Below are 57,671 nucleotides of genomic sequence, written 5' to 3' on the forward strand. Positions count from 1 at the left end.
CAAGACCGCGATAGACCCGTCGAACATTCTTAACAGCGGCCGCGTCGTCCCTTGAGCCACCAGGCGCATCTTCAAGCCCGTTCGCAAACTCAGTGGATACTTGAGACCAAAGAGACGCAGAACCGATTTGTCTTCCGCGAAATTCGGGCAAGGGAACGTGTCGACACCAACTCATTCGACGACAGTGAGAACTGCCATTCGTCGCGGAAATCACTTGGCGCTGGCTCTTTTGGCGGAGCGCATGCCATATGACCGATCCCCAGCAATAGCCACCTCGTTGGGGCTCAACTGGTAGGGCGCTCCGACCGCCGTACCAACATTCCATTTCATCACATTCAAAGCGCCACACCTGGTTATATCCGTCATTTTCTGTCGCGAGTGGAAACGGTTCACCAGGTATGACCGACCTAATGCGGCAATCTAGTGAAAATTTCGCGCAATCATGAAAATCAGCGGTACTACTGTCATTAGCGCCGAAAGTGCGAGCAATACAACAAGGGCGCGCGTCGTGGAAGCATTTTGTGTGTCGACGCCGGTTCCGTACACCCCAGGAAATGGGCTAATTAGTTTCTCCGGATCGATTCCGGTTCGCGTGGGATGAAATCGGTAGGACATAGCGTTCTCGGTCCTTCGGACAAAGCGCTGCATGGTAGAGAAATTGGCTTGAACTAAGGTCCAATGACTTCATGCGGCGGCGTCAAGGGAGCCCAGTGACGAACGAACAAGCCGGTGCGACAGGTAAAACATCTCTCCGGATTCCGTAACAGGTTTTCCCAAATCAGAACTTGTGATACGTGCTCAAACACTCACGCGACGACTTTGCCCGTTTTCAGCAAGCCAACCATCCGCTTCTCGTTAGCAAGAGCCTCGCCGCAGATATAGCCCCACGTAAGGTTCGGTCCAATTGTCGTTCCCGGTCCTATGGCGAACGTGCCAATCGGGTTCGCCATGGAGAGTCCGGCTGCGTACAGCCCAGGAATAACCGAACTGTCTTCCCTCAGTACCTGCCCGAATTCATTCGTCTGCGCACCGCCCTTCGTACCCAGAATCGATCGGTTGAACGGCGCTGCAACGTACGGCGGGCGATCTATTGGACCCAAAGCGTTGCCTTTACCGCCTGCCTTAAACTGCTCCCACTTGCTTTCACCGCGATGAAAATCGCGGTCACTTCCGTCCCGGCAGAAGCCGTTGTACCGCGCCACAGTCGCCTCAAGGGCGTCTTCGGGCAGGCCAATCTTGGCGGCGAGTTCACGAATCGTATTTGCCTTGACGAGCCAGTCGCGGCTTCGGCCAGAGTAGAACGCAAGCGGGGGCGCGCCCTTAAGCAAGCGGCTATCGGCAATTACCCACCCCGGCAAATTGACCGGCTGCCCCGTCTCGGGATCGCGACGATCAACTTCTACGCCAATATTGAAGTCGTATTCGCTGACGAAACGCTTCGCCGAACTGTTGACCACAATCGCATGCTTTTCGGCCTGAAAAATGATAGGCAGACCGTGAGGTTTACCCTCGTAGCGCGTCGGAATTGCCGGATATACGTTGGCCTGATCCATGTGTGCGAGTTTTCCGCCGATAGCGGCGACCATGCGCTGGCCATCGCCTTCATTGGTACTCGGACTACCAAGCCAGTCGAGTTTGCCCGGGAAGTACTCGTTCAGCATTTCCTTGTTCCACTCGAAGCCTCCGGACGCGATCACCACGCCTGACGTCGCTCGATAGCGCTTACGTCTGCCTCCAGACTCAAGTTCCAGACCGTCGACGCGTCCACCTTCGCCGGGCAATAGCTGCATGACGCGCGCGCCGGTCTCAATCTCGCAACCGTTATCGAGACACCCCTTCAGCAGGCCGGTAATAAGCGCACTTCCCTGCGCGCGGCTGCGGGAGAGCACGCGCCACGCAAGACGTGGAAGTACCCGAAGTGCGGCGCGCACAGGACTGTGGTACAGGTCGCCGTCATACACCTCCTGGTAGGTGAACAGGTGTGGCAACGTCGACGTGCGAATCTTCCCCGCATATCTGCCCACGATCCATTTGCTCAGCGGCTTGGGTGACAACATACGGCCCCGCTGTTTGCCGCCCTTGAGTTCAGGCACAACATCCGGCTCTTCGGTCAGCACGAACTCAAGCGGAGTGTTCGCTTCAATGAACCTCAAGGTCTGCGGTGCAGCGTAAGCGAACGCTTTCCACAGGTGATCCTCGGTTGCACTCCACCCTTTGGGCGCCGATGCGCGCATGTATTCGAGCGCCTCGTCAATAGAGTCCTTGAATCCTGCGGCCGCAGCGTGGTGGTTGGCTGGAATCCACGTACCGGAACCCGACATCGCGCTCGTCCCGCCGATGAACCGGCTCTTCTCGATCACCTTGACGCGCAATCCCCCAACACTCGCACGCAGCGCGGCCGAGAGGGCCGCCGAGCCTGAACCGACAACGAGCACGTCATACGATTCATCCCAGGTCTGCAAATCCTTCATTTCGATATCTCGTTTCATCGTTAGGCTCTACTACACGCGCCTTGGCGGCAAAGATTGGGGGGCGTCGGCCGAGGGCACTCGCGCGGAATCGTCAGCATGCTCAGCGCTCGCACTGATACAAACTCGCAGCGTACTTCTATAATTCACAACTGTATACATTTTTAAAAATCAAAATCCGCTGGGGACCAATTTGTCATGCTCCCAGATATGCCGCCCGGATTTCCGGTGAGGCAAGCAGTTCTGCTGCGGGGGCCTCGTGGACACACCTCCCCACTTCCAGCACGTAGCCCCGGTCGGCCAGTTTGAGTGCCGTACGGGCATTCTGTTCCACCAACAGGATAGTCACCCCGGTATCGCGCACTCTTCCAAGCACGGAGAAGATCTCACGAATGATGATCGGAGCGAGACCAAGGCTTGGTTCATCCAGAAGAAGCAGCTTCGGTTTGCTGATCAGCGCCCGACCGATCGCAACCATCTGTTGCTCGCCGCCGGAGAGCGTGCCGGTCAGCTGCGTGCGGCGCTCGTACAGCCGCGGAAAGATCTGGTACACAAAGTCCATGCTGTCCACGATCTCACGCGCCGGTCGCGTGAATCCGCCGAGCCTCAGATTCTCCGTCACCGTGAGCGTACCGAACACCCTACGACCTTCAGGTGACTGTCCGATCCCGAGCCTAACGATGCGGTCCGCTGTGGACTTGGTGATGTCCTTTCCGTCGAATTGAAGTTGCCCGGACCGCGGCTTAAGCAGACCGCTAAGCGCTCGCATGAGCGTCGTCTTACCCGCTCCGTTTGCGCCCAGTATTGCAACGACTTCGCCACGTTCCACCCGCAGCGAGACGCCTTTCAAAGCCTCGATCTGTCCATAGTTCACACGCAGATCCTTAACAGTCAGCAAGCTCATTGCATCGTCCTCATCGACTGTGCGGCAACCGGTTCGTCATCGTCCTGGCCCAAGTAAGCCTCAATCACCTGTGGGTTCGCACGGATCTCTGCGGGTGCGCCCTCTGCGATCATCTTCCCAAAATTGATGACCACGATGTGGTCGGTTACCGTCATGACTACGTTCATATCGTGCTCAACCAGCAGGACTGCGATGCCGTCCTTCTGAATTGAGCGAATGCTCTCGTTAAGCTCGGCTGACTCGCTATCATTGAGGCCAGCGGCAGGCTCATCAAGGATCACGAGTTCCGGCTTCGCGATGAGGGTCCGTGCAAGCTCGATTCGCCGTTGCGTGCCATAGGGTAACGAGGTGGCATTCTCATGCGCCACTTTGGCCAGGTTCATGCGTTCGAGCATCGCAAAGGCGCGCTCCTTCAACCTTCGCTCCTCGGCCCGCTGAGCAGGCGTGTTAAGGAGCCCTTGCCACCATCGCTGCCGGATGGAAAGGTGAGCACCGGCAGCTACGTTCTCGAGTACGGTCATGTCCGAGAAGAGGCGAACGGTCTGAAACGTGCGTCGAATACCAAGTGCCGCGATCCTGTCAGGGCTTTGACCAGTGATCTGTGCCCCCTTCCACCTAACCTCGCCGTCCGTTGGGGTGTAGATGCTCGTGATTAGATTGAAGACTGTCGTTTTCCCGGCACCGTTGGGCCCAATCAAGCCAACTACTTCACCACGACGAATCTTGAAACTCAGGTTATCTACTGCGCGCAGTCCACCGAAGCTGATGCCCACTTTGTCCAGCACGAGGATCTCCTCACGCTTCTCACGTACCATGCTGTTGGTAGTTTTCATTTTGCGCTCCTACGGCTCGGCCAAATGCCCTGCGGACGAGCAACCATCACTGCGATCATTGCGGCACCAAAGACAAAATAGCGGTACTGTGCGAGTCCTGAGAATACCTGCGGGACGACAAACATCAGCGCTGTGCCAAGCAACACGCCGGGTATCGATGCCTGTCCCCCAACGATCACAATTGCGAAGAGCGTGACAGAGTCCGCGAACTGGAACGAACCCGGACTGACCCCTGACAGTTGCATGGCAAAGAAGGATCCAGCAAATCCGGCGACTGCAGCGCCGAGTGTGAAGGCCCCTGTTTTGTACCAGCGTGCTCGCACACCCACGGTTACAGCGGCCAGTTCGTCATGCTTTAGATAGGTGAACGCCCTTCCAAGTGCTGACCGCTCGAGGTTGACAACCAGGAGAAGGACAGCTGCCATGGCAATCCAGGTCATGTAGAAGATTGCATTCTGGCTGGCTAACGAGTAGCCCATGATGGTCGGTGGAGTAACGCCAAAGATACCATCCGCGCCTCCGGTCAATCCAACCGGATCATTCTTCAGTGCTAGAACAAAAATCGCGTTGAACCCCAGAGTTACAAGAAGAAGATAGTCTCCGCGTAGTCTCACTATTGGCGCCGAAAGGATGGCGCCCACAAGTGCGGACGCCAAAACGGCGAACGGGATTGTCCAGAAGACCGACCACCCGTACGTCACGTTAAGCACCGCCGTAACGTAGGCCCCAATACCAAAGTAAACGGTGTGGCCCATGTCATACATGCCTGCGCGCCCTAGAACGATGTCCTGCGACAGTGCGACCATCGCGTAAATCGCAAAAACACCACCGATTGTGACCCACGACGGCGAGAGGAACACAGGAATGAGCAAACCGATCGCCCAAAGACTTACGCCAATGAGTTTTCCTCGCGCCGTCCGGTCACCGAAGTCTACCGTTGACGTGCTACTCCCTTCAATTTCCGGTACCAACACGCGCTTGCTGTTTTGTTGCATCATGTTCACCTCAGACTTTGTTCGCGACGCGTTCGCCAAGCAAACCGGACGGTCGGACAATCAGAATCAGGATAAGCAATCCGAACGTGATCGCGTCCTGCCATGAGCTCGATATGTAGCCGGCACCAAACGCGTTCACAAGCCCCAGCAGGAGCCCCCCCAACATCGCGCCGGGGATGTTTCCAATGCCGCCCAGAATTGCAGCAATGAACGCATTCAGTCCATACGACCATCCCATCGTGAAATAGGCTTGGCGATAATAGAGACCAATAAAGAGGCCACCGACCGCGCCAAGCGCCGGTCCGATCAGAAAAACCAGACTGATCACGCGGTTCACGTTAATACCCATCAGCCTCGCCGCGTCCTGGTCGATAGCCGCCGCCCGGATTGCGGTACCAAGGCGAGTGTGATTAACGAATACATGAAGTGCGAACATGAGGAGCACCGCGCCTGCGATAATCAACACCTGCACAGCACTGACCGACGCACCACCAAGGACCCAGCGGGTGTCGGGCAATACATCAGCCGGAAATACCCGAACGTTAGGGCCCCAGATCAGCATCATCCCGTTTTCGATAAGCATGGATGCGCCAAGCGCTGAAACCATCGGAGAGAGGCGATTCGCATTGCGCAAAGGGCGATATGCGATACGTTCGAGCAGCATGCCGCATATGGCAACGACGATGACGGCGACAATGAAAGCCAAGACGAGCATAAGAATGGGATTACTCAAGGCGCCGAGCACGCCGCCCCCGAGTAAAGTTAGGCCAATAAAGGCGCCCATCACGCAAAGGTCGCCATGCGCGAAATTGATCAGACGCATCACGCCATACACCATCGTGTACCCAAGCGCTATAAGCGCGTAGATTCCGCCTATGGTTAGGCCATTAACGGCTTGCTGCCAGATGAAGTCCATGATTTCGTTTCCAGAAACGTCGAACCAACACCAATGAAAATCCGCCACACCCTGCCAAGCAGAATGTGGCGGATAGACTCAATTCTTGGCGGTTTGATCGAGGGGGTACACCGTGCGGTACTGCGCAGTCGCGGTCATTTCGGCGGCCGCAAACGGGCTTCCAACACGCTCACCCTTTTCGTCAAAACCGAAGCGCCCCGTCAGTCCGTCAAAGGACTTCATGTTGTGCATCCAGTCCACCAACTTCGTCGAATCCGTGCTCTTCGTAGCTGTCACAGCGGCAAGTATGATCCGCAATCCGTCGGCGTTCGAGAACGTGTAGACACTAGGCGGCGTGGATTTGTAGGTATCTTTGTATTGCGCCAGAAATTCCTTTGCGATCGGATACGGCAAACTCTCCGGGTCAGGGGTATTGATGATCACCGCGCCCTCCGCCGCCTTTCCGGCTATCTTCGCGAACGACGTGTTCTGGTTCGCGTCGCCACCTACGAATACTGCGGGCAAACCTAGTTGCACCATCTGGGCACGGATCAGGCCACCATCGGAGTAATAGCCCGAGAAGTAGAGTACGTCGGGGTTCTCAGACTTTATTTTCGTGAGAATCGGTGTGTAATCCTGACTACCTGCAGTTATAAACCCGGTGAATACGACGTTTCCGTTGTTCGCCTTGATCGCCTTGGCGACACCATCACCCAGGCCGCTCGAAAAGCTTGAGTGATCGGACAGCACTGCGATGCGCTTGTACTTCTTATGCCTCACAAGATAGTCTGCAGTAAACCCGGCTTCAGCGTTGTTCGGTGGCGCGTTACGGAAGAAGGTCTTGTACCCTCGCTGCGTGAGATCGTCGCTGCTTGCGTCCGACGTCACGATGACGTTCGCGGAAGTGTAGATCGGTGCCGCGGCAAGCGTGGCGCCACTCGTGTAGCTCCCGATGACGGCGAGAACTCCCTCGTTCACAAGCTTGCGTGCACAGATGGCGGCTTGCGCGGCCTTCCCTTCATCATCGCAGGTCACAATCTCGAGCTTGCGCCCAAGCGTCCCACCGGCGGAATTGACCTGCGACGCGATCAGCTTGACGGCATTTTCGATTCCCTGACCTTCAGCAGCGTATTCGCCAGTGATCGGTGCCTGGACTCCGATCTTGATCGTTGATTGCGCGAACGCGGAACTCGTTGCCGCGATCGCGGCGCCGAAAACCACGAACTTCAGACGGGCAGTGCTCATGTTTGATTCTCCGGATTTGATCGAAGCGAAAGTCGTGCGGTCCCTGTCTGGATAACCCTCGCAGGCATGCGCACTCAGCTGTCTGGGTTCCCCGTCCTCGCAGAGTGCCCTCAAAACTGATCCCGGCGATGACACTGTGACGTGCGGTCCCTTCTCGATGCGTGTAACGACGCTTCTCGTACACACATGTGTCGACACTATCATCGACAATTTATTGATGCAAATGCTCGTTTCACCCAATGCAAGGCGCCGTCCCTGGTCTGCGGTTCACGGTTGACCTGATGGGGAGAAAATTCGCGCCTGCAATCGATGCACGACGTGCACAACGCCGTAGCGGCATCGCGTGAGAGGACGCATGCCAGATCAGAGTTCTTTAGACATTTACGCAATGCGCAGGCACGCCAGTTCCAGGCTGCACGTGCCACGCTGGCGACAGGTCAATGCGTTCATTCCCAGAACAACCGGTCTTCGTTACACTGCGGGGCGGAAGCCGCCGCGAACAGCGCCGCCCCGAATATTGATTCGTCGTACTACAAAATTCAATTTCAAACCGAAAGCCGTTTCGAAAAAGACTGTAGACTTGGTAGTCGCGATTCGCATACCAGTCGGGAAACCCCGCAACTTCCCTGCGGCGCCTTTTCCCCGTTAGACGGTGAAGAGCCTGCCATGTTGCGGAAGCGAATCCTTCACGCCGCCAAGTCGCAACGCGTGCCATGCCATTGCATGGTTACTAGACGTCACCGGTTTTCCGAGCTCCCGTTCGATTGCCGCAACGTTATCGGCAAGGCGCAGCGAGGTGCACGAAACGAAGACGGCTTCAACGTCGTCATGCCGGCCGATCTCGAGAATGGCATTGCGCACCGACTCTGCGTCGATCCTCGCGACCTCGTTATCGTCTGAATGCTCGAAGGAACCCATCTGGACAACGTCGATGCCACGCGCGCCGAGATAGTCGCGCATTGATTCGTTAATCTTTTTTACATACGGTGTCAGCAGGGCGATCCGACGCGTGCCCAACGTTTCAAGTGCGACCCGAGCTGCTGTGATCGGCGTGGTGCACGCTGCGGTCGGGCGCACCTCCCTGATGCGTTCGATCACCCGCTCTTCGCCCAGAACCATTGACGCGGAAGTACACCCGAACGCCACCACATCGAGACGTTCGCCAGGTCGGATGACTGCGGTGCCGGGCGCAATTAGCCCGTCCATCTCACGCAGCGTCTCAGGAGTGATATCAGCGGAGTTGAAGATACGGCTCTCGTAAAAGCCAACCCCGTCGATCGCGAGCAGCTTGCGCCACTCGTATTCAATCGTGTGATCGGTGGCGAGCACGACGAGACCGATTGCAGTTCGATGCGACACACCGCCATCGAGCGAAAAGGCCAGCTTGACGTAGCGCTCTTCCAGTTCAGTGCTTTCCATATGGCTATCTCCATCAGGAGTTGTTTTGACTGCCGCCGGCCGCAGATCTTCATCTGCTTTGCCGGCGGTCTTTTGCTGACTACTCTGGTCGCCTTTGCGACGATAGACCCCGACTCCTCCGTCAGACCGCTGCGATGACGCCGATTTCGACCGTATATTGCGGGAATGCCAATTTCGATTCGACGCATGCGCGGGCCGGTGCATTGCCTTCCGGCACCCATGCATCCCACACTTCGTTCATTTCATTGAACGTTTGATGGTCCGCAATCCAGATGCTCGCCGTCAGGATCTTGGTCTTGTCCGAACCCGCCTCTTCCAGCAGACGGTCGATCTTGGACAGGATCTGCTGCGTCTGACCTTTGACGTCAGCGCTCGGGTCGCCAGCAACTTGCCCCGACAGGAACACGAATCCGCCGTGTACAACGGCCTGGCTCATACGGTTGGAACTGGCGAAGCGTTTGATCTGCATACATCCTCCTGGGCAGTGGTAGTGAAAGTGTGAGGTAGCCTAACCACATAACACACCATTGTCGACACTTTAAAAATCATAAATGCTTACTTCGGACACGCGGCGACGTGCAAACCTATACCCGGCGGCCTTCGGGCGGACATTTCAGGGAAAACCCGGGTAGATATGCCGACGCAAATCGAAGCCAACAATGATTGCATTTGCTATTTTTTCAATATACATTACTGTCGACACTTGTGACGAAACCGCTCGAGGAGCGGGGTTTCCCGCGTCGGCAGGAGATCAATTCCGTGCTTCGCTATGGCAGTCAAAGTCGAGGGAAGCAGCGCTTGCCTGTACATCAGCAAGACTGCTTCGTACCGGTCAAGCAACAAAAATTTGAGGGTCTCATGAGGGTTATAGTGCTTGGAGGCGGTGTGGTCGGCGTGACCACTGCATACCAACTGCAGAAAGATGGACACGAAGTCGTCGTCCTTGATCGGCAGTCCGTAACTGCTGGCGAGACGAGCTGGGGGAACGCAGGCATGGTCGCGCCCGGGCACTCGTTCGTATGGTCTTCGCCAAAGGCGCCGATGACCCTGCTCAAATCGCTCGTACAGAAAGATCAGGCCCTGCGTTTCAAGTTCTCCACTGACCCACGGCTGTATACGTGGTCGTGGCTTTTCCTGTTGGAGTGCACGGCAGAGAAGGCACGCCGCAACACGCTCTTGAAGCATCGACTTGCGGCCTACTCGCAATCGATCCTCCAGGAGGTCATCCGCGAGGATCCGGTTGACTACGATCGCAACGACCGCGGCATCATCTATTTTCACCGTAGCCAGGAAGCGCTTGATCGGGGGGTAGCGCAGATGAAATTGCTGGAGTCTGACGGACAGATCATCAAGGTGTTGACGCGTGACGAGGTGATCAGACTCGACCCTTCACTTGCTTCTGCTAAAGACGAAATTGTCGGCGCGATCCACTGCCCTACAGACGAAACAGGCGACCCGGCAAAATTCACCCGCCTGCTCAGCGCGAAAGTGGCGGCGCGCGGTGGCGTGATCATGACTGACACTCATATCCGTGGGATTGAGACGTCCGGCGACAAAGTAACGGGTGTCCGCACTGACAAGGGATCGGTTCACGGAGACGCGTATGTCCTTGCGCTCGGCAGCTATAGCCCAATTCTCGCGCGCCAGATAGGCATCCGGCTCCCTATCTACCCGGTAAAGGGCTACTCCCTGACCATACCGATCGAAGATTGCCCTCGACCGCCAAATGTTGCGGCGGTCGACGAGCACAACCTGGTCGCATTCTCGCGCTTCGGGGATCGCATCCGGGTCACAGCGACAGCAGAATTTGCTGGCTATGACACCGGCCACAAGCCATCCGATTTCGCGTTCATGAAACGCGTTACGCAGGAACTCTACCCCGACGGTGGGAACTATGATCGTGCAGAAATGTGGGCTGGCCTGCGCCCAATGACACCAAACAACTTGCCGTTCTTTGGTCGTAAAAAGTACCAAAACCTCTTTCTGAACACGGGACACGGACACATTGGCTGGACAATGTCCCATGGCTCCGCGCGCATCACCGCCGATCTGGTGGGCGGACGCACGCCAGCCATTCCCATGGACGGGCTGACGGCTCCGTGACGAACGCGCCTCGACTCTTGCAGCTACATATAAACCGGGCTCGGTAGCAGCCGCGGTTGAGCTTACGGCGAGCGCCGATGCAGAATGCGCAGCGTGCACCGTTGCCGGCGCGGCAAGGTGTTCCTTGCCGCGCCGAGAAGCGCGCCGACCGGAACTACGGGAAATAACTGATTAACGCTGCAAGACTCGCGCCATGCTCCTGAGATAGAATACAGTCTTGCCGACACTTTGCTTGTGTGCACCCGCTCAGCGGGCCCACGCTCCATTCACCGTCGCGACTGATGCGTCCCGATTCCGAGGGAAGCAACGTGGGTGTCGGCCGACGGATCAATTGGTCCTGCTGCCTTTGGCATCGGGAAGGAACTCTTGGAATATGGCAGGCTACTCGTCCTTGCTGCGGGATTCGCGACCACGCGTGCGCGAAACCAACGCGCCTAAACGTACCGGGGTCACGGTCAATGACCTTTATGACCAGCTTAAAGAGATGGCAGTTTTGTATACGATTCGGCCTGGAGAAAGAGTCAATGAACTCGAACTCGCCGAAAAGTTTGAGGTGAGCCGAACTCCCTTGCGCGAAGCCCTGAACCGGCTGGTCGCGGAAAATCTCCTGACGTTTGTACCAAACCGCGGATTCTTTGTCCGCGAACTCAATCGCCAGGACATATTCGATCTGTTTGAACTTCGCCGCAGTATCGAGGCCTCCGCGGTGCAACTCGCCGCCGTGCGCGCCGATGTCAAGGATATTCGCGCCCTAAGGAAGTTCTGGAAGGACGTCATGAAGAACAAGGCCGAACTGGCTCCCGCTACGGAGCTGGTTCGCCGCGACGAGGAGTTTCATGTTCGCCTCGTCGCGCTATCCGGCAACAACGAGATGGTCCGTACGCTTTACGGGATCAATGCAAGGATCCATTTCGTCCGCTGGGTCGACATCGAGCAGCGGGGACACGACGCTTTTTCCGAGCACCTTGAAATTCTCGACGCTCTCGAATCCCGAGACGCCACCCGCTGCCGGGAGTTGATGGAAGGACACGTCACCTCGCGCATGGAGGAGATCGCCAAGGTGGTTGACGCGGGAGTGGTAAAGCTCTTTTCGCGCGGATAGTGACTGAGAGGAACCCACCGGCGTATTGGCCTGAGGGTTCCCGCTAACGAGTGCGCAGACGCCCTTCACATTGGAGGCGCCGAAGGTTCAAAGGCGCTGGAAGATTGCAGCGATGCCTTGGCCACCTCCAATGCACATCGTTACCAGCGCGTAACGACCGTTGACACGCCGCAGTTCATGGATTGCCTTCGTCACGAGGATCGCGCCCGTCGCCCCAATGGGGTGCCCTAGCGAGATGCCCGAGCCGTTGGGATTGACCCTCTCCCGATCGAAGCCTAATTCCCTGGAGACTGCGCAGGCCTGCGCAGCGAAGGCTTCATTTGCTTCGATCACGTCAATATCCGACAGCGATAGTCGTGCCTTCGCGAGTGCCACCTTCACCGCCGGCACCGGGCCTATTCCCATGAACGCCGGTGCAACGCCCGCGTGTCCGTATGCCACGAGACGTGCGAGCGGTGCGTGGCCATCGCGCTCCGCGGCGGCCGCGGACGCGAGAACTACCGCTGCCGCACCATCATTGAGGCTGGACGCGTTTCCGGCTGTCACCGTTCCGTTAGCAGAAAATGCTGGCTTCAGCTTGCTGAGATCTTCCGGGACGATACCCGCGCGTACGTGTTCGTCCGTATCGAACGCAGTCATGCCGCTCCTGGTTCGGACAGCGACAGGGACAATCTGCGATTTGAAGTACCCGTTTTCAATTGCCGCCGCGGCTCGCAAATGGGACTCCAGAGCAAGCTGGTCTTGCTGCTCGCGTGAGATCGAGTATTTAGCCGCAACGTTTTCGGCCGTCTGCCCCATGTGGTATTGCTCGAACGGGTCCGTGAGCGCACCGACCATCATGTCGACAACCTTGGCATCACCCATACGCTTACCCCAGCGCGCATCGAGCATCGAGTACGCCGCACGCGACATGCTTTCCGCGCCGCCTGTTACGGCATACTCGGAATCTCCGAGCAGGACGGACTGTGCGCCGGAGATGACGGCTTGCAGACCCGATCCGCACAAGCGGTTGACCGTCAGAGCGGAGGATTGTTCAGAGAGTCCCGCATCAATCCCTGCCACGCGCGCGAGATACATATCCGCTGGCTCGGTATGAATCACATTGCCGAATACAATCTGGCCAACCTTGCCGCCCTCCAGTGAAGCCCTGCTGAGTGCCTCGCGCACGACCAGCGCACCGAGTTCTCGAGGGGCCACACCGGCAAGCGATTTTCCATAGTCACCTATTGCCGTTCGAACGGCACTGAGGACCACTACTTCGTTAGACATGTGTTCTCCTTGCGCGCGAACGCGCCTTTCAAAACCAAACTCAGGTGTAAAAATTGGTCCCAGCCCGAGGTCAAAGGGAGCTGACGAGGTGTCCACCGTCGACGCTAACGACTGAACCGTTCATGAACGACGAAGCATCCGAGGCCAATAGCAGGAGAGGCCCGTCCAGTTCCTCAAGCCGACCGAGTCGCCGGAAGGGAATGCGTTTGATGAGCTGCTGCCCCGCCTGCGTCTCGAAAAACTCCTTGTTCAAGTCTGTCTCGAAATAACCCGGTGCAATGGCATTCACGCGGATCCGGTATCGTGCCAACTCAAGCGCGAGTGCCTTGGTCATCTGAACGACACCAGCCTTGCAGACCGTGTAGGCAAGCACCTGCTGTGCAACACGCAGTCCAAGTATGGAAGCGATATTGATAACGTTTCCCGATCTTTCCATCTGCGCAAGTCGTGTGGAAAATGCCTGTGTCACTCTCCACACGCCGCTAAGATTCACGTCCAGTGTTTTGGACCAGGACTCTCCATCTACCTCCAGCGAGGGGCCGTGGTGGGCAACCCCGGCGTTGTTGATCAGTACATCGAATGTACTGAATCGCTGGCGCACGGCATCCAGGCATTGTTCAACGGAATCCGCGTCCGTTACGTCAAGCTCAAACGCCTCCGCAATCTGACCTTCACCTCGGATTGCGGCTGCCAGCCCGTGCCCAAGCGAAATCCTGCGACCACACATTGCAACGACACAACCCTGCTCGGCTAAAGTGCGCGCGAAGTGAAGCCCCAACCCACTGAATGCGCCCGTAACGATGACCACTTTTCCCGCGACATCAAACCTGCTATTCATGTCTCCTCCAAGCCTATCCATACCTTAAAGAAGGCTGAACACTACGCGACCTGCTTCAACTCGATCACCGAGTGACCTGTAAGCTGCGCGAGCGCGTTTTTCCACTCGACGTCAACCGCCGTGAAGTTGCGTTCCTTGACATGCCCAAATCCGCGGATCTTTTCCGCGATCGATGCCGCCCGGAGTGCCGCCTGATAGTTACGGGAATTCCCACTGCGAAGAATCTCGCGAACTGTATCTTCGTATCGCGTGATCAATTCGCGTTCCATACGGCGCTCTGCGGTATAGCCGAACACATCAAGAGGCGTTCCTCGCAGGACTTTGAGCTTTGACAGCACCTTGAACGCTGGGAGGACCCACGATCCGAATTCCTTCTTGCGCGGCTCCCCGGTTAAGTCGTCCTTTCGCGAAAGCAACGGCGGCGCCAAGTTGAACGCGATGCGGAAATCTCCTTCAAATTGCTGCTTGAGGCTTTCGATGAACTCTGGCGACGAATGCAGGCGCGCTACCTCGTATTCATCCTTGTAGGCAAGAAGCTTGAAATAGTTGCGAGCGACGGCACGCGCGATCGCATCCTGTTCTGGGAAAACCCGCCGCTCCCATTCCCGCACCTCCGAGACTAGCGACCGGTAGCGCTCGCCGTAGGCCGTGTTCTGATACTGCGTAAGGAACGCGACGCGACGAGTGATCAATTCCTCGAGCGTTTCAGAGACTCGAAGCGACGGACGAACTGGCCTTGCTGCGACGAGCGCCCGCTCCGCCGCGCCCGGAGACAAAGCCGCCCTCCGTCCCCACACAAACGCATCCTTGTTCATCTTGACGCCAGCGCCGTTCAACTCGATGGCTGCATTGATGGCTTCGGCACCTATCGGAACCAGTCCGCGCTGGTACGCATATCCGAGCATGAACATGTTGCCCGCAATGCTGTCGCCAAAGATATTGACCGCATAGCGAGTCCCATCGACAAACTCAACACACTCGTCACCGACCGCATCAGTGATACCCTTTCGGAGTTCGGCCGACGGAAATTTGAGGTCGGGGTGTCTCGTGAACTCTCCTGTCATCACTTCGTGCGTATTCACCAGCATGCGCGTCGCGCCTTTGCGGGTCGTCGCTAATGTCTTGCGGCTTGCCGCAACGACCATGTCGCATCCGAGGACCGCATCGGCACCGCCGGCCGCAATACGGATTGCCTTGATCGCGGCCGGATTCTTGCCAAATCGCAAATGAGACCAGACTGAGCCACCCTTCTGTGCCAGCCCTGCCATATCGAGAATGCCGCACCCCTTTCCTTCCAGGTGTGCGGCCATTCCGAGAATGGCGCCGATAGTCACAACACCGGTTCCACCTACACCAGTCACAATGATCGAGTAGGCACGTTCGTCGAGCGAAGGCAGATTCGGCTCGACCAGCGCGGGAAAGAGGCCAACGTCCGGGTCCACAGCACCCGCCTTGCGCAGGTTTCCGCCGTGTACCGTGACGAAACTTGGGCAAAAGCCGTTCTTACACGAATAATCCTTGTTGCAAGACGACTGATCGATTTCGCGCTTGCGCCCAAACTCTGTCTCGAGCGGCACCAGCGATACGCAGTTCGACTTGACCCCGCAATCACCGCAGCCCTCGCAGACGAGGTCGTTTATGACGTAGCGCTTTGCGGGATCGGGGAACTGCTTGCGCTTGCGTCGACGTCTCTTCTCAGCGGCGCACGTTTGGTCATACACGAGTACAGATACGCCCGGCACATTCCGGAGTTCTTCCTGTAGCTTCTGCAGCTCCTCCCGGTGGTGGATCGTCACGCCCGGCGCCCAGTTAGTCTCTGGCGAATACGTCGACGGTTCATCGGAGACAACCGCAATGCGTTGGACGCCTTCTGCGTGAACCTGTGCAGCAATTGTCATCGGATTCAACGGTCCGTCATGACGTTGCCCCCCCGTCATCGCGACCGCATCGTTATAGAGGATCTTGAACGTGATGTTCGTTTTTGCGGCAATCGCAGCACGCACCGAGAGCAGACCTGAATGGAAGTACGTGCCATCTCCCATATTCTGGAACATATGTTTGCGCCGGGAGAACGGCGCCTCTCCGACCCATGCCATACCTTCGGCACCCATTTGGGTATAACCGAGCGTATTTCGGTCCATCGTCTGCGCCATCCAGCTGCAACCGATACCTGCGTACCCTTTGCTGCCTTCGGGCAAGACGGTCGAAGAATTGTGCGGACATCCACTGCAGAAATAGAAGCTGCGCAGCATTGCTTCCGGTGCGAGCTCGACAGCGTTCAGTTCCTTGAGAAAGGCGACCCGTTCAGCCACCGTCGCGTTACGATCAATGGTCGCTACACGCTGTCCGAGTGCGATCGCGATCTGCACTGAATTCAACGACATTTCGACGGCGAAAAGTTTCCTCCCCTCTTCATCGCATTTGCCAATGACAACCGGCGCGTCCGCGGTGTTGTAAAGAATGTCCTTGATCTGTGATTCGACGAGGCTCCGCTTTTCCTCAACAACAATCAGTAGATCGAGGCCACGTGCGAACTCGCGGATACCTTCCGGTTCCAGGGGCCACGGGCACGCAACCTTGTAGATTGCGACGCCCATGGCAGCGAGATCGGCTTCGCTGATGTTGAGATCGTCGACTGCCTGAAGAACATCAAGGTAACTCTTGCCGTGCGTGACAATGCCAATCTTGGCGTTCTCGCCTCCGAGTACGACCCTGTCGAGCCCGTTGGCGCGGACGAATGCCCGGACTGCATCCAGCTTGTAGTTGTGGAGCCGATACTCCTGTTCCTGGGGCGTATCCGGCTGCCGGAGATTCAGACCTCCCTGCGGCAGAACGAAGTCCGCTGGTACTACCGGCGCCACGCGTTCGAGGTCCACGTCGATCGCTGCCGAGGCGTCGGCCGTGTCTTTTACGCATTTCAAGCCGACCCAGCATCCCGAAAAGCGTGACATGGCCCAGCCGTACAAACCATAATCCAGAATCTCCTGGACACCACTTGGACTCAGGACTGGAATCGACGCGTCAAGAAGGGCGAATTCAGACTGGTGGCAGGTCGTGGAAGACTCACATGTGTGATCGTCCCCCATGAGAAGAAGCACGCCCCCGTTGCGGGAACTCCCCGCCAGGTTCGCGTGGCGAAACGCATCGCCACTGCGATCGACACCCGGCCCTTTCCCGTACCAGATAGAAAACACGCCGTCGTATGCGCCGTCCCCATCAACTTCAGCTTGCTGGGTGCCCCAAACTGCCGTCGCAGCAAGATCCTCATTCACGCCCGGAACGAACACGACGTTGGCATCTGCCAGAAATTTCCTGGCTTTGCCAAGCTCAGCGTCGTATGTCCCGAGCGGAGACCCCCGATAGCCCGAGATATAGCCGGCAGTGTTCAGACCATTCGACTTGTCGCGGCGGTGCTGCATAAGCGGCAGCCGGACAAGCGCCTGAACGCCAGTCAAAAAGATGCGCCCAGATTCGAGTGCGTATTTATCGTCGAGCGAAACTTTTCGCAGTGTCACAATTGCTCCTTCGCCGTTCAGGCGTGATGCGCGTCCCAGTTCCACATATCCGCTCCGCGTTCAAGGAGCGCCTTGGCAACGACCATCTTGTGGACTTCAGATGCGCCATCGACGAGACGGGCCTGGCGCGCGTAGCGGTACATCCATTCGAGGAGCGTGTCTTTTGAATAGCCCTTAGCGCCATGCAACTGGATCGCCGTGTCAATCACCTGATGTAGCGTTTCGGAGGCCGCGATCTTCGCCATCGAGATCTCAGGGCGCGCGAAATCGCCTTGATCGAGATACCAGGCTGCTCGCATCGTCAGCAACCGCGCGATATCAAGTTTCATTGCAGCGTCTCCAAGCATCCACTGGACGCCCTCACGAGCAGCGAGAACCTCTCCCCCGGCCTTCCGGAAGCTCGTGTGGCCTACAGCCAGTTCAAGCGCTCGCCTCGCCATGCCGTTCCAGCGCATGCAATGAGTCAGGCGCGCCGTGCCAAGACGGATTTGCGTCGCCTTGAGTCCATCGCCGATTTCCATCAGTCGCTGCTCATCTGAAACTTCGAGTCCATCGAACTCAAGTTCGCAGTGACCGCCGTGCTCTTCGGGACCCATGATCGGAATCCGGCGCACAATTCGCCAGCCTGGATCGTTGGCGTGAAACAGGAACGCCGACAGGCCTTTGCGCGAATCGTGCGACGTGCGGGCAATGACAATGAAGTGCTTTGCTGTCGCACCGCCGGTGATAAACCACTTACGACCACGAATGATCCATTTGTCGCCGGCACGTTCTGCCGTGGTGATCATCATCGAGGGGTCGGAGCCTGCACCGGGTGCGGGTTCCGTCATCGCGAAGGCGGACCGCACCTTGCCATCAATGATCGGCTGCAGCCAGCGATCCTTTTGTGCGGGGGTGGCGACTTTGTTCAGCAGGATCATGTTTCCGTCGTCCGGCGCCGCCGAATTGAATACGACCGGACCGAAGATCGACCGATTCATTTCCTCGTAGCAAATCGCCATCTGCGCGATCGACAGTCCGCCCCCGCCACGCTCCCGCGGCATCTGCAAGGCCCAAAGGCCTTGCTCACGTGCCGTCTTCCGCAACGTCACGAGCAGATCCTCCGATATGTTTTCGTGTTCGTCGTAAGACTCACGCTTTGCCTCTAGGGGCAGGAGCGTGGTGTCGACAAATGCGCGGATGCGATCTCGAACATCACGCGTCGATGCGTCAATCGAGAAGTCCATGGTAAGTCAGCCTGTCGGAGAGTTTTTAGAATTGCTCGAGCATGCGCGGGTTGTCGACGGCGAGTTCGTGGAGCAAACCCACCCGTACGTGGTGCAGGAGAGCAGCGCGCATAGGGCCGTTTGAGTCGAACTGTCCGTCGCGAATGGCCTGAGTCAATGTATGACCGTCGAACGTCAGGCACCCCGCTTTCACCGCGCTATCGCAATGCGTCGATGTGAATTGACGTTCCACGATCCGCAAGGCGTTTGCGATCATTAGACAGTTGTATCGGTCCAGCCCAGACAGCACCGGAGTAATTGCGTTTGTCAGCGTCTCCCGCGCCTCAACAAGCAGGTCCATCGCCATTTCTGTGCGATTCCTCATTAAATCTCCATGAGTTTCATTGCCTCAAGTACAAGACCGGAAACAAGGCGACCCGAAAGCGCGAGTTCGAGGCTCCGCTGGGCGCCTGAGATGTGTCGCGCCTCCTGATGCAGAGCGATCACCGCCCATTTGATCTGGGCGAGAGCCTGCCAGTCGACGAGCTCAGATGCATCGACGTGCCGCCCCGTTGAATGTCTGTATCCGTCGAGGAAGCTCTGCAGTGATCCGACGCCGCCGCCGCCCATATCAAATCGACCGAATCGCCAGCATGGAGCGGTGAACCAGCCAATGTCCTCAAGTGGGTGCGACCATCCGGAGAATTCCCAGTCTAGGATGGCCGATACGCGCCCTTTATCGACCATGTAGTTGCCGGTTCTATAGTCACCGTGGGCGAAAACGGCTTCAGTTTCCCGGCCAAGTCGCGCTTCCAACTCGCGGAGACACACTTCAGCACCGAGATGAGGTTCGGGCAACTCGTCTAGTTGCCTGCGGATGTGCTGGATCGACGCCAAGGCGGTTGCCGAAGGTGGCACACCAAAGACGGGCGTTATATCGACTGCCGGAACACGATGTATTACTCCCAGGAGTTCCCCAAGTTCGTGTGCAAGCGCCTCCCGATCAGGAACCGCGTTGTCCTTCACGAGTACGTGACCCGCAGTCTCGCCCGATACAAACTCGAGAATAAAGAACGGTTTGCCGATGACGGACCGGTCTTCGCATAGACCATAGGGACGCGCAACGCGGGCCCCATGAGAGTAGGCCAAGGAATAGCGAGCGTACTCCTCGGGTCTTGAACAACTCGTAGGAATGCTAGCGTCGGCGTCGGTTCTCAAAACGAATCGCTCGCCATCATCCATCTCGATGCGCCAATTCTCCTGGATCGCACCGCCGGACAGACGCGAGGCTCGAGCAGCCCGGCCACGGCTAATCCCCGATCGCTGGAACCACTCGCTGACGCGCGCCAGCGCGCCCTCACCAGACAGGCCGTGCGCCGGGAGCCCACCGGCACCAGCCATTGAGTTAGCTGTCATTCTCGACTCCCGCCTTCACGCACTCGCGAATGGCGTGCTGTAGTGGCCTCTCGGGAATGACCATCGGCAAACGGAGGAACGGTTCGCAATGGCCAAGAAGGCTTGCTGCAAACTTGACCGGGCCGGGATTGGTCTCCGCAAACAGCGCGCGCGTGAGCGGCAGAAGTTCAATCAAGTGTTGACGAGCACGCGCCAAGTCGTTGGAGGCAACGAGCGAACAAAGGTTAGCGACTTTGCGTGGGTAAATATTCGCGACCACAGAGATCACGCCCCAACCTCCAAGCGCCAGATAGGCCATCGACGTGAAATCGTCGCCGCTGTAAAGCGCGAAACTGGAGGGCAACATTTCGACAAGCTCTGCGGCACGGGCCATGTCGCCGGTCGCGTCCTTGATTCCGCAGATATTTGGATGACCCGCAAGACGCCTCACGGTCGACACCGCGAGGTCAGTCACAGTCCGCCCCGGCACGTTGTAGAGCACCAGGGGAAGCCTGGAAGCATCAGCCTGCGTGACAAAATGCTCGACCAATCCTTCCTGGGAAGGCTTGATGTAATAAGGCACGACGCTGAGCAGCGAATCCGCCCCCGCCTCTTCCGCGAAACGCGCCAGATCGACCGCCTCAGCGGTTGAGTTTGCACCGACACCAGCCATCACGTGCGTTCGGCCGTTACTGTATTCAACCGTCGCGGCAATCAGTTCCCGATGCTCGACGTGCGTAAGTGTCGAAGCCTCACCTGTTGTGCCGGCTACGACGATTCCCGCCGTGCCGCTGCGAACATGAAAATCGACAAGCTTGCGCAAGGCGCGCCTGTCGATCATTCCCTCAGGGGTAAATGGCGTAATCAACGCGACAATGCTTCCTCTTGGAAGCTCACGGCTCACAGCGCTTACACGTTCCATACGTCTCACTTCCAATGTTCCTCGTACTGGATGGCGGTATTGGGGCGAACTTGAGGCGATATAGCCTATAATTGACGACACTTAATTCTACACAAGTGTCGACAATTATGACCGCGCGTTTACCCGCGGAGATGTGGAGGCCCGGCGTTCCGCCAGGCTCCCGCGATCAAGGACCGCACAAATCTCCACCCCGACCGCCCGGATGATCACGCGACGACGCGTAGACCTCGCGTAGACCTTCTTTCCGACGACGCGCCCGATCTGACGTGAAGAGGTGTGACCGGAGTATAAGAAGGCAGATATCGATCTGGGAATTGAAAGATCTGGATACCGCTATAGCTCCTCACATAACCCTCACTCATGATCCCTGCGCTCAATTCCATCATCGGCAGGCTGCATGCAAAGCAGCTTCGCTTACTTGTCGCTCTGGCAGATCACGGGTCGCTGTTGAACGCAGCACGTGAGGTGTCAACTTCCCAGCCAGCAGCGAGCAAGGCTTTGCGGGAAATCGAATCGATTTTCGGTACGGAATTGTTCATACGAACGAATCGCGGACTAGAACCGACCAGGGCTGGGCACAGTGTCATCCGACATGCCCGCCTGTTTCATGCCGATATGGACAATCTCCGCGCGGAACTGATCAGCGTATTGCATGGGTGCGGCGGGCGCGTTTCTGCCGGCACGGTCATGGGTGCCGTGCCACTCGTTACGGCGGCGGTGACCGCCTTGATGGACCGGCAACCACAGGTCTCCGTTGAGGTACTGGAAGAAACAAGTGCGACCCTGCTTGCCCAGTTGGACGAAGGCAGAATCGAGTTGGCCGTTTGCCGGACCAGCGTTACCAACGTGCCGAACCGCTTTAGGAGCGTGGTCCTGCAGGACGAGACCCTGACGGTCATCGCGAACAAGAAGCATCCGCTCGCGTCAGCAACGGTACTAGCTGTAGCGGATCTTGCGGATGCTCGCTGGGTGGTCTATCGCGCGAACATGCCTATTCGACGGCTGCTAGAGCGGGAATTTCACGAAGCTGGCCTAAGAATGCCACCACACCTCATTGAGACGACCTCAGCATTCGCCACGTTGTCCCTTCTGCAGCGTAGCGCATGCTGCGTAGCACTCCTGCCAACTACCGTAGCCGAATTCTGCAAGTCGCTCGAGTGGGCGTGCGAACTTCCACTGACCGTCTCTTCGCGAACCGAACCGTATGAGCTTGTAACGAGGCGGGGGGCAACGTTATCTCCCGAAGCTCAGTTGCTAATCGCCGCATTGACGGGAGTTCCAGACATCGGAGTTTGACCGTATATCGCCTCACCGGAAACCGGCCAAACTAGTTGGCGAGAGTCCGGCCGCGCCCCGTCAACAGTCAGAATATATACACATTGACACACACAAGTGTCGACAATAAGATCAAGACTACCTGTACTTCTTGAGGCGGTAGCCGCTCGACGCCACTGGCATGTGATCAATCAGTGCCGTGTTCGAGAATACGCGGCGTTACGCCATTTGACATGCGAGGTCCGGCGGCAAGACAGGAAATGAAGTCTGCCGCAACTGGATGGATCGGCAGCGCCATTGCTCCCTCGTCTTCTCGAGCTCAGACCGGAGATGAAGCCGGTACCTCATGAGTGAATTTGAATGGAATACCTTAACGTCGAACCATGGCGAGAGGCGCCAGACAGTATGCCGAAACCGTTGGGAGAGAGGAAATGAGACAACCCGAACACCACTGGCTCAAGATCTCAAAAGAGGCCACCATCAGCTATCCGACTCTCGTTGAGGGCCAAACGGCCGACTACGTCGTCGTCGGGGGTGGCTTGTCCGGGCTTAACGCTGCCATCGAACTGGCACGCCTAGGCGCATCCGTGGTTTTACTCGAACAAGACACCATTGGGCAAGCCGCATCGGGCCGCAATAACGGCCAGGTAATTCCACATCATTCGAAAGCCAGCCCGAGTGAGATCGAACAACTGCTCGGGCCTGTGCGCGGCCAACGTTACAATGGGCTCGTTGCGAAAGCCCCAACGGAGCTTTTTGGCTTGGTGGACCGCTACGGGATCTCATGCGATTCAGTGCGTAATGGGTGGATGCAGGCGTGCCACTCCGAGCAAGCGCTGTTGCGGGGGCGGACGTTCTATGAAGAATGGAAAGCATTTGGAGCGTCCGTCGAGTGGCTTGACAGGGACTTGCTATCAAAGCGAATGGGAAGCTTGAATTATCGAGGAGGCTGGAAAGCGAACCACGCCGGCCACCTCAATCCCTACGCGCTTTGTAGAGGACTTGCTCGCGGCGCTGCCAGCGAGGGGGTCCGCATATACGAGACGTCGCCGGTTGCTTCCATCGTCCGGGACGGAAGTAAATGGCGAGTCCGTACTACTGCAGGCGAGATTACAGCGAAAGGTGTTTTGGTCACCACAAATGCCCTTACTGGTGACTTCTGGCCGGGGCTGCGCCGATCACTGATTCCCGTACGCATCTATCAGGTGGCAACTGAGCGTTTGAACGAACAGCAACGAAAAACTGTGCTACCGGGTAACGAAGGCGTCTCAGACACACGAAGAGACCTATTTGCCTGTCGCTACGACAGCGAAGGGCGGCTTGAAGCGATCGGAACTCATACCCTTTGGCACAATGCTGCCGAGCGAGGGATGGCTGCCGTAATGGCCAAGTTCCACACCGTCTTTCCTCAACTCAGAGAGCTTAGAGCCACCGAGTACTGGGAGGGAACGCTTGCTGTCGTTCCCGACCGCATACCCCGACTGATGAACCTTGCGCCGAACCTTCTGTTCGCGGGCGTCTATTCGGGTCGGGGGATTGCCATGAGTACGGTGTGGGGAGCAAGCGCTGCGCGGTTATTGGCCGGCGCCGCTACCGAGGCCGATATGCCCGTTCCGGTGACTTCGCTCAGGCAAATCCACGGACATGGAATTGCTGTCCAGGTGGCTAGCCTGATCCATCCATGGCACCGACTTCTGGACAAGGTAGAGGCGAAGCGTTCCCATCTTTGACGAGTGCCGGTTCCGCGATACCGCGCCTCACAGCAATGCCACGTACGACATTATCGGCAGCCGCCACGGAAATCGGGATATGCGACTGGCTCTTTGCAACCGTCACGACCGTCATCTCGATCTTCCACCGAAGAAATGGACTAATCACTGCGCGGCAGCCAGCAGCATCGTAATCTACCAACGTCGCCGCTGTCGAAAGACTGGCACTGACCTCCACCCCTACCCTTCCTGACGTACAGTCAGTCGACCCTTCATCGGAGGATCGAATAGTTTTCCGGCTCGCGGTCTAACCGCGAATGCCCGCAACAGTTCGGCGTTGCCACGAAAGTATTAGATCGCCCGGCAGTCGCCCCGAAACACAGACACCGCGTCAAGAAGGCGCACCGCCTGCTCGTCAAGAGAAGAGGCTGCGGCAGCAGCTTGCTCAACCAGTGCCGCATTTTGCTGCGTAACTTCATCCATTTGAGCGACCGCGCGGTTCACTTCCTCGATTCCGGCGCTCTGCTGGACAGCAGCGGAAGAGATTTCCTGAATAATATCGTTGACCTGGTGGATGGAATGAACGATTGAGTCCATTCTCTCCCCAGCCGCTTTGACAAGGCCGGTGCCATCGCGAACATGTGTGACCGAGCGCCCAATTAAATCCTTTATGTCCCTGGCAGCGACGGCGCAGCGTTGCGCGAGACTACGAACCTCGCCCGCAACTACCGCAAACCCGCGCCCACTTTCTCCCGCGCGTGCTGCTTCCACGGCGGCGTTCAATGCAAGGATGTTAGTCTGGAACGCAATGCTCTCGATCACGCCAATGATCCCTTCCATTTTCCCGGCCTGGTCGGCGATCGACCGCATTGTTTCGACGACTTCGCGAACGGCGTCCCCTCCGAGGCGAGATTCAGATGCAGCTGTTTCAACAAGGGCGTTTGCCTGTTGGGCATGTTCTGCGTTCTGTCGCACTGCGCTCGTCAGTTCCTCCATGCTTGCGGCTGTCTGTTGCAGCGACGCGGCTTGCGTTTCAGTGCGACGCGAGAGGTCGGTGTTTCCCTGAGCGATCTCGTTTGCCCCTGTGGCTATCGACTGGCTTGATTGGCGAATATTCGAAACCAACGTCCTGAGATTGTCTCTCATGTCAGCCAGCGCGAAGAGAAGACTCGAACGGTCATGTCGCGCCACCGATACCTCGACCGCAAGATTTCCACCGGAAATCTCACTCGCGACTCGTGCCGCTGCTGCTGGCTCGCCGCCGAGAGCTCTGCCAATGCCACGGGTCATCCACCAGGCCAACGCCGCAACGACTGCCACTACAGCGAGCGATACTACAAGCAAACGGGTTGCCAAGGTCCAGAATGCCGCATCGATGTCGTCGTAAAAGAAGCCCGTTCCGACCAGCCAGTGCCAATCTGGAATCTCGACGACCCCTTGCAGCTTGCGGAGCAAGGTGCCGTCGGCTGGCCGACGTGTGACAACGTCCACCAAGGCAAAGTGACTGACAGCAAGGTATGGGCGATAGTTAAAATCCGTGGTCCTGGTTCCAACGTACCGTGAGTTGACATGGACGAGGGCAATCCCATCAAGCGTTGTCGCCCAGAAATAGCTCTTTTCATCGGAATTAAGTTGTGACAATGCTACCTTGGCTGCCATTTGGGCCTGATCTCTTGTGAGGCGCCCCAAGTCCTCCTGACTGCGGTAAAAGTTGACAATATGCTCGGCCTTGGAAAGTAGAATTACGATCTCGCTGCGTCGGGTTTCGATCAAAGACGCCCTTAACGAGTACAACGCGATACCTACAACTGCCGCGACGCCTATCAGCGTAAGGAGAACGAGCGCAATCAATTTTGTTGAGACTTTCATCCGAACCCTTTGCATTCTGGATATGACCAATCAACATTTACGTATGCAGTTTTCGTGAATGCTTCTATTATTAGCATTCCAAATCAATTGATGCGCGGGTACACACGATACCCATAACCGACGATTGGATGTGTTGCGGCGCGCTTATTGCCCCCTTGCAACCACCGCGAGGACTCCCTTCCCCGTACCCCGTGGGCGCCGCCAGTTCACTCCAGGGGCGCGACCGATGCGCCACCGATACGATGGCGCTCAAGAGCGCGTGCCACAAAACCGGATCGTTTCATTTCTTCGACGAAAACACATAACGCTTCTGCAGCCTTCTCTCCTCGGCTCTTCGCAACGCCCATGGCCTGACGAATCACCATGAAGCGCTCGTCAAGCAGACGCAAGCCGTCGACCTTTTCGGCATCTGCTTCGAGTTGCTGCTTTACGCCCGCGGCGACTTCAAGGCCGAGGTCGAGAAACGTCCGCACGACGGTCGGCGAGGTCGGCGCGCGCACGATCTCCGCCTGCTTCAATTCGCGCGTGAGAAAGAGGTCGTATGCACTGCCCTTGCCCACCGCCACGCGGTTATGTGGTTGATCGACATCGACGTTGGTACGGATCCGCGAATCGTCACGTACAAGATAAAAACCTTCGATCAGCACATAAGGGGCGGTGAAGGAAATCGTCTCGCCCCGCTTCGGATCGACAGCGAAAAAGCCAAAGTCCGCGCGTTCATCGCTCACGGCTTCGACGGACTTGCCCGCCGCATCGAAGACGACGAGTTCCAGCGGCACGCCAAGGCGCTCCGCGAAAGCACGTGCGAGGTCCACGGATACGCCGAAGGGCTCGCCCGACTGCGGGTCACGGTTTGCGAGAATCGGGTTGCCGAGATTGATGGAGGCGCGCAACGTGCCCCCGGGTGCGAATGCCTTGACTACGGCAGAATCGATGTACATTGGTATTAGAGTACGAAGATCAGGGTTCGAAAATTTCGCGAATGCGCGCGAGCGCATCGAGGGTGTGCAGCAAGTGCTGACGCAATTCTTCCGATGCCTCCTCGTTACGCTCTCGCTCCAGCAGTTCGAGCACATGCAAATGCTGCTTCGCGTGCTCGACATAACGTTCGCGATGCTGCATCGAGCGGTACGAAATGAGGCGACGCACGCGATTCACGCGCCGAATCGTATCAATGAAAAAGCTGTTGCCTGATGCCTCAACCAGCGACTCATGAAAACGCACGCCGCGCTCGTGCATCTGGTCCGCCGTGTCAGTTTCGATGCCGCCCGCCAGCAGATGCTTCTCAACTTCGCGGCAGCGCTCGAGTACCTTGCGCTCGAGTCGATAACCCGGTTCGAGCAGCGCCGCTGGCTCGAGCGCCAGACGCAGGCGGTACGATTTGAGCAGACTGTCCGGCGTGGTGAGCATCGGCGAAAACTCCCAGCCATAGCCCGGCTTGCGCTCAGCCCAGCCTTCCTGGGCGATGCGGCCCAGCACCGAAGTCAGTTGCGCGCTCGTCAATCCGTAGCGCGTGCGGATCATCTGTTCGGAAAACGTGTCCGGCAATTCGCCCTTCAGACGATCGTCGGCAATCTGGAAGTACACGCTCGTCACGATGTCGGCCTCGCAAAGGCCGAGTTCCGCAACTACGTCAGAAAGAGATTCAGCCACTGGCCGCGCCACAAAGAAGCCTCGATTTTTCTCACGCGTGAGCACGCCCTTCTCGTGCAGCAGCGCGAGTGCCTCGTTCACTGGCGAGCGCGACACGCGCAGCCGGTCGGCCAGCATCTGCGCGGGCAGGTGTTGGCCGACTTCGAGCCCTTCGTTCTTGATGAGTTCGACAATCTGGGTCGCAATCGATCGGTCCATCATTTCAGTCAACCAGCTACGCGGCGCGGGAGGTTCCTATCAGGCCTCCTGGGTCGCTAGATTTCGGTGAAGGATTAGCGGAATCACGCCGCCCGAACGCAGCAGGGCACATTCGAGTTGCGTCTCCACGGCCACGCGTACGGCGATGGTCTCGACACGGCCATCGGCGCGCGCGATCCGCACGGGCACCTCGCAGCGCGGCGTAATAGCGGCGGCGGGGGCATCGACTTCGAGCATATCACCCGGGCCGAGCGCAAGTGTATCTGGCCCTGTGCCGACCGCGAAGCGCAGCGGCAGAATGCCCATCCCTATGAGGTTCGAGCGGTGAATGCGCTCGAAGCTTGCGGCGAGCACCGCGCGAATGCCGAGCAGGCGCTGGCCCTTCGCAGCCCAGTCGCGCGACGAACCCGTGCCGTAGCGCTCACCCGCGACGAGCACGACGGAGTCGCCCGCTGCGGCGTAACGCTGCGCTGCCTCATAGATCGGCAGCACATCGCCACTCGGCACGTGCAGCGTGTGCGCTACGGGCATGCCCGGCTTCAGCTGGTTCACGAGCGTCTTGTTGTAGAACGCCGCGCGCATCATCACTTCCCAGTTGCCGCGGCGCGAGGCGAACACGTTGAGGTCGTTCCGGTCATCGCCGCGCGAGACGAGGAAATCGGCGACAAAGCTGTCTTTCGGGATCGCGCTCGCGGGCGAGATATGGTCGGTCGTCACGTCGTCGCCGAGCACGAGCAGCGGGTACGCACGGTAACTACCTAGCTGGCTGCCCTGGTCCAGCGCCGCGAACGGCGGGCGGCGCAATGCCGTGGACTTCGGATCCCACGGGAAACGGGCTGAAGAAGGCGCGTCGAGGTCGTGCCACGCGGGATTGCGGCTCGCAAGCGCAAATGCGCGCGGGTAATCCTCCGGGTCTGCCGACTGCGCGACGAGCGCGGCCACTTCCTCTCGCGAGGGCCACAAGTCGCGCAGAAAGACAGGCGAGCCGTCGGCGGCGAATTGCACGGGCTCCTTGCCCAGATCGGTTTCGGCATTGCCTGCGAGTGCGAACGCGACCACGAGCGGCGGCGACATGATGAAGCCGAGATCGAGATCGGGATGAATGCGGCCGGCGAAATTTCGGTTGCCCGAGAGCACCGCGACCGGATAGATGCTGCCTTCGGCCTGCGCCGCGCGCACGCTTTGCGTGAGCGGGCCCGAGTTGCCGATGCAGGTCGTGCAGCCAAAGCCGACGATGTCGAAGCCCACAACGGAAAGGTCGTCGATCAATCCCGCGCGTTCGAGGTATGAAGCGGCAGCAGGTGACCCCGGTGCCAGTGAAGTTTTGATCCACCCCGGCACCGAAAGCCCTTTTTCACGCGCCTTGCGTGCAACGAGACCGGCGGCGATCAGCAACGCAGGATCGGATGTGTTCGTGCAACTCGTGATCGCTGCGATTGCCACGGGGTGGCGCGGCATTTCGGCGTGCTGTGTTTTGGGCCTGAATTCGAGCTTCGCGAGCGTGGCGGGCAGCGCCGTGTAATCGAGCAGATCCTGCGGGCGGCGCGGGCCAGCCACATGCATGCCGATGCTGGCAAGGTCGATGTCGACCGTGCGCGTGTAACGCGGCGTGGCCTCGGGATCGAACCACATGCCCGCGGCGCGCGTGAACGCTTCCACGAGTTGCACCGCTTCTTCGCTGCGATGCGTTGCGCGCAGATAGTCGAGCGTGTGGGCATCCACCGGGAAAAAGCCCGTGGATGCGCCGTACTCAGGCGCCATGTTGGCCACGACCGAGCGCTCGCCCGCGCTGAGCGTCGAAACACCCGGTCCGAAAAATTCGACGAACTCGCCCGACACGCCAATCGCGCGCAAACGCTGCGTGACCGTGAGGGCGAGATCCGTGGCAAGCACGCCCGGCTTCAAGGCACCCGTGAGCCGTACGCCGATCACATCGGGAATGCGCTGCATGACCGGCATGCCGAACATCACCGTCTGCGCTTCGAGACCGCCCACGCCCCAGCCGAGCACACCGATGCCGTTGATCATCGGCGTATGGCTGTCCGTACCGATGAGCGTATCGGGTACCGCCCAATCGTGGCCGTTGCGCGTCACGCGCGTCACCACCGTCGCGAGTTGCTCCAGGTTGATCGTATGCATGATGCCCGTGCCGGGCGGATGGATACGCACGCCCGTGAGCGCCTGCGATGCCCAGCGTAGAAAGCGGTACCGCTCCTCGTTGCGGCGCAGTTCGAGCGCAAGATTCTTTGGCGCGGCATCGGGCTTGCCGAAGTATTCGACGGCGAGCGAATGGTCCACCGACGAGTCAACCGGCAGCACTGGATTGAGCACCGCAGGGTCGGCGCCGGCCTCGGCGAGCGCGTCGCGCATGGCGGCGATGTCCACCAGCGCGGGCGTGCTCGTCGTGTCGTGCATCAGCACGCGATTGGGCTGGAACGCGATTTCGTGCTCGCTAGTCGCGCGCTCGCGCCACGCGAGAATCGCCGCGACGGCCTGCTCGCGCTCTTCGCCATCCGTATTACGAATGACGTTTTCGAGCAGCAGCCGCAGCACGACGGGTAGTTCGCGCAGATCAGCGCCGAACATGCCAGGCAGATCGACATAACGCAGCGCGACGCCGGAGACGTCGAGACTGCCAATGGTGAGGGTGTCAGTGTTTTCCATGACTGTATTTTTGCACTTTACCAGGTAAAAATGCAATCCAGTGGAAACCCGAAATACAAAAATCAGGAGACACCGTGAAGAAGACCGGCAAAAGTGGCGCCTTACTGGCGCGTCCGGACCGAGCGCGGCGCCGCCTTATGCAGGCGGGCGCGGCGCTGGGAGCACTCGCCATGTCCGGTGTCCTGCCGACGCCGGTCTTCTCTGCTGAACCGGCTTCGCGCCATCGAGTTTTAAAAGGAATGAATCATATGTTTGCTTACGTCGGCTCGCGCACCACGCGAGAACGCAACGCCCGCGGCGACGGCATCAGCGTCTATCAGATCGACACTCAGACCGGCGCGCTCACACTCGTGCAGCTCGTCAAGGATCTGGTGAACCCCTCGTTTCTGGCCCTGAGTGCCAACGGCGAGCGCCTTTACACCGTGCACGGTGACCTGAGCGATATCAGCGCGTTCAAGGTCGACAAGGCCAGTGGCACACTCACTTTCCTGAACAAGCAGAGCACCGAGGGCAAGAATCCCGTGCATCTCGCGATTGATCCAGGCGGACGCTATGTGGTCGTGTCGAATCACATCGGGTCGAGTCTCGCGGTGCTGCCCATCGCCACCGACGGCTCGCTCGAGCCGCTTACGCAACTCGTCCATCTCGATGGCCCGATCGGGCCGCATCGTGTCGAACAGAAACAGTCAAAACCGCACTTCAATCCGTTCGATCCCAGCGGTCGGTTCGTGATCGTCCCCGACAAGGGACTCGACCGTACGTTTTCGTTCCGCTTCGAGGACGGTCGGCTCACGCCGGCCAATCCGCCCTTCGTCGTCTCGCGCGAAGGCGCGGGGCCGCGTCATATTGCGTTCCATCCGCAGGGCCATTACGCGTGGGTCGTCAACGAGCTCGATTCGACGGTCACGGCCTATCGCTATGACGCGGCGAACGGCGCGCTGACTGCGCTGCAAGTGCTCTCCAGCGTGCCAGACACTTATACGGGCGACAGCCGCGCTTCGGAAATCGAAGTCGATCGCAGCGGCCGCTTCGTCTATGCGTCGAACCGCGGTGACGACAGCATTGCCGTGTTCCGCATCGATCCCGCCAGCGGCCATCTGCACTTCGTGAACGCCGTGCCCTCGCAGGGCAAGACACCGCGCTTTTTCACGACCACGCCGGATGGGCGCTTCATGTACGCGCTCAACGAGGATAGCGACACCATCGTCGCGTTTTCCGTCGACGCACACTCGGGCAGCCTCACGCCAACTGGCTTCGTCGCCCAGTCGGGAAGCCCCGTTTGCATGGTGTTCTCGCAACACCAGGCCTGACACGCATATTCGATTCACGCGAAACCCGGCGGGCGCGCCCGCCGGCGGAGAACTCCATGCAAGCTAACCCCGCAATCGACGAACGCGCGCTCGTGCGCAAGATCGCCTGGCGCATCATTCCGTTCGTCTTCATTCTTTATGTGATCTCGTACATCGACCGCGCGAACATTGGCTACGCGGCGCTACAGATGAATCACGAACTCGCGCTGACGAGCGAAGCATTCGGCTTCGCCTCCGGCATCTTCTTCATTGGCTATTTTCTTTTCGAAGTGCCAAGCAATGTCATGCTCAACCGGTTTGGCGCACGTGTCTGGATCGCACGCATTCTTGTGACGTGGGGTGCCGTTTCCGTGGCATCCGCGTTTGTGCAGAACTCGACACAGCTCTATGTCCTGCGCTTTTTGCTTGGTGTGGCCGAGGCTGGATTCTTTCCCGGCATCATCGTGTACCTGACCTACTGGTTCCGGGCGAAAGAGCTTGCGACCACAGTTGCGCTCTTTACGGCCGCGATTCCCGTCTCGTACATCATCGGCGCTCCGTTGAGCACGTGGGTGATGGATAACGTCCACTGGTTCGAATGGAGTGGCTGGCGCTGGATGCTCGTACTCGAAGGTGCGCCGGCAGTGATTGGCGGCGTACTGTGCTTTCTCTGGCTGACCGACCGTCCCGCTGACGCAAAGTGGCTCAAGCCCGAAGAGCGCGACTGGTTGCTCGGCGAACTGGCCAATGACCGAAAGGCTCGGCCAGACGCAAAGCACTTCGGCTCGATCAAGGCCATGACCAATCCGAAGGTGTTGTACCTGTCGTTCATTTACTTTGTATACCAGTGCGGCAGTCTGGGCGTGGGTTACTGGATGCCGCAGATCATCAAGGGGTTCTCGAAGTCGCTGAGCCACACGCAGATCGGACTTATCGCGATGGTCCCGTACATCTTCGCGACGGTTGCGATGGTGCTGTGGTCGCGCAGTTCGGATCGCCGAAATGAGCGCCGCCTGCACTCTGCCATTCCGCTAGGCATCGCCGCTCTCGCACTGCTTGGCGCGGGACTCACGACAAACCCGTATGTTGCGATGGCGATGATCAGCCTGAGTCTCGCCGGGCTCTATGCGTTCAAGTCGCCGTTCTGGGCGCTGCCGACCCTGTTTCTGACTCGTTCGACCGCGGCGGTGTCCATTGCGGTCATCAACTCAGTGGGCAATCTGGGCGGCTTCGTCGGTCCATTCGCGATCGGCTACCTAAAGGGTTCCGGGAAAAGCGCAACACCGGGTTTGCTGTTTCTTTCGGCGTTGCTAGTCGCCTCGTTCCTGATGACCATCTTTATCCGTGTCAACGAGCGGCGCACTGTTGACGCGCACAGCGCCGTCGCCAATCAGAGCCAGTAACTCCCCTTCCGCGGATGCCGGAAGAAACGCCTGGCGTCCGCGGAAGAGTGAATCGAACCAACAATACGTGTTTCAATGGAGATCAATCAATGAAGAAGTCGTTAATTTCTTTTGCAGTACTAAGCACATTTGCTAATCTCGCCCATGCTCAAAGTAGCGTGACGCTCTATGGCATCATCGACAGTGGGGTGAACTACACCAATAACGTGCAGACGGCGAAGACGGCATCCGGCCTGCAGGGCGGACACCAGATCGCCATGATTGAGGGCGGGTCGGCTGGTCTGCAGGGTAGCCGCTGGGGGTTTCGCGGCACCGAGGACCTGGGCGGAGGCCTCAAGGCGCTCTTCGTGCTCGAAAGCGGCTTTTACAGCAATAACGGCGTGCTAAACCAAGGCGGCGCATTGTTCGGGCGACAAGCCTATGTCGGCTTGAGCAATCCCATTGGCACGGTGACACTCGGGCGGCAGTACGATCCTGTCGTCGACAATTTCGGGCCGTTTCTCGCAGCCCCCCAGTGGGGCGGCTACATGGCGTCGCACCCGAGCGATCTGGACAACGCGCTCAACACCCGACGGATCAACAACTCGATCAAGTTCCGCAGCGCGAACTACCGGGGACTGAGCGTCGAGGCCATGATGAACCTTGGCGGTACGCCCGGTTCGTTTTCAAGCAACTGGATTTGGGGCGCCGGCGCAACTTACTCGCACGGCCCCTTCTCGATCGGTGCGGGTTACCTGAACATTCGCAATCCGAACACCTCATTCTTCGGCGCGAATCCGAACGCCGGCCCTGCGACCACCAACAACCTCGGAAGCTTCGGCAGCGCGACTAGTCCGCAGAGCAATCCTGTCTTCGCGGGCTACGCTTCCGCGAACCGTCTGGAGATTGCAGGCGTAGGTGCTGGTGTGACACTTGGCTCACTCAATGTGAACCTCGCGTATTCGAATACACGATTCGAAGATATGGGTTCTGCGTCAGGGCCGAACACGTTGCACTATAAAGGCACAGCCGCCTTCAATAACGTGGAAATCAATGCGAAGTACCAGCTCACAACCTCCCTGCTTGCTGGCGTGGCCTATGACTACACCCGCAATGGCGGTGCAGGAGGGAAAGATGGGGCTAACTATAACCTCTTCAGTGCGGGCCTCGACTATTTCCTTTCGGCGCGCACGGATGTCTACACGCTTGCGGTCTACGAAAAAACAAGTGGCACGGACTCGCTCGGCCAGTCCGCCGTGGCGCAAATCACTGGGCTGACGCCCTCTACCACCGACAAGCAAGTTTCGCTGCGTGTCGGTATTCGCCATAAGTTCTGATGCACTACGCGCTCGCCAGGCCCGGCGTGGTAGGCGAGCGCGGCACAGCACAGCCGGAACCAGATACGAACCGCTACACCGGACAGACATCCCCGGCTCCCGATGTCCTGAACGACCTTTCAGAGAGAAAAGAGCATGTTCAAAGCACTAAAGGCACGTCACATCTACATCGCCCTTGGATTGGCAAGCGCTGTGGCCATGTCGCCGGCATCGGCGAACGACGGTCAAACAATTTCGATCATGGTCGGCGGCATCTCGAAGTTCATTTATCTTCCCGTGAAGCTCGCTGATCAACTCGGTTATTTCAAGGACGAAAGTTTGCGCGTCGAACTGCTTTCACAGCCTGCTGGTGTCGACGCCGAGAACGAGTTGCTTTCGGGATCAGTGCAGGCTGTAGCAGGTGCCTACGATCATACGATCGACTTGCAGAGCAAAGGCAAGGAGGTGCAATCGATTGCCACGTTCCTGCAGGTTCCTGGAGAGGTCGAGGTTGTCTCCAAGGGTTCTTCGATGAAGAGCATCGCTGACGCGAAGGGCAAGACCTTGGGGGTCACCGGCCTTGGTTCATCCACTGACTTTCTCACAAGGTACATGGCGCTTAAAAGCGGTATCACATCCCAGCAGTATTCGACGTTGCCGGTCGGCGCAGACAACTCCTTCATCGCCGCTGTTCAGCAACGGCGGATCGACGCCGGCATGACTACGGAGCCAACAGTATCCAGGCTTCTCGAGAAAGGCGAAGCGACGGTCATCATTGATATGCGCACAGTCGACGGTACCAAAAAAGCGCTTGGCGGAATCTATCCGTTCACTGGCTTGTATGTTGACTCCGGCTGGCTTGTGGCCCATAAGCAACAGGGGGCGGCCCTGGCACGCGCGATCGCCCGGACCATGGAATACATCCATACGCACACGCCCGAGGAAATCGCAGATAAGATGCCCAAGGACTACTATGGCGGCGATAAGGCTCTCTATGTGCAAGCCTTGAAGGCGACCATGGCGATGTACACGACAGACGGGAAAATGCCCGCCGGTGGCCCGGAAAACGTCCTCACTGTACTATCGGCCATTAACCCGGCGATCAGGGGGAAGCACATCGCCCTGAACAAAACCTACACAAATGAATACGTGATCGCGCCAAAGGCTCAGTGAGAGCTCCTGCGCTGCCGAACAAAGGTCCGTCATCATAGAACGGACCTTCACCCCACGTTGAACTGGAAATGCCACCGAACCACGCGGCCGGTGACGACAGCAGGAAAGCGGTCACCATGATCGAGAGACTTTCTTCTCTTCGTTGCGCCATTTATCCGCCGCTTGCTCCCCGATCTGGCAGCGCCGAAGGCGCGCGTTGCGTCAATCGTACCCTGCTGGTTCACGCCGAACGGCACACCAGTAGCCATGTCGATCACGCGCGTATCAACACCGAACGTCGGCGTGCTGAGAGTTTCGCGCTTCGACTTCGTGCACGCATTCAGATTGATAGCCGCGAAATCCTCTGGCAGCGCCCCCCCTTCCTCAAGGGGTTCGCGCCCGGTCGGCGCATGAAAACACACCTCGACCGCCTCGGGCATTGAGCTGCCGCCACCGATGTAACGGAAACGCGAGAAAGTCAATCTCTCCAGCAACGCGCAAGTGATTGATTGTGCAATCCGTTGCGACGTCGGCAGTCCATTCAGCGCCGCGATTTGCGATCGCTTTCTGACGCTAGGCAGACACCGACAGTGCTACCCGGATGATCTCCTCCAGCGCGTCAAGCGCTTTCACCGCTCCGCGCCGGACCGATGCGGGTGTAACCAGAAAGCACGAACGCTCAGGCGTGGGATCGCGCAGCGTGAATGAAGCAAACCTGTGCCTCTGGCACGCCACCTGCGCGACTTTTGCGGGTACCAAGCTCCACTGATCGCTTCGGCGCAACAGCGAGAGCGTGAGGTGGATCGTGTCGACAGTAATACGGCCCTGAACGCGCGTCCCCCAACGGGCATCGTGCCACGACTGGAACTCCTCGTCGGAGTGCGCAAAGATTTCATGCTCCGGCTGCAACTCGCTCGTTTCGACCAAGCCCTGGCCAGCGAGCCTCGAACTCGGGAGGCAAACACCCACCATGGGATCGCTGTAGAGCTTGCGTGTAACGACTTGTTCGTGCGCAAACGCCTGTCGGGTGAAGGCAACGTCCAGTTCACGTCGTGTGACCTTCTCGAAAAGTTCACGAGACTTCCCGGACTGAATCGAGATTCGGGGCGGCGGTTCCGTAGCGGCGAGCCGGGCATAGACGTCGTCAAGGAGTTCGTAGTTAATTCCCGCAACGCTGCCGATACGGAGCGACGAACGCTCCGACTGGCCGGAAATCGCGATCGTCTCGCGGTACAACACGACCCATCGTTCGGCGACGTCGAGAAACGCCTCGCCTGCCTCGGTCAATTTGACGTCGCGGACACCGCGGCCTCTTTCGATAAGCGTAACGCCAAGTTCCTCTTCCAGAAGCCGGAGACGTTTGCTTACCGTAGGCTGCGTGAGGCAAAGCATTTCGGCCGCGCGCCCAACGCCGTTGCACCGGACAATGGCGAGGAATGCCTCAATACCAGAATAGTTCACGCACCCGCTCCAACGAGGTTTTCTCCCTTACCGGCGAAGCGATCGGCGACAAACGAAGCCAGCCCACAAGCGGTGTCACCCGAGACAGAGAGAATCGCACCAAATATTCCACCTAGGAATTTTTAACATCATAAATATTCATTTTACCTATTAAATCTTCACCCGCAAAATATCTCCCAAGTCGACCTCTGGGCGCGCCAGTGAGAGACCTGCGTTTGCACGCCCAGCATGACAAGCAGGCATCACCTTCCCGGTTGGGCATTGTCTGGCGTGGTTTTCACTCTTAGTTTTGTCTAGAAACGCAGACACCAATAACAGCAGGAATTTGCTGCGACGAAGGTGCTCTGCAGCGACGCTGCGGTTGGCCGGATGAATCAAGTCAAGGAGAGTCTGAGATGTCTAGCAAGATCGACACCCATCACCACATCGTTCCTCCGTCATATGCAACGTGGCTTACGCAACGCGGCATTACCGCAGGTGGATTGCCTATCCCGCACTGGAGTGCAGAAGGCGCGTTGGATCTGATGGACGCGGAGGACACCGCCACCGGTATCTTCTCGGTTTCTACACCGGGTGTCCACCTTGGCGATGACATCGAGGCGCGTGAGAAAGCTCGCGAAGTCAATGAGTTTGCCGCCGGGATCGTTGCGCAACAGCCCGAGCGTTTCGGTTTTTTCGCAACGCTTACGCTACCCGATGTTGACGGTGCCATTGCCGAAGCCAGATTCGCATTCGATCACCTCCACGCGGATGGGGTCGTGCTGATCAGTAGCGTTCGCGGGACTTACCTCGGAGATGAAGCCTGGGCACCACTCTTCGACGAACTTGATCGCCGCCACGCAGTCGTGTTCATCCATCCCGGTGACCTGCCTTGCTCACCGGTCCCCGGCATCCCTCCGTACGGTGCAGATTTCCTGCTCGATACCACCCGCGCGGCCATCAACATTGCCAAAGCAGGATGGCTCGAGCGTTTTCCAAACGTGAAAATCATCCTCTCGCACGCGGGCGGCTTCGTACCATTCGCTGCACAGCGCATTGCGCGCATTGTGTCTCCAGATGGGCAGAATGAAGGCGGCCTGGCCCGACTGCGGCGCTTTTACTTCGACACCGCCTTGTCCAGCAGCCCTTACGCTCTGCCTTCGCTGCTCGCATTTGCCGACCCGACTCACATAACATTCGGTAGCGACTGGCCTTATGCCGACAAGGAACGGTCCGTCGAATTTACAAGGTTACTCGAAGAATACCCGTTGACCGACGAGCAAAGACACGCGATTTACCACGAAAATGCCGAACGGCTCTTTCCGCGCCTCGCCCGGAGCTAGCCCTCGCGAGTCACGATGAATCATGGACTCCTTGCTGAGACGGTTCCAGCCTTAGGATCGTATTCATTCAGCAAATGAACCGGGCCGCCCCTCTGCGAACACATCGAGTCGCGATCGGGCGGACGGCTGGCCAGACCTCACGCCAGCTGCTTTCGTGCCGCCCAACTCGCATAGTCGTTCAGAACATCTGCCTGAGGCCAATGCTCGCACCCACCGTGGAACCCTTCACTCCATACAAGGCATTATTGATGGAGAGACCGGTATCCATGCGGCCGTGGTTGTGAACGTATCCAAGTTGCGCGTACAGCGTGGTGCGCTTGGACAGAAAGAACTGCACACCGCTCCCTGCCAGGATGGAGTGATTCGCGCCATCGTTGCCGTCGCGTGTGTAATAGACACCGCCATTCACATTGAGGTATGGCGTGACAAAGTAGTTGAACCCGCCGGCGTACACACCGTTGTTAAAACTACCGGAAACCTTGTAAAGCGTGTAGGAGGCGGATAGCGTCAGGTCGTTCGCGAACCGGTAGCTCGCGCCGATATCCCTCCCGACAAATGCAATGGTGCTGGGAATGGGCGTTGACACGCCCGTCCCTCCCGCGTTTCCACTATAGATCGCACCCGAGATAGTCAAGCCACCGAGGTGATAGCGCAAGCTCGCCGAATACTGCTTTCCAGCCGAAAAATTCCCTGCCGCCCCCCCAAACGCAAAGAGTCCGGCCGCCTGAAGCCCCGCTATCTCTGGTGACGTATAACTGACTGCATTATTGTTGAAAAGCCCGGTAACCCATACGTTGTCAACGTAGTTGATCAGCCCGCTTCCAAAATTCGACATGCCACGCGGATCGAGATCGTAGAGGGAAAGAAAGAATGGGGAAAACTGCAGCCCGGTCTTGACTGTCCCGTAGGGGCTATCGATGCCAACCCACGCCTGGCGGCCAAAGAAGTTCCCGTTCGAATGCCCGAACGCGCCGGTCCCCAGATTGATGCCGCTTTCCAGGTCGAATATTGTGCTCATGCGGCCGCCGAGATCTTCCTTGCCGCGCAATCCGAAGATAGACGCCGTCATTCCGCCGGGCGTAAACGAGAACTGATGCCCCGCGTCGCCGCCTGTCTGCATGTTAAGCGTATGGCTCGTGTACATGATCGAGCCATCGACAATGCCATAGAGGGTCACAGCGCTTTGCGCATTCGCGGCACCGCTGCCCAAGCCTGAGCAGGCAAGCAGGGAAAGAAACAATACTCTTCTTCCGGCACAAATCATTTCGTCATCCTTATTTATTGTAGTACGTGATCGGATTCCTTAAGCCACTCGCTTTGTTAAGTCAGCGCTTGCCATAGACAAGACATATGCACAGGCCGGGAAGCAGTCTGCGTCGCGGCTCCTGTTTCAGGCATAGCAGGACATCAAATTCGTGCCTGGCCGGCAGGCTTTCGCTTACCAGATGCAAAACCATGGCACCGATTGTAGTGAGTTAATTCTCATCATGACAATACTCTCGATTACCCTGACAGCCCCCCACCGCAAATCGACGTGAGCAGGCGCAAACGCCTCCTGCACGAGGCTTCCACCCTGACCGGGCGCGACGGCTCAGACGATAGATATTTGCGGCCGCAACGGGTTTACGCTCATGTTATGGTCATTAAAAATTATTGACACCCTGATAAATATGCTGGATTCTTCTCTTAATTGAGATGGTGTCAATAAATACCGGGATCGTGACCTGCCCCGGCTAACCCAATCCATCGCAATCAATTAGTAAAACTACTTAAATGGAGACTCGACATGCTTCGGAGACAGGCAGCATTCGGTGCCTTTGCAGCTTTTCTCGCCGTGCCGGTATACGCCCAGAGTTCGGTCACCCTCTACGGGATCATCGACATTGGCCTGAGCTACACAAACAGCGCGCAGACCAGCGTAGTGCGAGGCAACCCACAGGGGGGCTCACAATTTGCGTTGACGGATGCGCACGCGACCGGCTTGAGTGGCAGTCGCTGGGGCCTGCGCGGCACGGAAGATCTCGGAGGCGGCCTAAGCGCCATCTTCGTTCTGGAAAACGGCTTCCTTGCGAATACGGGTGCGCTCGCGCAGGGCGGCGCGGAGTTCGGCCGACAAGCCTACGTCGGGCTGTCGAATCCTTTTGGCAAACTTACGCTGGGCAGACAGTACGACCCGCTGATCGACTTCGTGCAATCTTTCACGGCGTCGGGATCCTGGGCAGGCTACATGGGCGCGCACCCCGACGATCTCGACAATCTCACCAACACCAACCGCATCAACAACGCGGTCAAAATCACGACGGCCAAATTCGGAGGCTTCAGCGCCGGCGCGCTGTACAGCTTCGGCGGCGTGCCGGGCAGCACAACGCAGAACCAGATATGGTCGCTTGGCGCCGGTTATACGGGAGGTTCATTCGCCTTCGGTGCGGGCTACCTCAATGCGCGTGACCCCAACGTTTCGTTCTACGGAAACACGCCTAACAAGGGCACGGCGACCGCCAACAACATCGGCTCCATGGGCAGCAGCACGAGCCCGCAGTCGTACCCGGTGTACGCGGGCTATGCGTCGGCCAAAACGCTTGAAATCCTTGGCGCAGGCGCCTCGTACACGCTCGGCAGCGCGATTTTCTCGCTCGCCGCGACCAATACGCGCTTCGACCATCTTGGCTCCGCATCGGGTCCGAATCCGCTTGGTTACAGCGGCAATGCGGTCTTCACCAGTTACGATTTCAACGTGCGATATAACGTGACGCCGTCGCTTCAGCTAGGGTCCGGCATCGATTACACGCACCGCAACTCGGTGAAAGGCGACGATGGCGCCAAATACCTGCAACTCGACCTAGCCGCTGACTATTTCCTCTCAAAGCGCACGGACGTGTACCTGCTGACCGTTCTGCAGCGCGCAATGGGTACGGACTCGCTCGGCCAGCCCTCAGTGGCTTCGATTGCCGGTTTCAGCCCGTCTGCCACCGACAAGCAGATCGGCGTACGTCTTGGGCTCCGGCACAAGTTCTGAATGGGTCAGACGGCGCGCACTCCGCGCGCCCTGCGGGGTGCCGGGCGTTTCAAGGCCTCCGGCACGCTGTCGGCCAGCCAGCCCCCGAAACCATCAAGCAACAGTTTGAGGCCCTCGTCAAACGCCTGCTCCGCACTCAATTCCGCGAACGCGGTCCCCACGATTTTTGCCGCGGGATAACGTTCGCTGGCAATTTCGCTGAACTTGCCACGCAGGAAGTTCGAGTGCTCCGAAGGCGACTGGCGCCCCGCTGCTGAAATGCTCGATGAGAGCAGGTATTGCGCCAGCAGGTGATACGCAAGCGCGGCCCGTTCAGCGGAAAAGCCGCCCTGGAGGAAGGCGGAGGTGACATGGTTGAACATGGCGAGGCCATAGTCGATCTCACCGGGCGCCACCGCCTGGAACAACCGGAAGCGGTTATGCGAAGCGACGTACAGGCTCACGCCGGGCATGTCCCGTGCCAGCGCGAAGGATGTGCGTGCAAAGGTTTCGATGTCGGAGCGCCAGTTGCCCGTCAAGGCAGGCAAGGCTTCCAGGCGCCGCCGGTAATAGCCGTTCAGCACGCCCGAGATGAGGTCGTCCCGCCCGCCCAGATAGTAGTGGATCAGCCCGGGAGCCACGCCAAATTCCTTCGCGAGCTGCACCATCGACACCTGATCGAGCGGCATGGTCCTTGCCATTTCGCTGGCGCGCTCGATGATGACGTTGCGGGAGAGCATGGACTCCGCGCCGATGGCGGCGGCGGTGCGAGGCGGTCGTCCGCGCTTGCGCGAAGGCGCTTCGACGGGCGTTTCCGGCTTCCTGGTCGTGCGTGCGGTCATCGATGAAGATCATCAGTCGGGTAAGTCCTGACAGTCTACCGCCAAAATATAATTGACACTGTCTCAATTAATTCTTAATCTGATTTATACCAGACTCAATTTTCGATGGGAGGAGATGTGGAACACGCGGAAAAAGCGGTCGTCACCGCCGGCCTGCGCGGCGCAAACTGGGATCCGGCGCTAATGCAGCGCCCCTACACAGTCACGCCCTATGCCTTGCAGACCGTCGATGGTCAGAAGACGCTTGGTTTCCTGTTTACTTCGACGGGCAAGGAGAAAGCCGTCGTCTCGATCATGCATCCGCGTGAAATGTCGGTGACGCACTATCTCGTGCCGGCAATACTCGACGCTGGTTGTGCGTGCTGGGTGCAGGGCCCGCGCTCGATCGGCAACGATCTGCGCCTCGAACACGAGATCGCGCTGCTCGACGTCGCGGCCGGCATGCAACATCTGCGTACGCTCGGCTACCGTGACGTGGTGCTACTCGGCAACTCCGGCGGGGGCGCGCTGTATGCGTTCTACAACCAGCAATCGCGGCTCGCGCCCGCCGAGCGGCTCACCCATACGCCGGCCGGTCGGCCAACCGGACTCGGGGAAGCCGAACTGCCTCCCGCCGACGGTTTCATTCTCGTCTCACCGCATCCCGGTCAAGGGATCATCCTCCTGAACAGCCTGGACGCAAGCATCGTCGACGAGAACGATCCGCTCTCCGTCGATCCGGCGCTCGATCCGTTTTGCGCCGAGAACGGCTACGACCCGAAAACGCGTAGCGCACGCTACGAGAGCGCGTTCATCGAGCGCTATCGCGCTGCCCAGTTGCAGCGCGCACAGCGGCTCGACGAGCGGGCACACGATTTGATCGAACGAAAGCAGGCCGCACGACGTCGCCTGAAAGCGGATTCGCCCACACCGGCGGACCGCCGGCTCGCCGCGCATGCACCAATTTTCCAGGTATGGCGCACCGATGCCGACCTGCGCGCGTGGGACATGTCACTCGATCCGTCCGATCGTAAAGCCGGCTCGCTATGGGGCAACGATCCGTTCGTGTCGAATTGGGGCAGTGTCGCATTCGGGCGGGTCGTCACGCCGGAGTCATGGCTCTCGACGTGGTCGGGCCTGTCGTCCCGCGCCTCGTTTGCACTGTGCGGCCCATCCATGGTCGCCCCCACGCTGCTGCTCGAATACACGGGAGACCAATGCGCCTACCCGCAGGATATCGAAGCAATCTTCGAAGGGCTCGGCGCTGCCGACAAGACCCGCATTCGTGTACGTGGCAATCATCATGGCATGGCGCTCGAGCGCGGCGAACCATCGGGACGTGAGGTCGCGGGACGGCACATCGCCGCCTGGCTGAACGAGCGCTTTGGCAAATCCTGAACAGCACGTTTCGCAACTACATAGAGACAATGTCGGAGATAACATTGGAACAACAGACAATCCGTCCGAAGGTGGCGTTGCCGGGTGTGCGTTACCCGGACGAGCCGCGGCTACGTCAGTACATCGAAGCTGGCGTGCTCGGCACGCAATCGCTCACCACCGCGCTGCGCGAAGCGTTCGCCACCCATGCAGCAAGGCTCGCGCTGGTCGGCCCCGAAGCGGAATACACGTACGCACAGTTCGATAACCTAACCGATCGCTTCGGCGCTGCGCTTCTCAAGCTCGGCGCCCTCCCACTCGATCGCGTGATCATGCAATGCGGCAACTGCAACGAACTGCTGATTGCCTTCATCGGTTGCCTGAAAGCGTCGCTCATTCCTTTGTGCGCGCTGCAGGCCTTCCGCAAGCATGAGATTACGTACCTCGGCAACCTTTGCGAGGCCGCGGTCCACGTCGTACAGGGGGACGATCCAAAATTCGACGATGTTGCATTCGCAACCGAGATGCGCGCGCACGTGCCTTCGCTAAGGATCACCGTCCAGGCTCGCGGCGCGCAGCGCGGCGAAGCGAATTCGCTCTGGTCGCTCGTCGATGATACGAGCATCGACGAAGCGCGCGACATCCTCTCGCGTGTGGAGAGCGATCCTTTTCAGGTTGCGGTGTTCCAGCTCTCAGGCGGCACGACGGGGGTGCCCAAGATCATTCCGCGCTTTCACAACGAGTATCTTTACAACATGAAGGCTGTCTCGGCGTGGAATCGCTATACCAGCGACGACGTGCTGTTCATGCCCACACCGTTCATGCACAACATGAACATGGTCTGCTTTTTTGGTCCGCTCCTGCTTGCGGGCGGTCGCGTCACGGTATGCCCTGACATTTCCCAGGAAACGCTGACGGGTGTGGTGTCAAAGTACAGGCCGAGTTGGTTTGGTCTGGCGGGCCCGATACTCGCGCGCGTGGCGGAAGAAATGCAGCGCGCAACATCGGAAGACAAGGCCCGTCGCAAGTTGACCGGACCCAAGAACGCGCCGCGCCTTCGAGAAATGCTTGGATCGCCCTGCTATCACATCTTTGGAATGACCGAGGGTGTGATCATGTTCGCGCGGGAGGGCGATCCAGCCGAAGCGCTCGACGAGTCCGTGGGACGCCCGGTCTCCTCTCGCGACGAGGTGAAGATCGTCGAGATCGGCAGCGAAACCGAGGTGCCGGATGGCGAAACCGGCGAGGCGCTGTTTCGCGGTCCCTACACCATCCGTGGGTACTACAAGTCCGAAAAGGAAGATGTCAATCGCTTCACGCCGGATGGATTCTATCGCTCTGGCGACCTCATGATGGCCAAGGTCATCGACGGCCAGCGCTATTACTTCTTCCGCGGCCGCACGAAGGATGTCGTCGATCGCGGCGGCGAAAAGATCAACGCCGAAGAACTCGAGAACGTCATCAATCGTTGTCCGCATGTTCATGCTTCGGCGGTGGTAGGTATGCCGGACCCAGTCTACGGCGAGAAAGTCTGCGCGTTCGTCGTGCCTGACCCGCTCGACGTGCCGTTAACGCTTGCCGACCTCACAGCCTTCCTTGAACAGGAAGGACTGGCGAAATTCAAATGGCCGGAACGCCTTGAACTCATTCCGGAATTCCCCCTGACTGCATCCGGCAAGCGCAGCAAGGTACTGCTGCGCCAGCAACTGATCGAGCGTCTGCATAACGAAGGGGCGGAACGAACCGCCCCACGAGGATAAATCATGAATCAGCCATTCAATCCGTCCCTGCTGGCGCGCCCGGTCCTGCGCGGCGTGCATCATACCGCCCGTCCCACATGGAAGCTGGAAGACACCGTCCACTTTTACCGCGACTTGCTGGGCCTGCCGCTCGTGCACGCGATTTCCGCGCGAGGCTGGGGCCCTGCTGATCACGCCGACTTCCTGCACTTCTTCTTTGACAGCGGCAACGGCAGCACGATCGCTTTCTTCTATTACATCGGCACGGAGCGCCCAGACCGGCTCGCTCCGAGCGACCACTACCAGGAGCGCGCCACCCATACCGCGTGGCAGGTTGCCGACGCAGTGGAACTCGCGGCCTGGCGCACGCGAGTCGAACAGGCAGGCATCGATCTGCGCTACCAGGTGCGCCACGAAGTCATCGAGTCGATCTATTTCAACGACCCAAATGGGTATCCCATCGAGATCACTTACCAGACGCGCCCTTTTGGTGCGCTGGATGCCGGCGACGCAACCCGCACGATCGAGGCTGCCATCGAGCTGGAGCGGCGCGCATCGGCAGGCGAGGCCTTCGGCTCGATCGAGCCCGTGTGGCAACGTAAGGGCATGCAGCTCGATGGTCCGCACGACGCACGTGTCGCATCCCTGTTCGTGCTCGACGTTCCCGAGTTCCGCCCTCTGGTCGACACCGCGAGGCAATCCGGCCCCTACCCCACGACGACGCTCGGCGACGGCTATGTCCGCATCGACGGCAATCCGGGCATCGCTCTCAACCGCAGGGCGCTCGGCTTCAAGCCCGCTGTCTGGTACGGCGCGCTCACGGGTGGGCTCATCGGCCGTATCGCGCGGTTCGATGCGGACGATCTCCTGATTGACCCGACGGAGCAGGCATGAAAGTCGATATCGTAGGTGGCGGCCCGTCTGGTCTCTTCCTTTCCATTCTTCTCGCGAAGTACGCCCCGAATGTCGAGATCGAGGTGTTCGAGCAGAACGCACCGGATGCCACCTTCGGCTTTGGCGTCGTCCTTGCCGATACCGGGTTGGCCAGACTCAGCGACGCAGCGCCAGAGGTATGCGCCGATCTCGTCAAAGCGATGAAATTCAGTACGCAGCAGACGATCGTGAGTGGGGAAACACCAATTACGGTGCAACGTCCCGGCATCGGCGGTGGAGCAATTGCGCGTTTGCAGTTGCTGTCGATCCTGCAGGACCACGCAGCGCGTCTCGGCATCCGTGTGACGTGGTCCTCCCGGGTGCTCGACATCGAGGCACTCGATGGGGACATCGTCGTGGGCGCTGACGGCATCAACTCGCTGGTGCGGGCCAGCGTGCCGAGCGAATTTGGCACGACGCGTCGCGATCTGACAAATCATTTTGCGTGGTTCGGCGTGGAAAAGGCGTTTGCGTGCCCGGCGCTGATATTTCGCCGTCATGAGGGCGGGTATTTCATCGCGCATTACTATCCCTATTCCGATCGAATGAGTACCTTCGTGGCGGAATGCGACGAACGCACCTGGCGCGAATTCGGCCTCGACAATGCAAGCGCCGACGAGCGACGCGCGCTGTTCGAGCGCGTTTTCGCGCCCGAACTCGATGGGCACGGGCTGGCATCGAATAATTCGAACTGGCGGCAGTTTCCAGTGATCCGCAACGCAAACTGGTTCTGCGGCAACCGCGTGTTGATTGGCGACGCGCTTGCCAGCGCGCACTTCTCGATCGGTTCCGGCACGCGCATCGCCATGGAAGACTCGATCGCGCTCGCGCAAGCCATCGCCTCGCACGGCAGCGATGTGCCTGCCGCCCTGCACGCCTACGTGCAGTCGCGCCGCGAGGCGAAAGACCGGCTGATCGGCGCCTCGGAAGCCTCCTATGAATGGTACGAGCAGATCCGGGACTGGATGGACGCCTATACGCCGCACGAATTCGTCTACCAGTTCATGACGCGCACGGGCCGGGTGGATGCGGCGCGTCTGCGCGAGCAATACCCCGCGCTCATGCGCGAACTGGCGATCGCTGGCGCGGTTCCGGCTGGCGAGGCGATGCAATGACGCAGAGCTACGAATACGTTCTGAGCGAAGCGCCGTTCGTCGTGCGCCGCACGGTGCGCTGGGGCGATTGTGATCCGGCGGGCGTCGTCTACACCGGCAGGTTTCCCGACTATCTGCTGGGGGCGCTCGCGCTCTTCAAGGATCACATCGTGGGCGGCTCAGGGGAGTCACTCGGCAAGCGGCACGGTGTGGGGCTGCCCTGTCGCGGCATGACGTTCGACTTCGCCGGCACACTCTGGCCCAACGATATCGTCGACCTCGAATGTTACGTCGGCGAGATACGCACGCGCAGTTTCGACTTTCACTCCGAAGGCAGACGCCCGGGCGGCGAGCCCATATTCAGCGCGCGTTTCTCGCCGATCTGCGTGCACGCGCACGTGCGCGAAAGCACGGACATTCCTGCGTCGTTGCGCGCAACCCTGATGCGCTACGCGCGTGTTCAAACCACGAGGTAAGCCAAGCATGAAATATCGGATCGGGCAGATCGTGCCCAGCTCGAATATCACGATGGAAAAGGAAATTCCGGCGATGTTCGCCGCGTACATGAACGCACATCCGGAGCACGAGTTCACGTTTCACTCCAGCCGCGTACGCATGCACAAGGTTGTAGCGGAAGAACTCGAACGCATGAACCGCGACATGGGGCGCTGCGCCGTCGAGCTCGCCGATGCACGTGTGGACGTGCTCAGCACCGCGTGCCTCGTCGCGATCATGTGCATGGGCCACGGCTACCACCGCATCGCCGCGCAGGATCTGCGTGACACCATAGGCGCGCAGTCGGCGCAGCCAGAAGTCATGACATCTGCCGGCGCGCTCGTAGATGAACTCAAGAGCTTCGGCGCGAAGCGCATCTCGATGATGGCACCCTACACCGATACGCTCACGCGGCGTGTCGTCGAGTACATCGAGGCCGAAGGAATCGAGGTCCAGCACGCGATTAACTTTTCGATCGAAGACAACCTGGACGTGGGCGCGCGCGATCCACTTAGACTGATCGAGGACGTAAAACGCCTGAACGTGCGCAACGTCGATACCGTGGTGCTCTCGGCCTGCGTTCAGATGCCTTCTCTTCCCGCCTTGCAGCTCGCACAACACGCGCTCGGGATTCCGGTGACATCGACCGCCGCCTGCACGGTTCGCCAGATGCTCAAGCTGCTCGGACTCAAGCCCGAATTGCGCGGCGCCGGCGCGTATCTCGGCGACACGCAGGGACTCGACTAGCGCCATTGCAGCACCCGAGGCTTTGGAAATTCGGGCGGCTACCCGCAAGCGCCACCGAAAAAACACATGAGGAGACAACGATGACTACAGCATCCGCAAAGCCGGGCGCGGTTCAGCCGCCGCTCGAAGCCTCCAGGCGTACGCTCACCGCAATCGTACTGGGCGCTGCGATCGGCATGGCGCTCGGCTACGCACCCGTATTCAACGCGACCGCCGGCGTCTTCGCGCCATCCATCCTGAAGGAGTTTCACTGGACACGCGAACAGGCAGCCGTGTCCTATGCCGCGTCGATGGGTGGCCTTGCTGTCGCAAGTCCGTTCATTGGCGTGATGATGGACCGCTTCGGCGTGCGCCGGGTCATTCTCGTCTCGGCCATTATGTTCAGCCTTGCTGTGGCCTGCATGGGGCTTCAAACCGGAAGCAAAGGCGCATGGCTTGCCTTGTCGGTCATCATCGGTGTGTTTGGCGCCGCGACCTCGGTGCTCGGCTATCTCGCCATCTTGCCGCAATGGTTCGACAGGCGCCTTGGGCTCGCCACGGGCTTCGCGATGATCGGGTTGGGTGTCGGCGCCGCCGCCGCGCCCGCGGCGACACAACACCTGATCGCAGCCTTTCACTGGCGGCACACCTATCAGATCCTCGCGTGCGTATCGCTTGCTGGGTCGTTGCTCGCGCTGTCGTTGATCAAGGAGCGACCGCCTCGCGCCGTAGCGGAACGGGAGCACGATCGGACTGCCACCGTGCATGCTGTCGCACTGCCGTTTTCCGCGTGGAAGCTTGCGACCATCTTTCTGGTTGCATTGCTCGCGTCGAGCGCGACCCTCTCGCTCAATCCGCACTTGCCGGCACTCCTGATGGACCGTGGACTGTCAACCGCGTGGGCCGCCACCTGTGCGTCGCTCGTCGGCGTCGGGATACTGTTCGGCAGGCTGCTCTCGGGCTTTCTCATGGACCGCTTTCACGCCCCATTCGTCGGCGCCGCGTTTCTGCTGGCCGGTGCTTGCGGAAGTCTCCTGCTGTTGAATGCCGCAACGCTTCAGTCCGCGTTGGTCGCGTGTGGACTAGCTGGCCTTGCGATCGGCGCCGAGGGCGATCTGCTCTCGTATCTCGTGCGTGCGTATCTCGGGTTGCGCAAGTTCGGACGCAACTATGGTGTCGCGTTTTCTGGGTATGCGCTCGGCGCGGTTGTCGGACCTATCGCAGCGGGTCGGTATTTCGATGTCTATGGAAACTACGAGCTACCGCTGCGTGTCGCTCCTGTCCTGCTGATCGCTGCCAGTATGCTGCTGGTTTCACTGGGACGGTATCCCCAGTTGAATCGCGACAAGACGCAAGCACGGATTGCCCAGGCGGACGCCTGAACGCCGGTATTGATCCTGGCAACTGAAATTACCCCGGGAAGGCGCGCAAAGGCGTGATTCCCCGGGGCGACCGTGAACGATGCATTCAGCGGTCCCGAATCTTCTCGGCAATCGCCTCCACACCGCGACCGAACACCTGTTTGACGCTACCGGCCAAAGCGGCTTCGCCTCCCGCGCCCACCGAAGCGAATTGTGGAAACAAGGCCAGCGCATGCGCTCGGTCTATTCCAGCCTTGGTGCGCGCATCGAACACCGTGAGGTCTTCAAGCGCCCGCGTCTCCATACCCGTTACCATGGCCGGCGCAAACGGGTAGTCGCTACCGAACAGGATGTGCTCTGCCTCAACGAGTTCGCGCAGGGCGGCCATCGCATAGGGCGACGGGGACAATGCTGTGTCGTAATAGAAGCTGCGGATATAGTGCAGTGCTCCGCGGGGCGCGTTGAGTGCCATCTCCGGAATGCCATTGGCAAGCGACAAGCGCCAGGCAATATAGGGGAGGAAACCTCCCGCGTGCGCAAGTATCCACCGGATGCGCGGATACTTTTCCAGCGTCCCCGAAAAGATCAGGTTGGTTGCCGCGCGCGTGGTATCGCACAGGAACTCTACGAGAAATCCAGGCGTTGAAAGCGCGAGTTCCGTGCTTGTCTTGTGCATGTTCGGATGCACGAAAACCACCGCTTCCCGCCGGTCGAGCTCAGCCATCAACTCGTCGAACCGCGGATCACCCAGAAAATGACCATCGGTGCTGCCGAGCAGGACGATACCGTCCGCATTGAGCACGTCGAGCGCGTATGCCGCCTCCCGGCAGGCGTGTTCGGTGAAAGGCATCGGCAGGACCGCGAACGAGCCAAAGCGCCCCGGATGGCGCTCGATTGCGTCGGCCGCAAATTCATTGCAAGCGCGGGCGAGATCGCGTGCCTGCAACGGCCCGCCGAGATTGACGCCGGGCGCCGACAGCGAAAGGATTGCCGTCGCAATGCCGTGGGCGTCCATGTTTTCAATGGACATTTCCGGCGTCCAATGTGGCAGCTTCGCGCCCGCAACCTCGTCGCGGCCCCTCGCCTGCATAGCCTTCACGAACGCTGGCGGAATCAGGTGATGATGGACGTCGATACGCCCGGGGGGATGTTTCACACTGCTCTCCTGAAAAGGAAACGGCGTCGCAGAAGAACGCCTGCGTGGCGGTGCATCGCCAGCACCCTTCAGACTCCAGACCGAGACGCCTCAAAACACAACGACGATACTTTTATAATGACACATCTCTCATTATGACGCCATGCTTGCCTTTTACTTGCAGCGATGGTGGACGACCTGGAAGGCGAACGTATAATCGGGCCATGAACAAATCTCCCCCTACCGTCGATCATCGCACCCGCGTGGCCGCCGAGCGGCGCGAACGAATGCGGGCGCGGCTCATCGAGTGCGCCATGCTGGTTTTCGCCGAGAAGGGCGTTGGCGCCAGCATCATCCAGGATGTCATCGCTGCCGCAGGTGTATCGCAGGGTTCGTTTTACAACCACTTCCGTACCAACGTCGACCTGCTTGAAGCGGTGACGCAGGAACTCAATAACGAATTGCTTGAGCTTATTGAGAGTGAAGTTGGTCGTTATGAGGACCCCGCGCTGCGTATCGCGACCGGCGTACGCATGTATCTGCACTCGGCCGGTGTTTATCCGTTGCTCGGCCGCTTCATCAGCGCCGTCGGCCTGCATTCGGGGGGGCCAGGCAGCCTGTTTTACCGCTATCTTCCAGTACACATCGAAGAAGGTTTGAAAGCTGGGCGCTTCAAAAGCGTAACCGTTGATGTTGCACTCGACCTGATTGCGGGAACGGCACTCGCAACGACGCTGAGAATCGCGACGGGGGCGGCGGACGCGACACAACCAGAGCGAGCAGTGGCGGCGATACTGCGTGGGTTGGGACTCTCAGGCAAGGAGGCAGACGCCCTCGTTCGGTCGCCCGTGGCCCAAGTCGACGCGTCGCCATCTTCGCTGCTGGTACGGGGGCGAATTCGCTCCGAAGAGCGTGCTGCAGATACGGCGGTGTGACAAATCTCGGACGTCGCGCCACAGCGTCATTTCGAACCCACCGCAAACGCCCTCCTGGCAACGAAGCGCCATGCCAGGAACGCTGCAAGGACCAGCAAGACGACGATCAGTAGGATGCCCGGTGCGAGCGAACCGCTCCATACCTTCATCGCTCCCATGAGACTTGGCAATACGAATCCGGACAACGTCCCGATCGTGCTAATCAGGGCGATGCCGACAGGAGCACGCCGCGCATCGAGATACGTGGGCGGTAACGACCAGAACAGAGCGATCGCAGTCGTGGCGCCCATGTTAGCGAATGCGATCGCCGCGACTAGCCCGGAAAGCGACGTCGTCGCTGTCGCCAGCGCAAGGCCGAGCGCGCCAGCTCCAACGCAGGCGAGAAAGTGCCATTGGCGTTCGCGAACCCGGTCCGAATGCCAGCTGACCAGCACAATGGAAATTGCCGCGAGAGTGGACGGAATGAGTGCAAGCAGGCCAATGGAGGCGTAGTTGGCCACACCTGCGCCACGAATGAGCGTCGGCAGCCAGAAATTGATGCCGTAGCCGGCAGCAGTCAGCGCGAAATAGATGAAACTCAGGAGGTACACCTGCGGGTCGCCGAATGTGCTCGCAGCCGGAATGGCCTGGGCGCGAATCTGGTGCTCCCGCTCCTCCTCGCGGATTTGTGCATCGATCCATGCGCGCTCGCTGGCGTCGAGCCAATGTGCGTCGGCCGGACGATCGTCGAGAAAACAATAGCAGAACACACCCAGGACGCAAGTCGGCAGGCCCATCAACAGGAAAAGCCATTGCCACCCCTGCAGTCCTAGCGCGCCGTCCATCCACTGCAGGACCGCTCCGGAAAGCGGCGCGCCCACCATGCCCGCGGCGACAGTCGCCATGAGGAAAATACCCGTGGTCGAGCCGCGACGGCTTCGCGGAAACCAGTAGGTCAGGTACAGGATCACGCCCGGGAAAAAGCCGGCCTCGAAGACACCCAGCAAGAAACGCAGCACATACAGTTGCCACGGCGCCGTGATGAACAGCGTAGCCGACGAGCACATGCCCCAGAGCACCATGATGCGCAGGAAGGTACGCCGCGCGCCAACTCGACCGAACAGAAAATTGCTTGGCACTTCGAACAATGCATAGCCAACGAAGAACACACCGGCGGCGAGACCGTACTGCGCATCGGTCACCCCAATCGCCTGCTTCATCTGTAGCTGCGCGAACCCGATATTGACGCGATCGAGGAACGCGAAAAGATAGCTGATGAAGAGAAGTGGCAGCAGCCGCCAACGCACGCGCCGGTAGAGCTGATCGACTGCGTCATCCGGCAAGTGCCCGGCAGCGGCTGGCGCCTGCGCAATGTTGGTTTGCATGGTTGTCTCCAAACGATGCTATGTTGTAGTTAGTTGCGGCGCAGCCGCACAGCGAACGCTAATCGCTGGTGTAACGCTTGCGAAGCTTGCCCTTGTCGAGCTTTCCAACCGACGTTCTCGGCAGAGAATCGACGATCTCGATGTGGTCTGGCACCATCCACTTCGGGTAGCGCGACGAGAGATGCGCTCGAATCTGCGCTTCTGTCGCCACCAGGCCTTCGCGCAGCGAGACAATAGCGAGCGGTCGTTCGCCCCAGCGCTCGTCTGGCACACCGATCACCGCCGCCTCGAAAACCGCAGGCATGTCCTGCAGCGCCTGCTCCATGTCGACGGAGCTGATCCATTCGCCACCTGACTTCACGAGGTCCTTGAGGCGGTCGACGAGCCGCATGTAGCCATCCGGTGCGAATGTCACGATATCGCCAGTCTTCAGCCAGCCATCGGGAGTCGTGGCGGTGAGCGGGTCGGGACGCCCCAGGTAAGCGGAAGCTATCCATGGACCGCGCACCTGCAACTCGCCGCGGCTCGTGCCGTCCCATGGCAGCACTTTCCCGTCGGGATCAACGTGACGCAGCTCGACGAATGGCAGCGGCAAGCCATTGCCTGTGCGCAACGCCAGACGGTCGGCGTCAGGGCGTGCGTCGTATGTACGGCGCACCCACGTTTGCGTTGCAATGGGCGAGCACTCTGTCATGCCCCAGCCGGTCTGGAGATAGACCCCCAGCGCATCGAAACTGCGGATCATGTCTGCCGACGGCGCTGCGCCGCCCACGTACAGCCGAACGCCGGGCTCGAACTGCCAGCGGCCCGGATGCGCATGCCATGCCTTGAGCACATCCACCCAAAAAGTCGGCACGCCGAACGCGGCCGTCACTCGCTCTTGCGTCATGAGGTCCAGCACAGCCGCGCTGGTGGCATGCGCCCCGCTGAACACGAGCTTCGCGCCGAGCATGACGGCGCTATACGGCATCGACCAGCCGTTCACGTGAAAAAGCGGTGTGAGCGGCATGAGCGTGTCGCGCCCGGACAAGCTGAACGCATCCACACCCGCCGCAGCCAGACCGTGGAGCAGCATCGAGCGATGCGAATAGACCACGCCCTTCGGGCGCCCCGATGTTCCGGAGGTATAGCAGATGCTGACCGCCTCATTCTCGTCATGGGGGCCGTCCGGCCAGTCGGGAATCGGTTCGGTCTGTTCGATCAACGTATACCAGTCCAGACGCCCTTCAATCGCGCCACCTCGCTGCGCGCGATGCACGATCACGTGAGGCACACGAACGAAGCGCTCGACTTCCGCGTACAGCGGCAGCATGTCTTCGTCGACGATAAGCGCCTCGTCGCCCGCTTCCGCGATGATGTAGGCGATTTCTTCTGCCGAGAGCCGCAGGTTCACCGGATGCAGCACTGCTTCGATAGCGGGAACCGCGTAGTAAGCCGCGAGATGCGCGGCGTGGTTCCACATCAACGTGGCGACACGCATGCCCTTGCCGATGCCGAGCGCGCGCAGCGCCGCTGCCATGCGCTTCGCATCCCGCGCGATGGCGCCGTACGTCGTGCGCTCGATGTGCCCTTCCTCGACACGGCTCACCACCTCCACGTCGGCGAACAGGCGCTCGGCGCGGCGGATGACGTCGGTCACCCGCAACGGTCGGTCCATCATGGTTGCCACGAGAGAAGCAGCGGCATTCTGCGCGCGCAGTGCTTCGTAATCGGGTTCGCTCACCTGCCCCTCCATCAATAGACTTCGAAAAGCGCCGCAGCACCCTGGCCGCCGCCAATACACATCGACGCCACGACCCAGCGCGCGCCACGCCGCCGCCCTTCAGCGAGTAACTGGCCCACGAGGCGTCCACCCGTGGCGCCGTAAGGATGACCGAGTGCAATTGCGCCACCATTCACGTTGAGCCGGTCGTCGTCAATGCCAAGCCGTTCGCGGCACAGCAGCACCTGCACCGCGAACGCTTCATTGATCTCCCAAAGGTCGATATCGCCAATCTCCAGGCCCGCGCGCGCGAGCAGCTTCGGTATTGCGTAGATCGGGCCCAGCCCCATTTCCGCCGGCTCGCATCCGGCGACCGCAAAGCCGTGGAAGCGCCCCAGGGCTTCGCAGCCCGCACGCGAAGCCGCGCTTTCCTCCATGAGCACACAGGCCGCCGCGCCGTCCGTAATCTGACTCGCATTGCCAGCCGTGACCGTCCCGCCGGCAAGCGCGCTGCGCACACCGGCTAGCGTCGCGACCGTAGTCTCCGCGCGCAAGCCATCGTCTGCGGCAATCGTCACGTGCTCGGTGCGCAGATCGCCGGTGGCGCTGTCGATCGTGCAAGCTACGGTCGTGATCGGCTCGATTTCCGCCGAAAGACGCCCCGCCTCCCGCGCCGCCACCGCACGGCGCTGACTTTCCGCGCCATAAGCATCCTGCCGCTCTCTCGATACCTCGTAACGAGTCGCGAGGTGCTCGGCAGTCCGCAGCATCGGCCAATACAGTTCAGGCTTGCGCTCCGCAATCCACGCTTCCTCGAACATGTGCATGTTGAGTTCACGCTGCACGCATGAAATGGACTCTGCGCCGCCGGCGACGAGCGCCTCGCACTCGCCCGTCTGGATGCGCTGCGCCGCGAACGCGATCGCCTGGAGCCCGCTCGAGCAAAAGCGGTTCACAGTCACGCCGGGCACAGTGACAGGCAGCCCAGCGCGGATCGCGCTCTGGCGCGCGATGTTGCCGCCGTTGGCGCCCTCCGGGTTCGCGCAGCCAAGCACGACGTCCTCAACCCGTGCGGGATCGATGCCCGCACGCGCGATAGCCGCCTGGACCACGTGGCCACCCAGTGTCGCACCGTGGGTCATGTTGAGCGCGCCCTTCCATGAGCGCGCGAACGGCGTACGCGCCGTCGAAACGATTAGGGGTGTTTTCATGGTTCGAAATAAAGCTCAACTCAATATGGGTTGAAGACGCCGCCTTCGCGCGCGAGCCGCATGATCAGCGGCGCGGGCGTCCACACCGCGCTACCCGTGCGCCGGCGCAGATCGAGCAGCTTCTGTTCGACGACCGCGAGCCCGCTGCGGTCTGCATGCAGCATCGGACCGCCGAGACGGCGAGGGAATCCATAGCCGAGAAGAAACGCGATATCGATGTCCGAAGCTCTCTGTGCGATTCCCTGCTCGAGCACATGCGCGCCTTCGTTCACCATCGCGAGCAGGCAACGGTCGATAATCTCCGCCGGAGCGAGCGCCCTCGCAGAGCCAGCAGGCAGCAACGCCTCCATTTCGGGGTCGGCCAGCGCCGTGCGACGGTCAACGCCATAGCGATACCAGCCTTGGCCGCTCTTCTGACCGTAACGTTCACGCCCGACAAGCGCTTCGGCAAGCGCATAACCGGCCGTATCGGTCCGTCCTCCGCGTGCCTTCGACAGCACGTCGTTGCCGATCAGATCCATCGTTCTGAACGGCCCCATCTTCATCCCCATGCCCTCAAGCACACGATCGACCTGGTCGGGACGCACGCCTTCGGCTGCAAGCTCGAGCGCCGCGTCGAGCAAGCGGTCAAAGATGCGGTTTCCTACAAAGCCAGGGCCGACGCGCGCGACAATCGGCACCTTCTTCATGCGCCGAGCCAACTGCAACGACGTTGCGATCGCCTGCGCCGATGTCTGCGCACCGCGGACGATCTCGAGCAAACGCATGACCGGGGCGGGGCCGAAAAAGTGCAACCCGATCACTTCTGGTGCGCGTGAAGTCGCCTGCGCGAGCACGTCGACATCGAGCGTCGACGTATTGGTCGCGAGCAACGCACCCGAGCGCAGCCACGGGTCAATCTTGCGGAAGACTTCGATTTTCGCGTCCATCGACTCGACGACCGCTTCGATCACGAGATCGACGTGGGCGAGTTCGGAAAGCTCGCGCAGCACGCTCACCCTTTGCGCCTCAATCTCCGGGTACGTGGCGAGCTTCGCGACTGCCCGCTCCGCTGCCTCGACGCTCACGTCGTGCAGAAGCACGTCGATACCTGCACGCGCGAGGCAATGCGCAATTCCACTGCCCATGAATCCAGCGCCAATCACCGCCGCCCGGCGTACTTCCTGGGCGGGCGTGCTGGCAGGCAGATCGCGAACTTTCGGGGCTTCGCGTTCCGCGAAGAAGGCGTGACGGATCGCGCGCGCCTCGTCACTCTCCATGACCGGGCAAAAAAGTGCGAACTCGCGCTTGAGCCCTTCGGTCGCCGGCAGCGACAGGCTCAACTCGATGGCATCGAGCGCGACGAGCATGCCGTTCGTGCAGTCCTTGCGCGCTCGCGTCTGTGC

46 protein-coding genes (1 of these 46 running past the window's edge) are annotated in these 57,671 nt (G+C 59.5%); 18 read left to right on the plus strand and 28 right to left on the minus strand.

The window, feature by feature from the left end:
- Positions 1-806: 806 nt before the first annotated feature.
- The 8 genes from U5A58_RS34975 to U5A58_RS35010 form a co-directional block, all read right to left on the minus strand.
- Positions 807-2,489, minus strand: coding sequence for an FAD-binding protein (locus tag U5A58_RS34975; RefSeq protein ID WP_321964796.1), 1,683 nt, complete (start codon positions 2,487-2,489; stop codon positions 807-809).
- Between the two features lie 175 nt (positions 2,490-2,664).
- Complete coding sequence (locus tag U5A58_RS34980) at positions 2,665-3,366, minus strand: ABC transporter ATP-binding protein (protein WP_321930566.1); 702 nt, start codon at positions 3,364-3,366, stop codon at positions 2,665-2,667.
- Between the two features lie 2 nt (positions 3,367-3,368).
- The gene (locus U5A58_RS34985) at positions 3,369-4,205 is read right to left on the minus strand and encodes an ABC transporter ATP-binding protein (protein WP_321930549.1); all 837 of its coding nucleotides are present in this window, start codon (positions 4,203-4,205) and stop codon (positions 3,369-3,371) included.
- The gene (locus U5A58_RS34990) at positions 4,202-5,203 is read right to left on the minus strand and encodes a branched-chain amino acid ABC transporter permease (RefSeq protein ID WP_321930548.1); all 1,002 of its coding nucleotides are present in this window, start codon (positions 5,201-5,203) and stop codon (positions 4,202-4,204) included. Before U5A58_RS34990 ends, U5A58_RS34985 begins: the two co-directional genes overlap by 4 nt.
- A 7-nt stretch (positions 5,204-5,210) precedes the next feature.
- Entirely contained in the window at positions 5,211-6,116 is a 906-nt protein-coding gene (locus U5A58_RS34995; RefSeq protein ID WP_321930547.1) for a branched-chain amino acid ABC transporter permease, read from the minus strand.
- A 78-nt stretch (positions 6,117-6,194) separates the two neighbouring features.
- Positions 6,195-7,340 carry a branched-chain amino acid ABC transporter substrate-binding protein gene (locus tag U5A58_RS35000; protein ID WP_321930546.1) on the minus strand — a complete coding sequence of 382 codons (1,146 nt, stop codon included), beginning with the start codon at positions 7,338-7,340 and terminating at the stop codon, positions 6,195-6,197.
- 645 nt (positions 7,341-7,985) lie between these two features.
- Complete coding sequence (locus U5A58_RS35005; RefSeq protein WP_321964797.1) at positions 7,986-8,759, minus strand: Asp/Glu racemase; 774 nt, start codon at positions 8,757-8,759, stop codon at positions 7,986-7,988.
- A 121-nt stretch (positions 8,760-8,880) separates the two neighbouring features.
- Entirely contained in the window at positions 8,881-9,228 is a 348-nt protein-coding gene (locus tag U5A58_RS35010) for a RidA family protein (RefSeq protein ID WP_321930544.1), read from the minus strand.
- 389 nt (positions 9,229-9,617) lie between these two features.
- Here U5A58_RS35010 and U5A58_RS35015 point away from each other — a divergent pair, with 389 nt between their 5' ends.
- Entirely contained in the window at positions 9,618-10,862 is a 1,245-nt protein-coding gene (locus U5A58_RS35015) for a D-amino acid dehydrogenase (protein WP_321964836.1), read from the plus strand.
- A gap of 373 nt (positions 10,863-11,235) precedes the next feature.
- Entirely contained in the window at positions 11,236-11,964 is a 729-nt protein-coding gene (locus tag U5A58_RS35020; protein ID WP_321964798.1) for a GntR family transcriptional regulator, read from the plus strand.
- An 87-nt stretch (positions 11,965-12,051) separates the two neighbouring features.
- Here U5A58_RS35020 and U5A58_RS35025 read toward each other — a convergent pair whose 3' ends face one another.
- From U5A58_RS35025 to dapA, 7 genes are all read right to left on the minus strand, one after another.
- Positions 12,052-13,233 carry an acetyl-CoA C-acyltransferase family protein gene (locus U5A58_RS35025; protein WP_321964799.1) on the minus strand — a complete coding sequence of 394 codons (1,182 nt, stop codon included), beginning with the start codon at positions 13,231-13,233 and terminating at the stop codon, positions 12,052-12,054.
- A 70-nt stretch (positions 13,234-13,303) separates the two neighbouring features.
- Positions 13,304-14,071 carry an SDR family oxidoreductase gene (locus U5A58_RS35030; protein WP_321964800.1) on the minus strand — a complete coding sequence of 256 codons (768 nt, stop codon included), beginning with the start codon at positions 14,069-14,071 and terminating at the stop codon, positions 13,304-13,306.
- A gap of 41 nt (positions 14,072-14,112) precedes the next feature.
- The gene (locus U5A58_RS35035) at positions 14,113-17,625 is read right to left on the minus strand and encodes an indolepyruvate ferredoxin oxidoreductase family protein (protein ID WP_321964837.1); all 3,513 of its coding nucleotides are present in this window, start codon (positions 17,623-17,625) and stop codon (positions 14,113-14,115) included.
- Positions 17,604-18,812, minus strand: a complete 1,209-nt coding sequence (locus U5A58_RS35040; protein WP_321964801.1) for an acyl-CoA dehydrogenase family protein — start codon at positions 18,810-18,812, stop codon at positions 17,604-17,606. The genes U5A58_RS35035 and U5A58_RS35040 overlap by 22 nt, the downstream gene beginning before the upstream one ends.
- A gap of 25 nt (positions 18,813-18,837) precedes the next feature.
- Positions 18,838-19,158 (minus strand): DUF6285 domain-containing protein, encoded by a 321-nt coding sequence (locus U5A58_RS35045; RefSeq protein ID WP_321930538.1) that lies wholly within the window; start codon positions 19,156-19,158, stop codon positions 18,838-18,840.
- Positions 19,159-19,175: 17 nt separating this feature from the next.
- On the minus strand, positions 19,176-20,207 hold the full coding sequence (locus U5A58_RS35050) for a phosphotransferase family protein (RefSeq protein ID WP_321964802.1): 1,032 nt from the start codon (positions 20,205-20,207) through the stop codon (positions 19,176-19,178).
- The gene (gene dapA, locus U5A58_RS35055; RefSeq protein ID WP_321964803.1) at positions 20,197-21,108 is read right to left on the minus strand and encodes a 4-hydroxy-tetrahydrodipicolinate synthase; all 912 of its coding nucleotides are present in this window, start codon (positions 21,106-21,108) and stop codon (positions 20,197-20,199) included. The genes U5A58_RS35050 and dapA overlap by 11 nt, the downstream gene beginning before the upstream one ends.
- A gap of 360 nt (positions 21,109-21,468) precedes the next feature.
- Between dapA and U5A58_RS35060 the strand changes: the two genes are divergently transcribed.
- Positions 21,469-22,404, plus strand: coding sequence for a LysR family transcriptional regulator (locus U5A58_RS35060; protein ID WP_321930535.1), 936 nt, complete (start codon positions 21,469-21,471; stop codon positions 22,402-22,404).
- 410 nt (positions 22,405-22,814) lie between these two features.
- Positions 22,815-24,113 (plus strand): FAD-binding oxidoreductase, encoded by a 1,299-nt coding sequence (locus U5A58_RS35065; protein WP_321964804.1) that lies wholly within the window; start codon positions 22,815-22,817, stop codon positions 24,111-24,113.
- Positions 24,114-24,443: 330 nt separating this feature from the next.
- Here U5A58_RS35065 and U5A58_RS35070 read toward each other — a convergent pair whose 3' ends face one another.
- The 4 genes from U5A58_RS35070 to acnA form a co-directional block, all read right to left on the minus strand.
- A complete protein-coding gene (locus U5A58_RS35070) occupies positions 24,444-25,961 on the minus strand; it encodes a methyl-accepting chemotaxis protein (RefSeq protein ID WP_321930533.1) in 1,518 nt (505 codons plus the stop codon).
- A 206-nt stretch (positions 25,962-26,167) separates the two neighbouring features.
- Positions 26,168-26,902: an ABC transporter substrate-binding protein gene (locus U5A58_RS35075; protein ID WP_321964805.1), complete on the minus strand. Its 735-nt coding sequence runs from the start codon at positions 26,900-26,902 to the stop codon at positions 26,168-26,170.
- A 19-nt stretch (positions 26,903-26,921) separates the two neighbouring features.
- The gene (locus U5A58_RS35080; protein ID WP_321930532.1) at positions 26,922-27,815 is read right to left on the minus strand and encodes a GntR family transcriptional regulator; all 894 of its coding nucleotides are present in this window, start codon (positions 27,813-27,815) and stop codon (positions 26,922-26,924) included.
- A gap of 36 nt (positions 27,816-27,851) precedes the next feature.
- Positions 27,852-30,476 carry an aconitate hydratase AcnA gene (gene acnA, locus U5A58_RS35085; RefSeq protein WP_321964806.1) on the minus strand — a complete coding sequence of 875 codons (2,625 nt, stop codon included), beginning with the start codon at positions 30,474-30,476 and terminating at the stop codon, positions 27,852-27,854.
- Between the two features lie 248 nt (positions 30,477-30,724).
- Here acnA and U5A58_RS35090 point away from each other — a divergent pair, with 248 nt between their 5' ends.
- From U5A58_RS35090 to U5A58_RS35105, 4 genes are all read left to right on the plus strand, one after another.
- Positions 30,725-31,786, plus strand: coding sequence for a lactonase family protein (locus tag U5A58_RS35090; protein WP_321964807.1), 1,062 nt, complete (start codon positions 30,725-30,727; stop codon positions 31,784-31,786).
- 56 nt (positions 31,787-31,842) lie between these two features.
- Positions 31,843-33,168, plus strand: coding sequence for an MFS transporter (locus tag U5A58_RS35095; protein WP_321930529.1), 1,326 nt, complete (start codon positions 31,843-31,845; stop codon positions 33,166-33,168).
- A gap of 89 nt (positions 33,169-33,257) precedes the next feature.
- Positions 33,258-34,484 (plus strand): porin, encoded by a 1,227-nt coding sequence (locus tag U5A58_RS35100; RefSeq protein WP_321930528.1) that lies wholly within the window; start codon positions 33,258-33,260, stop codon positions 34,482-34,484.
- Between the two features lie 135 nt (positions 34,485-34,619).
- On the plus strand, positions 34,620-35,636 hold the full coding sequence (locus U5A58_RS35105; RefSeq protein WP_321964808.1) for an ABC transporter substrate-binding protein: 1,017 nt from the start codon (positions 34,620-34,622) through the stop codon (positions 35,634-35,636).
- Positions 35,637-35,683: 47 nt separating this feature from the next.
- Here the strand turns inward: U5A58_RS35105 and U5A58_RS35110 are convergent, their stop codons facing one another.
- The gene (locus U5A58_RS35110) at positions 35,684-36,097 is read right to left on the minus strand and encodes a hypothetical protein (RefSeq protein ID WP_321964809.1); all 414 of its coding nucleotides are present in this window, start codon (positions 36,095-36,097) and stop codon (positions 35,684-35,686) included.
- Positions 36,098-36,188: 91 nt separating this feature from the next.
- Positions 36,189-37,076 carry a LysR family transcriptional regulator gene (locus U5A58_RS35115; protein WP_321930525.1) on the minus strand — a complete coding sequence of 296 codons (888 nt, stop codon included), beginning with the start codon at positions 37,074-37,076 and terminating at the stop codon, positions 36,189-36,191.
- 395 nt (positions 37,077-37,471) lie between these two features.
- On the opposite strand from U5A58_RS35115, the gene U5A58_RS35120 reads away from it, so the two are divergent.
- The gene (locus tag U5A58_RS35120) at positions 37,472-38,398 is read left to right on the plus strand and encodes an amidohydrolase family protein (protein ID WP_321930524.1); all 927 of its coding nucleotides are present in this window, start codon (positions 37,472-37,474) and stop codon (positions 38,396-38,398) included.
- Positions 38,399-38,576: 178 nt separating this feature from the next.
- Here the strand turns inward: U5A58_RS35120 and U5A58_RS35125 are convergent, their stop codons facing one another.
- Positions 38,577-39,662: a porin gene (locus tag U5A58_RS35125; protein WP_321964810.1), complete on the minus strand. Its 1,086-nt coding sequence runs from the start codon at positions 39,660-39,662 to the stop codon at positions 38,577-38,579.
- 522 nt (positions 39,663-40,184) lie between these two features.
- Between U5A58_RS35125 and U5A58_RS35130 the strand changes: the two genes are divergently transcribed.
- On the plus strand, positions 40,185-41,414 hold the full coding sequence (locus U5A58_RS35130; RefSeq protein ID WP_321930522.1) for a porin: 1,230 nt from the start codon (positions 40,185-40,187) through the stop codon (positions 41,412-41,414).
- 5 nt (positions 41,415-41,419) lie between these two features.
- Here the strand turns inward: U5A58_RS35130 and U5A58_RS35135 are convergent, their stop codons facing one another.
- Complete coding sequence (locus U5A58_RS35135) at positions 41,420-42,235, minus strand: TetR/AcrR family transcriptional regulator (RefSeq protein ID WP_321930521.1); 816 nt, start codon at positions 42,233-42,235, stop codon at positions 41,420-41,422.
- A gap of 183 nt (positions 42,236-42,418) precedes the next feature.
- Between U5A58_RS35135 and U5A58_RS35140 the strand changes: the two genes are divergently transcribed.
- From U5A58_RS35140 to U5A58_RS35170, 7 genes are all read left to right on the plus strand, one after another.
- Positions 42,419-43,612 carry an alpha/beta hydrolase gene (locus tag U5A58_RS35140; protein WP_321930563.1) on the plus strand — a complete coding sequence of 398 codons (1,194 nt, stop codon included), beginning with the start codon at positions 42,419-42,421 and terminating at the stop codon, positions 43,610-43,612.
- Positions 43,613-43,656: 44 nt separating this feature from the next.
- Positions 43,657-45,351 (plus strand): AMP-binding protein, encoded by a 1,695-nt coding sequence (locus tag U5A58_RS35145; protein WP_321964811.1) that lies wholly within the window; start codon positions 43,657-43,659, stop codon positions 45,349-45,351.
- A gap of 3 nt (positions 45,352-45,354) precedes the next feature.
- Entirely contained in the window at positions 45,355-46,224 is an 870-nt protein-coding gene (locus U5A58_RS35150) for a VOC family protein (protein ID WP_321964812.1), read from the plus strand.
- Positions 46,221-47,378, plus strand: a complete 1,158-nt coding sequence (locus U5A58_RS35155) for an FAD-dependent monooxygenase (protein ID WP_321964813.1) — start codon at positions 46,221-46,223, stop codon at positions 47,376-47,378. The genes U5A58_RS35150 and U5A58_RS35155 overlap by 4 nt, the downstream gene beginning before the upstream one ends.
- Positions 47,375-47,833: an acyl-CoA thioesterase gene (locus U5A58_RS35160; protein WP_321964814.1), complete on the plus strand. Its 459-nt coding sequence runs from the start codon at positions 47,375-47,377 to the stop codon at positions 47,831-47,833. Before U5A58_RS35155 ends, U5A58_RS35160 begins: the two co-directional genes overlap by 4 nt.
- 7 nt (positions 47,834-47,840) lie before the next feature.
- Positions 47,841-48,599 (plus strand): Asp/Glu racemase, encoded by a 759-nt coding sequence (locus U5A58_RS35165; RefSeq protein WP_321930516.1) that lies wholly within the window; start codon positions 47,841-47,843, stop codon positions 48,597-48,599.
- An 80-nt stretch (positions 48,600-48,679) separates the two neighbouring features.
- A complete protein-coding gene (locus U5A58_RS35170) occupies positions 48,680-49,960 on the plus strand; it encodes an MFS transporter (protein WP_321930515.1) in 1,281 nt (426 codons plus the stop codon).
- An 85-nt stretch (positions 49,961-50,045) separates the two neighbouring features.
- Here U5A58_RS35170 and U5A58_RS35175 read toward each other — a convergent pair whose 3' ends face one another.
- Positions 50,046-51,095: an amidohydrolase family protein gene (locus tag U5A58_RS35175; RefSeq protein WP_321964815.1), complete on the minus strand. Its 1,050-nt coding sequence runs from the start codon at positions 51,093-51,095 to the stop codon at positions 50,046-50,048.
- Between the two features lie 203 nt (positions 51,096-51,298).
- Here U5A58_RS35175 and U5A58_RS35180 point away from each other — a divergent pair, with 203 nt between their 5' ends.
- Positions 51,299-52,009: a TetR/AcrR family transcriptional regulator gene (locus U5A58_RS35180; RefSeq protein ID WP_321930513.1), complete on the plus strand. Its 711-nt coding sequence runs from the start codon at positions 51,299-51,301 to the stop codon at positions 52,007-52,009.
- A gap of 26 nt (positions 52,010-52,035) precedes the next feature.
- Here the strand turns inward: U5A58_RS35180 and U5A58_RS35185 are convergent, their stop codons facing one another.
- The 4 genes in view from U5A58_RS35185 to U5A58_RS35200 are tightly spaced (at most 58 nt apart) and all read right to left on the minus strand, a layout consistent with a single transcriptional unit that may run on beyond the window.
- Positions 52,036-53,373, minus strand: coding sequence for an MFS transporter (locus tag U5A58_RS35185; protein ID WP_321964816.1), 1,338 nt, complete (start codon positions 53,371-53,373; stop codon positions 52,036-52,038).
- A gap of 58 nt (positions 53,374-53,431) precedes the next feature.
- A complete protein-coding gene (locus U5A58_RS35190) occupies positions 53,432-55,096 on the minus strand; it encodes a long-chain-fatty-acid--CoA ligase (protein ID WP_321964817.1) in 1,665 nt (554 codons plus the stop codon).
- Between the two features lie 11 nt (positions 55,097-55,107).
- Positions 55,108-56,286, minus strand: coding sequence for an acetyl-CoA C-acyltransferase (locus U5A58_RS35195; protein WP_321964818.1), 1,179 nt, complete (start codon positions 56,284-56,286; stop codon positions 55,108-55,110).
- 20 nt (positions 56,287-56,306) lie between these two features.
- Positions 56,307-57,671, minus strand: partial view of a 3-hydroxyacyl-CoA dehydrogenase NAD-binding domain-containing protein gene (locus U5A58_RS35200; RefSeq protein ID WP_321964819.1) — the 3' portion only. Its footprint extends 660 nt past the window's final position; only the last 1,365 of its 2,025 coding nucleotides appear in the window; its start codon lies off the right edge, out of view; it ends in the stop codon at positions 56,307-56,309.

It is taken from the genome of Paraburkholderia sp. J7, assembly GCF_905220155.1.
In the GTDB taxonomy this organism is placed as follows: Bacteria; Pseudomonadota; Gammaproteobacteria; order Burkholderiales; family Burkholderiaceae; genus Paraburkholderia.

Excerpts from the sequence above, each read along its gene's own strand:
- U5A58_RS34975 (WP_321964796.1), bottom strand. The coding sequence starts at position 2,489 with ATGAAACGAGATATCGAAATGAAGGATTTGCAGACCTGGGATGAATCG.
- U5A58_RS34985 (WP_321930549.1), bottom strand. The coding sequence starts at position 4,205 with ATGAAAACTACCAACAGCATGGTACGTGAGAAGCGTGAGGAGATCCTC.
- U5A58_RS34990 (WP_321930548.1), bottom strand. The coding sequence starts at position 5,203 with ATGATGCAACAAAACAGCAAGCGCGTGTTGGTACCGGAAATTGAAGGG.
- U5A58_RS34995 (WP_321930547.1), bottom strand. The coding sequence starts at position 6,116 with ATGGACTTCATCTGGCAGCAAGCCGTTAATGGCCTAACCATAGGCGGA.
- U5A58_RS35000 (WP_321930546.1), bottom strand. The coding sequence starts at position 7,340 with ATGAGCACTGCCCGTCTGAAGTTCGTGGTTTTCGGCGCCGCGATCGCG.
- U5A58_RS35005 (WP_321964797.1), bottom strand. The coding sequence starts at position 8,759 with ATGGAAAGCACTGAACTGGAAGAGCGCTACGTCAAGCTGGCCTTTTCG.
- U5A58_RS35010 (WP_321930544.1), bottom strand. The coding sequence starts at position 9,228 with ATGCAGATCAAACGCTTCGCCAGTTCCAACCGTATGAGCCAGGCCGTT.
- U5A58_RS35015 (WP_321964836.1), top strand. The coding sequence starts at position 9,618 with ATGAGGGTTATAGTGCTTGGAGGCGGTGTGGTCGGCGTGACCACTGCA.
- U5A58_RS35020 (WP_321964798.1), top strand. The coding sequence starts at position 11,236 with ATGGCAGGCTACTCGTCCTTGCTGCGGGATTCGCGACCACGCGTGCGC.
- U5A58_RS35025 (WP_321964799.1), bottom strand. The coding sequence starts at position 13,233 with ATGTCTAACGAAGTAGTGGTCCTCAGTGCCGTTCGAACGGCAATAGGT.
- U5A58_RS35030 (WP_321964800.1), bottom strand. The coding sequence starts at position 14,071 with ATGAATAGCAGGTTTGATGTCGCGGGAAAAGTGGTCATCGTTACGGGC.
- U5A58_RS35040 (WP_321964801.1), bottom strand. The coding sequence starts at position 18,812 with ATGGACTTCTCGATTGACGCATCGACGCGTGATGTTCGAGATCGCATC.
- U5A58_RS35045 (WP_321930538.1), bottom strand. The coding sequence starts at position 19,158 with ATGGCGATGGACCTGCTTGTTGAGGCGCGGGAGACGCTGACAAACGCA.
- U5A58_RS35050 (WP_321964802.1), bottom strand. The coding sequence starts at position 20,207 with ATGACAGCTAACTCAATGGCTGGTGCCGGTGGGCTCCCGGCGCACGGC.
- dapA (WP_321964803.1), bottom strand. The coding sequence starts at position 21,108 with ATGGAACGTGTAAGCGCTGTGAGCCGTGAGCTTCCAAGAGGAAGCATT.
- U5A58_RS35060 (WP_321930535.1), top strand. The coding sequence starts at position 21,469 with ATGATCCCTGCGCTCAATTCCATCATCGGCAGGCTGCATGCAAAGCAG.
- U5A58_RS35065 (WP_321964804.1), top strand. The coding sequence starts at position 22,815 with ATGAGACAACCCGAACACCACTGGCTCAAGATCTCAAAAGAGGCCACC.
- U5A58_RS35070 (WP_321930533.1), bottom strand. The coding sequence starts at position 25,961 with ATGAAAGTCTCAACAAAATTGATTGCGCTCGTTCTCCTTACGCTGATA.
- U5A58_RS35075 (WP_321964805.1), bottom strand. The coding sequence starts at position 26,902 with ATGTACATCGATTCTGCCGTAGTCAAGGCATTCGCACCCGGGGGCACG.
- U5A58_RS35080 (WP_321930532.1), bottom strand. The coding sequence starts at position 27,815 with ATGATGGACCGATCGATTGCGACCCAGATTGTCGAACTCATCAAGAAC.
- acnA (WP_321964806.1), bottom strand. The coding sequence starts at position 30,476 with ATGGAAAACACTGACACCCTCACCATTGGCAGTCTCGACGTCTCCGGC.
- U5A58_RS35090 (WP_321964807.1), top strand. The coding sequence starts at position 30,725 with ATGTTTGCTTACGTCGGCTCGCGCACCACGCGAGAACGCAACGCCCGC.
- U5A58_RS35095 (WP_321930529.1), top strand. The coding sequence starts at position 31,843 with ATGCAAGCTAACCCCGCAATCGACGAACGCGCGCTCGTGCGCAAGATC.
- U5A58_RS35100 (WP_321930528.1), top strand. The coding sequence starts at position 33,258 with ATGAAGAAGTCGTTAATTTCTTTTGCAGTACTAAGCACATTTGCTAAT.
- U5A58_RS35105 (WP_321964808.1), top strand. The coding sequence starts at position 34,620 with ATGTTCAAAGCACTAAAGGCACGTCACATCTACATCGCCCTTGGATTG.
- U5A58_RS35120 (WP_321930524.1), top strand. The coding sequence starts at position 37,472 with ATGTCTAGCAAGATCGACACCCATCACCACATCGTTCCTCCGTCATAT.
- U5A58_RS35125 (WP_321964810.1), bottom strand. The coding sequence starts at position 39,662 with ATGATTTGTGCCGGAAGAAGAGTATTGTTTCTTTCCCTGCTTGCCTGC.
- U5A58_RS35130 (WP_321930522.1), top strand. The coding sequence starts at position 40,185 with ATGCTTCGGAGACAGGCAGCATTCGGTGCCTTTGCAGCTTTTCTCGCC.
- U5A58_RS35135 (WP_321930521.1), bottom strand. The coding sequence starts at position 42,235 with ATGACCGCACGCACGACCAGGAAGCCGGAAACGCCCGTCGAAGCGCCT.
- U5A58_RS35140 (WP_321930563.1), top strand. The coding sequence starts at position 42,419 with ATGCAGCGCCCCTACACAGTCACGCCCTATGCCTTGCAGACCGTCGAT.
- U5A58_RS35150 (WP_321964812.1), top strand. The coding sequence starts at position 45,355 with ATGAATCAGCCATTCAATCCGTCCCTGCTGGCGCGCCCGGTCCTGCGC.
- U5A58_RS35155 (WP_321964813.1), top strand. The coding sequence starts at position 46,221 with ATGAAAGTCGATATCGTAGGTGGCGGCCCGTCTGGTCTCTTCCTTTCC.
- U5A58_RS35160 (WP_321964814.1), top strand. The coding sequence starts at position 47,375 with ATGACGCAGAGCTACGAATACGTTCTGAGCGAAGCGCCGTTCGTCGTG.
- U5A58_RS35165 (WP_321930516.1), top strand. The coding sequence starts at position 47,841 with ATGAAATATCGGATCGGGCAGATCGTGCCCAGCTCGAATATCACGATG.
- U5A58_RS35170 (WP_321930515.1), top strand. The coding sequence starts at position 48,680 with ATGACTACAGCATCCGCAAAGCCGGGCGCGGTTCAGCCGCCGCTCGAA.
- U5A58_RS35180 (WP_321930513.1), top strand. The coding sequence starts at position 51,299 with ATGAACAAATCTCCCCCTACCGTCGATCATCGCACCCGCGTGGCCGCC.
- U5A58_RS35185 (WP_321964816.1), bottom strand. The coding sequence starts at position 53,373 with ATGCAAACCAACATTGCGCAGGCGCCAGCCGCTGCCGGGCACTTGCCG.
- U5A58_RS35195 (WP_321964818.1), bottom strand. The coding sequence starts at position 56,286 with ATGAAAACACCCCTAATCGTTTCGACGGCGCGTACGCCGTTCGCGCGC.